55 protein-coding genes and 1 other RNA gene (1 of these 56 running past the window's edge) are annotated in these 56,988 nt (G+C 54.7%); 28 read left to right on the top strand and 28 right to left on the bottom strand.

The features are described 5' to 3' along the window. Together OGY35_RS19580 and OGY35_RS19575 are read right to left on the bottom strand one after the other, a co-directional pair. On the bottom strand, positions 1-696 hold the 5' portion of the coding sequence (locus OGY35_RS19580; protein WP_286633190.1) for a phospholipase D-like domain-containing protein. 1,035 nt of this gene lie to the left of the window's left edge; 696 of the gene's 1,731 nt are visible here — the first part of the coding sequence; the start codon lies at positions 694-696; the stop codon falls past the left edge of the window. Between the two features lie 45 nt (positions 697-741). Then, complete coding sequence (locus OGY35_RS19575) at positions 742-1,806, bottom strand: hypothetical protein (protein WP_286633189.1); 1,065 nt, start codon at positions 1,804-1,806, stop codon at positions 742-744. A gap of 375 nt (positions 1,807-2,181) precedes the next feature. Between OGY35_RS19575 and OGY35_RS19570 the strand changes: the two genes are divergently transcribed. Next, positions 2,182-2,487, top strand: a complete 306-nt coding sequence (locus tag OGY35_RS19570; RefSeq protein WP_286633188.1) for a monooxygenase — start codon at positions 2,182-2,184, stop codon at positions 2,485-2,487. 36 nt (positions 2,488-2,523) lie between these two features. Here OGY35_RS19570 and OGY35_RS19565 read toward each other — a convergent pair whose 3' ends face one another. After that, complete coding sequence (locus OGY35_RS19565; protein ID WP_286633187.1) at positions 2,524-3,321, bottom strand: MBL fold metallo-hydrolase; 798 nt, start codon at positions 3,319-3,321, stop codon at positions 2,524-2,526. Between the two features lie 167 nt (positions 3,322-3,488). On the opposite strand from OGY35_RS19565, the gene OGY35_RS19560 reads away from it, so the two are divergent. Both OGY35_RS19560 and OGY35_RS19555 read left to right on the top strand, forming a co-directional pair. Beyond that, complete coding sequence (locus OGY35_RS19560; RefSeq protein WP_286633186.1) at positions 3,489-5,099, top strand: FAD-NAD(P)-binding protein; 1,611 nt, start codon at positions 3,489-3,491, stop codon at positions 5,097-5,099. A gap of 83 nt (positions 5,100-5,182) precedes the next feature. Continuing rightward, complete coding sequence (locus tag OGY35_RS19555; protein WP_152404854.1) at positions 5,183-5,323, top strand: hypothetical protein; 141 nt, start codon at positions 5,183-5,185, stop codon at positions 5,321-5,323. 117 nt (positions 5,324-5,440) lie between these two features. On the opposite strand, the gene OGY35_RS19550 is transcribed toward OGY35_RS19555, so the two are convergent. Continuing rightward, positions 5,441-5,632 (bottom strand): hypothetical protein, encoded by a 192-nt coding sequence (locus OGY35_RS19550; protein ID WP_152404855.1) that lies wholly within the window; start codon positions 5,630-5,632, stop codon positions 5,441-5,443. A gap of 231 nt (positions 5,633-5,863) precedes the next feature. Between OGY35_RS19550 and OGY35_RS19545 the strand changes: the two genes are divergently transcribed. From OGY35_RS19545 to OGY35_RS19530, 4 genes are read left to right on the top strand one after another with little or no spacing between them, the layout of a single operon-like run. Further along, positions 5,864-6,697: an ABC transporter substrate-binding protein gene (locus OGY35_RS19545; protein WP_286633185.1), complete on the top strand. Its 834-nt coding sequence runs from the start codon at positions 5,864-5,866 to the stop codon at positions 6,695-6,697. Between the two features lies 1 nt (position 6,698). Next, the gene (locus OGY35_RS19540; RefSeq protein WP_286633184.1) at positions 6,699-7,517 is read left to right on the top strand and encodes an amino acid ABC transporter ATP-binding protein; all 819 of its coding nucleotides are present in this window, start codon (positions 6,699-6,701) and stop codon (positions 7,515-7,517) included. After that, on the top strand, positions 7,514-8,296 hold the full coding sequence (locus OGY35_RS19535; RefSeq protein ID WP_286633710.1) for an amino acid ABC transporter permease: 783 nt from the start codon (positions 7,514-7,516) through the stop codon (positions 8,294-8,296). Before OGY35_RS19540 ends, OGY35_RS19535 begins: the two co-directional genes overlap by 4 nt. After that, positions 8,286-8,963: an amino acid ABC transporter permease gene (locus OGY35_RS19530; RefSeq protein WP_152404859.1), complete on the top strand. Its 678-nt coding sequence runs from the start codon at positions 8,286-8,288 to the stop codon at positions 8,961-8,963. The genes OGY35_RS19535 and OGY35_RS19530 overlap by 11 nt, the downstream gene beginning before the upstream one ends. A gap of 4 nt (positions 8,964-8,967) precedes the next feature. Here the strand turns inward: OGY35_RS19530 and ydhT are convergent, their stop codons facing one another. From ydhT to ttrS, 9 genes are all read right to left on the bottom strand, one after another. Then, positions 8,968-9,777, bottom strand: a complete 810-nt coding sequence (gene ydhT, locus OGY35_RS19525; protein ID WP_152404860.1) for a protein YdhT — start codon at positions 9,775-9,777, stop codon at positions 8,968-8,970. A gap of 3 nt (positions 9,778-9,780) precedes the next feature. Further along, entirely contained in the window at positions 9,781-10,566 is a 786-nt protein-coding gene (gene phsC / locus OGY35_RS19520) for a thiosulfate reductase cytochrome B subunit (protein ID WP_286633183.1), read from the bottom strand. Further along, entirely contained in the window at positions 10,563-11,231 is a 669-nt protein-coding gene (locus tag OGY35_RS19515; protein WP_286633182.1) for a 4Fe-4S dicluster domain-containing protein, read from the bottom strand. Before OGY35_RS19515 ends, phsC begins: the two co-directional genes overlap by 4 nt. 50 nt (positions 11,232-11,281) lie before the next feature. Further along, positions 11,282-11,932 carry a YdhW family putative oxidoreductase system protein gene (locus OGY35_RS19510; protein ID WP_286633181.1) on the bottom strand — a complete coding sequence of 217 codons (651 nt, stop codon included), beginning with the start codon at positions 11,930-11,932 and terminating at the stop codon, positions 11,282-11,284. A gap of 10 nt (positions 11,933-11,942) precedes the next feature. Continuing rightward, positions 11,943-14,045: an aldehyde ferredoxin oxidoreductase gene (locus OGY35_RS19505; RefSeq protein ID WP_286633180.1), complete on the bottom strand. Its 2,103-nt coding sequence runs from the start codon at positions 14,043-14,045 to the stop codon at positions 11,943-11,945. A 20-nt stretch (positions 14,046-14,065) separates the two neighbouring features. After that, positions 14,066-14,692: a ferredoxin-like protein gene (locus OGY35_RS19500; RefSeq protein ID WP_042319271.1), complete on the bottom strand. Its 627-nt coding sequence runs from the start codon at positions 14,690-14,692 to the stop codon at positions 14,066-14,068. Positions 14,693-15,155: 463 nt separating this feature from the next. Beyond that, positions 15,156-15,365 (bottom strand): fumarate hydratase FumD, encoded by a 210-nt coding sequence (fumD, locus tag OGY35_RS19495; RefSeq protein WP_042319275.1) that lies wholly within the window; start codon positions 15,363-15,365, stop codon positions 15,156-15,158. A 93-nt stretch (positions 15,366-15,458) separates the two neighbouring features. Next, a complete protein-coding gene (gene ttrR / locus OGY35_RS19490; protein WP_286633179.1) occupies positions 15,459-16,061 on the bottom strand; it encodes a tetrathionate respiration response regulator TtrR in 603 nt (200 codons plus the stop codon). Further along, on the bottom strand, positions 16,036-17,808 hold the full coding sequence (ttrS, locus tag OGY35_RS19485; protein ID WP_286633178.1) for a tetrathionate respiration histidine kinase TtrS: 1,773 nt from the start codon (positions 17,806-17,808) through the stop codon (positions 16,036-16,038). The genes ttrR and ttrS overlap by 26 nt, the downstream gene beginning before the upstream one ends. Before the next feature lie 178 nt (positions 17,809-17,986). Here ttrS and ttrB point away from each other — a divergent pair, with 178 nt between their 5' ends. From ttrB to ttrA, 3 genes are read left to right on the top strand one after another with little or no spacing between them, the layout of a single operon-like run. Continuing rightward, positions 17,987-18,715, top strand: coding sequence for a tetrathionate reductase subunit TtrB (ttrB, locus tag OGY35_RS19480; RefSeq protein ID WP_152404868.1), 729 nt, complete (start codon positions 17,987-17,989; stop codon positions 18,713-18,715). Then, on the top strand, positions 18,715-19,737 hold the full coding sequence (gene ttrC / locus OGY35_RS19475) for a tetrathionate reductase subunit TtrC (protein ID WP_286633177.1): 1,023 nt from the start codon (positions 18,715-18,717) through the stop codon (positions 19,735-19,737). Before ttrB ends, ttrC begins: the two co-directional genes overlap by 1 nt. Beyond that, on the top strand, positions 19,730-22,801 hold the full coding sequence (gene ttrA, locus OGY35_RS19470; protein WP_286633176.1) for a tetrathionate reductase subunit TtrA: 3,072 nt from the start codon (positions 19,730-19,732) through the stop codon (positions 22,799-22,801). The genes ttrC and ttrA overlap by 8 nt, the downstream gene beginning before the upstream one ends. A gap of 88 nt (positions 22,802-22,889) precedes the next feature. On the opposite strand, the gene OGY35_RS19465 is transcribed toward ttrA, so the two are convergent. The 3 genes from OGY35_RS19465 to OGY35_RS19455 are packed head-to-tail and all read right to left on the bottom strand — an operon-like array spanning position 22,890 to position 25,407. Beyond that, positions 22,890-23,702, bottom strand: coding sequence for a MetQ/NlpA family ABC transporter substrate-binding protein (locus OGY35_RS19465; RefSeq protein WP_046480434.1), 813 nt, complete (start codon positions 23,700-23,702; stop codon positions 22,890-22,892). 21 nt (positions 23,703-23,723) lie between these two features. Next, positions 23,724-24,392 (bottom strand): methionine ABC transporter permease, encoded by a 669-nt coding sequence (locus OGY35_RS19460; protein WP_042319288.1) that lies wholly within the window; start codon positions 24,390-24,392, stop codon positions 23,724-23,726. Next, complete coding sequence (locus tag OGY35_RS19455) at positions 24,385-25,407, bottom strand: methionine ABC transporter ATP-binding protein (protein ID WP_286633175.1); 1,023 nt, start codon at positions 25,405-25,407, stop codon at positions 24,385-24,387. Before OGY35_RS19455 ends, OGY35_RS19460 begins: the two co-directional genes overlap by 8 nt. A gap of 285 nt (positions 25,408-25,692) precedes the next feature. Here OGY35_RS19455 and ynhH point away from each other — a divergent pair, with 285 nt between their 5' ends. From ynhH to lpp, 3 genes are all read left to right on the top strand, one after another. Beyond that, positions 25,693-25,923, top strand: coding sequence for a protein YnhH (gene ynhH, locus OGY35_RS24605; protein ID WP_442548511.1), 231 nt, complete (start codon positions 25,693-25,695; stop codon positions 25,921-25,923). A 7-nt stretch (positions 25,924-25,930) separates the two neighbouring features. Continuing rightward, a complete protein-coding gene (gene pykF, locus OGY35_RS19450; protein ID WP_286633174.1) occupies positions 25,931-27,343 on the top strand; it encodes a pyruvate kinase PykF in 1,413 nt (470 codons plus the stop codon). 309 nt (positions 27,344-27,652) lie between these two features. Then, the gene (lpp, locus tag OGY35_RS19445; protein ID WP_001082307.1) at positions 27,653-27,889 is read left to right on the top strand and encodes a murein lipoprotein Lpp; all 237 of its coding nucleotides are present in this window, start codon (positions 27,653-27,655) and stop codon (positions 27,887-27,889) included. A 67-nt stretch (positions 27,890-27,956) separates the two neighbouring features. Here the strand turns inward: lpp and ldtE are convergent, their stop codons facing one another. From ldtE to OGY35_RS19405, 8 genes are all read right to left on the bottom strand, one after another. Further along, positions 27,957-28,952 (bottom strand): L,D-transpeptidase LdtE, encoded by a 996-nt coding sequence (ldtE, locus tag OGY35_RS19440; RefSeq protein WP_286633173.1) that lies wholly within the window; start codon positions 28,950-28,952, stop codon positions 27,957-27,959. A 98-nt stretch (positions 28,953-29,050) separates the two neighbouring features. Then, entirely contained in the window at positions 29,051-29,467 is a 417-nt protein-coding gene (gene sufE, locus OGY35_RS19435) for a cysteine desulfuration protein SufE (protein ID WP_152404875.1), read from the bottom strand. A 12-nt stretch (positions 29,468-29,479) separates the two neighbouring features. Further along, a complete protein-coding gene (gene sufS, locus OGY35_RS19430; protein WP_152404876.1) occupies positions 29,480-30,700 on the bottom strand; it encodes a cysteine desulfurase SufS in 1,221 nt (406 codons plus the stop codon). Beyond that, positions 30,697-31,968, bottom strand: coding sequence for a Fe-S cluster assembly protein SufD (sufD, locus tag OGY35_RS19425; protein ID WP_286633172.1), 1,272 nt, complete (start codon positions 31,966-31,968; stop codon positions 30,697-30,699). The genes sufS and sufD overlap by 4 nt, the downstream gene beginning before the upstream one ends. Then, a complete protein-coding gene (gene sufC, locus OGY35_RS19420; protein WP_152404878.1) occupies positions 31,943-32,689 on the bottom strand; it encodes a Fe-S cluster assembly ATPase SufC in 747 nt (248 codons plus the stop codon). Before sufC ends, sufD begins: the two co-directional genes overlap by 26 nt. 9 nt (positions 32,690-32,698) lie before the next feature. Then, complete coding sequence (gene sufB, locus OGY35_RS19415; protein ID WP_152404879.1) at positions 32,699-34,186, bottom strand: Fe-S cluster assembly protein SufB; 1,488 nt, start codon at positions 34,184-34,186, stop codon at positions 32,699-32,701. Positions 34,187-34,194: 8 nt separating this feature from the next. Beyond that, positions 34,195-34,563, bottom strand: a complete 369-nt coding sequence (gene sufA, locus OGY35_RS19410) for a Fe-S cluster assembly scaffold SufA (RefSeq protein WP_152404880.1) — start codon at positions 34,561-34,563, stop codon at positions 34,195-34,197. A 473-nt stretch (positions 34,564-35,036) separates the two neighbouring features. After that, positions 35,037-35,912: a LysR family transcriptional regulator gene (locus OGY35_RS19405; RefSeq protein WP_152404881.1), complete on the bottom strand. Its 876-nt coding sequence runs from the start codon at positions 35,910-35,912 to the stop codon at positions 35,037-35,039. A 124-nt stretch (positions 35,913-36,036) separates the two neighbouring features. Between OGY35_RS19405 and OGY35_RS19400 the strand changes: the two genes are divergently transcribed. Continuing rightward, positions 36,037-36,888, top strand: a complete 852-nt coding sequence (locus tag OGY35_RS19400; protein ID WP_286633171.1) for a Vmh family MBL fold metallo-hydrolase — start codon at positions 36,037-36,039, stop codon at positions 36,886-36,888. Between the two features lie 69 nt (positions 36,889-36,957). Here OGY35_RS19400 and OGY35_RS19395 read toward each other — a convergent pair whose 3' ends face one another. From OGY35_RS19395 to ydiJ, 3 genes are all read right to left on the bottom strand, one after another. Continuing rightward, a complete protein-coding gene (locus OGY35_RS19395) occupies positions 36,958-37,146 on the bottom strand; it encodes a YdiH family protein (RefSeq protein ID WP_042320056.1) in 189 nt (62 codons plus the stop codon). Positions 37,147-37,246: 100 nt separating this feature from the next. Next, positions 37,247-37,657, bottom strand: coding sequence for a 1,4-dihydroxy-2-naphthoyl-CoA hydrolase (gene menI / locus OGY35_RS19390; RefSeq protein WP_152404883.1), 411 nt, complete (start codon positions 37,655-37,657; stop codon positions 37,247-37,249). Continuing rightward, entirely contained in the window at positions 37,654-40,710 is a 3,057-nt protein-coding gene (ydiJ, locus tag OGY35_RS19385) for a D-2-hydroxyglutarate dehydrogenase YdiJ (protein WP_286633170.1), read from the bottom strand. The genes menI and ydiJ overlap by 4 nt, the downstream gene beginning before the upstream one ends. Positions 40,711-40,915: 205 nt before the next feature. Between ydiJ and ydiK the strand changes: the two genes are divergently transcribed. The 9 genes from ydiK to OGY35_RS19340 all read left to right on the top strand — a co-directional run bounded on the left by ydiK (position 40,916) and on the right by OGY35_RS19340 (position 50,256). Next, positions 40,916-42,028, top strand: coding sequence for an AI-2E family transporter YdiK (gene ydiK / locus OGY35_RS19380; protein ID WP_152404885.1), 1,113 nt, complete (start codon positions 40,916-40,918; stop codon positions 42,026-42,028). Positions 42,029-42,214: 186 nt separating this feature from the next. Further along, positions 42,215-42,322: antisense sRNA RprA (gene rprA / locus OGY35_RS19375), an RNA gene on the top strand. A gap of 151 nt (positions 42,323-42,473) precedes the next feature. Next, the gene (locus tag OGY35_RS19370; RefSeq protein WP_178824552.1) at positions 42,474-42,830 is read left to right on the top strand and encodes a YdiL family protein; all 357 of its coding nucleotides are present in this window, start codon (positions 42,474-42,476) and stop codon (positions 42,828-42,830) included. A gap of 129 nt (positions 42,831-42,959) precedes the next feature. After that, entirely contained in the window at positions 42,960-44,177 is a 1,218-nt protein-coding gene (locus OGY35_RS19365) for an MFS transporter (RefSeq protein ID WP_286633169.1), read from the top strand. Positions 44,178-44,423: 246 nt separating this feature from the next. Further along, the gene (locus OGY35_RS19360) at positions 44,424-45,668 is read left to right on the top strand and encodes an MFS transporter (protein ID WP_286633168.1); all 1,245 of its coding nucleotides are present in this window, start codon (positions 44,424-44,426) and stop codon (positions 45,666-45,668) included. A gap of 23 nt (positions 45,669-45,691) precedes the next feature. Beyond that, positions 45,692-46,558 (top strand): quinate/shikimate dehydrogenase, encoded by an 867-nt coding sequence (gene ydiB / locus OGY35_RS19355; RefSeq protein WP_286633167.1) that lies wholly within the window; start codon positions 45,692-45,694, stop codon positions 46,556-46,558. Positions 46,559-46,591: 33 nt separating this feature from the next. Then, positions 46,592-47,350, top strand: a complete 759-nt coding sequence (gene aroD / locus OGY35_RS19350) for a type I 3-dehydroquinate dehydratase (RefSeq protein ID WP_286633166.1) — start codon at positions 46,592-46,594, stop codon at positions 47,348-47,350. Between the two features lie 145 nt (positions 47,351-47,495). Continuing rightward, positions 47,496-49,091 (top strand): acyl CoA:acetate/3-ketoacid CoA transferase, encoded by a 1,596-nt coding sequence (locus OGY35_RS19345; protein WP_286633165.1) that lies wholly within the window; start codon positions 47,496-47,498, stop codon positions 49,089-49,091. A 13-nt stretch (positions 49,092-49,104) separates the two neighbouring features. Further along, positions 49,105-50,256 (top strand): acyl-CoA dehydrogenase, encoded by a 1,152-nt coding sequence (locus OGY35_RS19340; RefSeq protein WP_152406336.1) that lies wholly within the window; start codon positions 49,105-49,107, stop codon positions 50,254-50,256. Positions 50,257-50,341: 85 nt separating this feature from the next. On the opposite strand, the gene OGY35_RS19335 is transcribed toward OGY35_RS19340, so the two are convergent. Further along, positions 50,342-51,232, bottom strand: coding sequence for an AraC family transcriptional regulator (locus tag OGY35_RS19335; protein ID WP_178825444.1), 891 nt, complete (start codon positions 51,230-51,232; stop codon positions 50,342-50,344). Positions 51,233-51,560: 328 nt separating this feature from the next. Between OGY35_RS19335 and OGY35_RS19330 the strand changes: the two genes are divergently transcribed. The 5 genes from OGY35_RS19330 to fadK all read left to right on the top strand — a co-directional run bounded on the left by OGY35_RS19330 (position 51,561) and on the right by fadK (position 56,635). Continuing rightward, positions 51,561-52,328: an electron transfer flavoprotein gene (locus OGY35_RS19330; protein WP_152404892.1), complete on the top strand. Its 768-nt coding sequence runs from the start codon at positions 51,561-51,563 to the stop codon at positions 52,326-52,328. A gap of 20 nt (positions 52,329-52,348) precedes the next feature. Then, on the top strand, positions 52,349-53,284 hold the full coding sequence (locus tag OGY35_RS19325; protein WP_286633164.1) for an electron transfer flavoprotein subunit alpha: 936 nt from the start codon (positions 52,349-52,351) through the stop codon (positions 53,282-53,284). Positions 53,285-53,340: 56 nt separating this feature from the next. Then, positions 53,341-54,630 (top strand): FAD-dependent oxidoreductase, encoded by a 1,290-nt coding sequence (locus tag OGY35_RS19320; RefSeq protein ID WP_286633163.1) that lies wholly within the window; start codon positions 53,341-53,343, stop codon positions 54,628-54,630. Continuing rightward, complete coding sequence (locus OGY35_RS19315) at positions 54,627-54,920, top strand: ferredoxin family protein (RefSeq protein WP_046480326.1); 294 nt, start codon at positions 54,627-54,629, stop codon at positions 54,918-54,920. Before OGY35_RS19320 ends, OGY35_RS19315 begins: the two co-directional genes overlap by 4 nt. An 86-nt stretch (positions 54,921-55,006) precedes the next feature. Beyond that, entirely contained in the window at positions 55,007-56,635 is a 1,629-nt protein-coding gene (gene fadK, locus OGY35_RS19310; RefSeq protein ID WP_286633162.1) for a medium-chain fatty-acid--CoA ligase, read from the top strand. Positions 56,636-56,988 lie beyond the last annotated feature (353 nt).

The raw sequence follows: 56,988 nt of genomic DNA, 5'->3' as shown, positions 1-56,988 counted from the left end.
GCGTGGGCCGATCGCCTCCAGCTTTTCGACCAGGTCCGGAAGATTCAGATCGTAGGCCATGAAATCAAGACGGAGTTCAGGATTGTCTAATACCTCCTGAATAAAAGTATCAATCAGGGTTTTTGCTTCAAATCCCAGCCAGTCATAAACGGTCTCGCCCCGGTTATTTTTCACCTCGTCGCGCAGTTTAAAATTGAGTCCATCCTCATCCTGACCGGGAATAATGTCAGCGTTATTATTAAACTGGTCGCGATATGCCTGCGACGACGCGAAGTTGCGCGTAAAACCAATATCAACAATATCGTCGTACGTGACCGGCGAAAGCTCAATACTGGTTTCCAGGGTAATACCCTCGCGTAAACTCCCGTCAGGCTCCATATGCATTTTGGTTGCCTGATAGCGATAGATTCCTGCTACCGGTTGCCAGGGAAAATGGATCCAACGAAATTTCTGCAACGGTGCAATATTGGTATCAAACAACCGATCGCCCGTCACCTTCGCATCCGTATAATCAAAGGCGATACGATTTTTAAGGTAGGTATAATCTTTACTGTTTGGCGGGCACACTTTTATGGCAAAGCCAACAAAGTCTGGTTCGGGTTCATCAACATCAAACCCCAACAGTACCATTCTTTCCCCACGCCACAGCTTAAAATGAAAACCGTTATCCGTGGCATAACAGGTATATCCGGACATAGCGACCTCGATGGTTAAATGATTATGCCTTTCAGCGCTCCAATATTACGGCTGCAATTTAACGACTGAGAAATCCACAATCGCCCTTGCGGCAAAACAGTAAGGCGCCGAGCGCCTGATATCGGGGATCTTATTGCCGTTCACGTCATAAAGCTGGTTGCTGTTGAGATCGCGAATGGCGAAGTAGTACAGCTTGTCCAGTGCAGTAACTCGCATACCGCCGCTGGCGGGAAGACGAGCGCGCGACGGAAACATTATTGCCTTTAACCGCCCCTCTCCCGGTGGCGTAAAAATCGCCAGGGTCGGTGCAGTCCCCACAGGCGCAGCGTCTTCCAGCATTTCAACACTCAGACGCCGTCCTGGCAGAACCGCCGAAATATCCAGCGAAACCCAGGCTTCGTTTTGTGCCAGTGAATCGCGTTCGGTATTCGGATCCTGGCGGGGTATCGCGGAGCGAAAGCCAAGCCCGGTCAGGATTTTGTTTACCCCTACGCTGCCACCGCTAACGATCATCGCGGTGAGTATCTCGGTAAACACGCCCCCGGACACCGTGAATCCACGGTAGGCGGAAAATAGTTCAGCCATCAGATCGAGCTTAAACGAGCTGACGACAAGCCAGGAGCCCACCAGCATAATGGGGGTACGCCAGGCGCGTCCCACCACAACGGCCTGAAAAAGACGCCAGTTAAACAGTAGCGCGAAGGCGCTTTCCATCAGCAGCGCCAGCACAAAGGCCGCCATCAACACCACGAAGGCCTGCTGGACAGAGGCTGATGAGATCTGGGTCTGTTGTTGTGGAATGACCTGGACCCGCAGCGGTTTGTCCCCTGAACACGGGGCAACGTCGGTCTCTCCGGTATCAAGCGTCACCAGAAAGGGAACCTGTTGTGCCGCAGGTACGGTGATACTGGCAACGTACAGTGCCCCATCCTTTTCCACGTCTATCTTACCGACAGGAGAAGCCTCCGGCGCCCGGATGCAGGGGGCGCGGGCAATCGCCGTGGCGACGCCCGTCTGCACAGGGACAATGGCACTCGGCGCGGCCCGTAATTCAGTCGTGGGATTTAGCAATAAAAATGCGCTGACAGGAAAAATAAGACGTGCTCGCATCGTGGCCTCGTGACGAATAATGAAGGAATATCACGTGATTCAGTTGCTTTTGTGAGAATAGCGGGTTTAAACGTATCGGGACTAAGCGTTATCCATGATCTAAGCGTGAATCTTTCACCCGTTGAGGTGATCGCAAAATAATAACCTGACCAGAAAACGTACTCTGTTGCCCTATTACTTCCTGTCGACACCTCATAAAGCATGAATAAAAGCTTTTGCTGAACGCGCTGAATTTCAAAAACGTGACTCCAGAGAGAATGTGCCGACATTATCGCTCCCCCTGAATCTGGTACAATCCCGTACACCATGTCAGAGGGAAGCGCCCGGGATATTTTTATCGTGCGTTATCGTTAAGTATTGAGAGGGAGAAGGATTATGCCTAAATTATTACAGCTTCACTTCGCGTTTCATGGACCGTTTGGGCAAGAAATGGCAGACCAACTGCGTGGTCTGGCGGAGTCAATTAATCAGGAACCGGGTTTTTTGTGGAAGGTGTGGACAGAAAGCGAGCAACACCAGGAAGCGGGTGGGATCTATCTTTTCGAAAATGAAGAGACCGCGCTGGCCTATCTGGACAAACATACCGCGCGCTTAAAAAATCTCGGCGTTGAGGAAGTGATTGCCAAAATTTTTGATGTGAATATCCCGCTAAGCAAAATCAATAAGGCAAAAATCGACTAACGGATATTGATGAGGGGGCGTCTCCCCTCAATTAATTCAACGAGACGTCAGGCAGGAGAGATATTTTGCGCCCGAACGTTGCACGATCTCGTGGGCATCACCAACAATATTCAGTCCTTCAAACGCGCCGTACAAACTGGCGAATTTCACGCCTTCCAGCCGACGCGTGATGCCTGCCACGCGTTCAGACGACAAAGGCAGCATATTAGGATAGCTCCACATGAACGATACCGCGTCGGCGCCGGGGGTGACCTGCAGGATATCCCCGCAGAGGATAGTCCCTTCCCCCTCGTCCTGATGCAAAACGGTTCCTCCGGCAAAATGACCGCCCAATCGCAACAGCGTAATGCCGGGCAGCAACGCGTACGTTTCGCCTTCCCACTGGCGAATCCAGGGACTGTCTCGCATGATCCAGGCACTGTCAGCGGCATGGAGCCAGACGGGAGCGTCAAACGCCTCCGCCCAGTCCTGCATCGTGGTGTAGTAGTGAGGATGAGAGATCGCGATAGCGCTTAATCCGCCCAATGCATGGATGAGCGTTCGGGTTGCCGGATCCAGATTCGCAATACAATCCCAGAGGACATTTCCTACCGGCGTTCTGAGCAGAAACGCCCGCTGGTTTATCGCAAAAGAAGGAACGGTTATCAGGCTTAACAACTGCGGCGTATGTTGCTGCCACTTGTTGGTATGGCGATGCGTCAGTTCGTCAAAATCGATCCACGCCTGCCCGGTGACCGGCACATATTGCCGCGCATCCTGACAAATTTTGCAGCGCTCGATGGGGCGCTGACTGTCGTCATACGAAGTACCACAGGCTTTACACAGCGTTATCATCTTCACTCCTGACCTAGCCTAAAACCACGGTAAGTATGGCAGAGGATGCAGCCAGTCAGGGACGCAATGCTCTTCCAGACCGAAACAGCCGAACCTTACTCATCTACACTTACCTGATGTATCAGGCGTGTCAGTGGCGAAATAAGAATAATGGGACGGACAGGAATATGAAAAAAATCGCGATTATCGGGGCGGGTCCGACAGGGGTTTATACCTTTTTCTCATTACTCAAAGAGGAGCAGCCGCTGGAGATCGCCGTCTTTGAACGCGGGAGTGAGGCAGGAATTGGAATGCCTTATGGCCATTCTGAAAATACCCCAATGATGTTGGCAAATATTGCCAGTATCGAGGTCCCCCCGCTTTTTGACACCTGGCTTGAGTGGCTGCAGACCCAGGACGCACACTATCTTGCGCACTATGGCGTTAACAAGGAAGCACTGCACCAGCGTCAGTTTCTGCCACGTATTTTACTGGGCGACTATTTCCGCGCGCAGTTTTTGCTCGCCGTTCGCCACGCAGAAGATCGTGGTTTTAAGGTCACATTGTATGAGTCCTGTGAAGTCACGGATGTGGCAGCCGATCCCACTGGTGTACAACTCTGGACTGAACGGCACACGGAGCCGCTGCAAGTCGACCTCGCGGTGATCGCCACTGGACACGTCTGGCCGGACGATGACGAATCAACGCGCGCATTTTATCCCAGCCCCTGGTCCGGCTTGATGGAGGCCGATGTGCCCGCCGCCAGAGTGGGTATTCTGGGGACCTCGCTGAGCGCCCTGGATGCCGCAATGGCAGTGGCGGTACAACACGGAACGTTTCACGAAACGGATGAAAATCAGGTCCATTTCTCGCTGAATAAACACAGTGAAGCGCTGGAGATCACGCTGATGTCACGTTCGGGCATTTTGCCGGAAGCCGACTTCTACTGCCCCATTCCCTATGAACCCGTAGAGTACGTTACCGGGGAGGCCATCACGCGCGAAATCGATGCCGGTTCAGTCGGACTCCTCGATCGCGTTTTTAGACTCATGCAACAGGAACTCGCGTTAGCCGATTCGAAATGGGCTGAGCAAATATCGCTCTCCTCGTTGGATGCCGATAGCTTCCCCGTGGCGTTGTTTGCCGACAGAATGCACAGCGATCCGTTCGAATGGGCGGCAGCAAATTTGAAAGAGGTCGAGGCGAACAAGCGCGACAAGCGCACCGTTGCCTGGCGCTACACCCTGCTGCGTTTACATGAGCGGGTTCAGGAAATCGTTGCCCATCTGGATGAAAAAGATAGCAAACGGTTCAGCGCGGGGCTCGCCCGCGTGTTTATTGATAATTATGCAGCGATCCCGTCAGAGTCCATTCGCCGTATGCTGGCGTTGCACGCAGCCGGTATTCTGCGCATTCTCACGCTGGGACAGGATTACGGGAAGGAGATAAAGGCGGATCGTACCGAGATTACAACACACAACGATCGCCTGACGTTTGACGTATTCATCGATGCGCGAGGCCAAAGGCCCCTGAAGACAGCGGATTTGCCGTTCGCGCGATTACGCAGGCAATTACTGTCGTGTGGTGAGACGATTCCAGAGGTTGGCGAAGACTATACGCTTCAGGCACCGGAGCATGTTCGCGGGAGAATTGCCTTCGGCGCATTGCCCTATTTGATGCATGATCGGCCCTTTATCCAGGGGTTAGTCGCCTGTCAGGAAATTGGCGACGCGATGGCCAGGGCAGTGTCGAAACCGGCATCCCGCCTGCGCAGGCGTTTATCCCTTTACGATCGGTAATTCAGCACACATTGTGGATGCATCCGGCGTCAAATTTGCCCTATACTCGTGTGATGTCAAAAATGAGATAAGAAGGGTGAACGATGGAAATTGATCTCGATAATCTGGTCTTTAACGGGCTGGAAGAAGCACAAGAGCGTAACGCGGAACGTCTGGAAGATGCGGACAAAAAAGCAGAATCGGTGATTGCCGATGATGACTGCGGCGATGCATGCAAAATCTAATTTAGTTCAACCTGCCGCGCATTTCCGCGCGGCAGGCCTGTAAGCGGTTTACTCCCCTCAGCATTTCCACGGTAATTGCAGATTTCATTCCAGTACACCTCGCGCATCCGACGATGTTCAGCGTGTTGTTTGATCACGAAACCACTCCGGGTCAATGTTAGCAATGTCCACGCCGTACAGGCTGGCGACAGGAAGAATAGACTCCACAACGCGCTGCAGATTGACCTCCGCACCAGGTTGTCGGGTCGGGTCAGGCGTGATAACACCGTGCGCCCAAAGACGCGCTATCCGCATTTTTATCTTCTCCATCTCCCGCTCCTTTGCTTGTCAGATACTTTTCATTGCAGCGCAAACGGCGTGAAAAATGAAATACGAATTTTGCTCACCGTTATCTGTTTTTGTTCGTTAGCAACGCTTCGTTAACATGCTGTTCACTAATAACTTTTTGCATATAAATAAGTCCTTTTTCTTCTTTTGTCCTGGGTTTGGGTTGTGGGAGCGTAAAAGGACAAACCAATAACTCCAGGGATATCAAAGAAAATGATGGCAACGAAAATGCACAGCTCAAAAAAAACGATCCTCGCGCTCGGCGTCATGCTCGCCACAAGCTTCATCAGCGCCCAGACACAGGCCGACCAACTCGCCGACATCAAAGCCGCGGGCGTGGTCAAAGTCGCGACGTTTGACGCCAACCCACCGTTTGGCTCCGTTGACCCGAAAACGCATCAGATTGTCGGGTACGATGTCGATTTTGCTCAGGCGCTGGCGAAGTCACTGGGTGTGAAACTGGAACTGGTCGCCACTAACCCCGCCAACCGTATCCCGCTGCTGCAATCGGGCAAAGCTGACCTGATCGTCGCCGATATTACGATCACCCCCGAGCGCGCCCAGGTCATCGACTTTTCCGTCCCCTACTTTGTCACCGGACAGCAGTTCCTGGTACCGGTCTCGTCACCCGATAAGCTTGATGAATACAGCCGTGCGCGCATCGGTGCGGTGAAGGGAACCACCGGTGAGCAGGCGTTGCATCAGCGGTTCCCGCAATCCCGCGTTCTGGCTTACGACGATATTCCGCTGGCGTTAACCGCACTGCGTAACGGCAACGTGCAGGCCATCACGCAGGACTCCACTATCCTGGCAGGCTTGCTTGGCGGCGCACCGGACAAAGCACAGTTTAAAATCCTGCCCGATTTACTCAGCAAAGAGGAGATCGGCGTGGGCGTGAAGAAAGGCGAAACGGCATTGCTGAAGGCGGTTAACGATGAATTGCTGAGGCTCGAATCCAGCGGACAGGCAAGCAAAATTTATGACGTCTGGTTTGGCCCGGAAACGAAAAATCCGCAGCCGCGCGCCTTTAAAATTGAGGCCAGATAAGATGCTGGCGGGTTTATTCACCCCTTCCGCAGCCCAGGCTGCGGATTTTAGCCAGTTACACCAGGCGCGGGTTGAATTACGCGATGTGGTGAAAGCGTACGGCGATCACCGGGTACTCAACGGTATTAATCTCACCGTTGAACCTGGCGAAGTCGTGACCATTCTTGGCCCTTCGGGATCGGGAAAATCAACCCTGATTCGCCTGATCAACCAACTGGAATCACTAAGTGGTGGCGACATCCTTATTGATGACAAGCCTGTCGGTCGGCTCAAGGGGGCCGCGCTGCGCCACTTGCGCAGCCGTATAGGCTTTGTTTTCCAGCAGTTCAATCTGTATGCACACCTGACGGCACAGCAGAATATCACCCTCGCACTGGAGTACGTCCACGGCTGGAATAAAGCCGACGCCACACAGCGCGCCTTTGCCTTGCTGGAGCAGGTCGGGCTGGAAGAGAAAGCCGATGCTTATCCGGCACAGCTTTCCGGCGGTCAACAGCAGCGGGTGGCGATCGCCCGCGCGCTGGCCTCCTCACCGCAAATCATCCTGTTTGATGAACCCACCTCCGCGCTCGATCCGGAAATGATCGGTGAGGTTTTGCTTGTGATGAAACGCCTGGCGCACAGCGGTATTACGATGATTGTGGTCACTCACGAGATGCATTTTGCTCGCGAAATTGCTGACCGGGTCGTGTTTATCGACGGCGGCGATATTCTCGAAGTCGCGCCACCGGACGACTTTTTTACCCGACCACAGCACCCGCGGACTCAGCGCTTTCTGCAAAAGGTGCTGGATCCGCTGCATCAGGAGTCATCGCGATAATGCCGTCAATGGACTGGCAGGGAGTGCTCACCGGCCTTCCCCTGCAATGGATCCTCTCCGGATTTCTCACCACGCTGTGGGTTAGCGCCGCAGGAATTCTTCTCGCCACGCTGTTGGCGATTATTCTGTTGGCCCTTCGTCTTTCCGGCCATATTACTGGTCGCCGCGTAGTAGCCGGCTGGGTATCGCTGTTTCGAAACACCCCGCTGCTGGTACAACTGCTGTTCTGGTACTTCGCTGGCTGGAACCTGCTTCCTCGCGGGTTTGTTGATTTTGTAAACGCAGAACATAGCGGGTCAATCCTGCCCGGCAACGTCTGGTGGTTGACGCCCGAGTTTCTCTGCTCTGCATGGGGACTCGGCGTGTTTACCTCGGCGTTCCTGGTCGAGGAGATCGCCTCCGGGTTACAGGCTGTCTCAGCCGGACAGCGCGAAGCCGCAGTCTCGCAGGGGTTCTCCTCGTGGTTGACCTTCCGCTATATCCTGTTACCGCAGGGGCTAACCAATGCCTGGCAACCGGTGATAGGGCAATATCTCAACCTGATGAAACTGTCGTCATTAGCCAGCGGCATTGGCTTTGCGGAACTCACCTACCAGGTTCGCCAGATTGAAAGCTATAACGCCCATGCGCTGGAAGCCTTTGCCGTAGGTACGGGGCTTTATCTGTTCACCGGTGTGGCTCTCGGCCTGCTGCTGACCCGTCTGGGCCCCGCCCCCCGGCAGGAGAAAAAGGCACAAACCCGCCGGTTACGTTTCAGGAGTCCACAGCATGATCGCTAATATTGCCGTGATAACCGACAACCTGGATTATCTCCTGTGGGGACGACTGGCCGATGGTCAACCCGGCGGCGTGCTGTTGACCCTGATGATGGCGCTGGGTGCGGCGGTACTGGCCTTGCCTGGCGGTATTGCCCTTGCCGCTATCGCCTGGCGTTTTCCGGGCATCATCCGTAAAGGATTGTTCGTCTGGGCAGAACTGATTCGCGGGATCCCGCTGATCTTCGTCATTTTCTGGATGTGGTATCTGTTGCCCATGCTTACCGGCAGCGATCTGCCCGGTGCGACAACCGTGACGCTGGCGCTGGCCTGGTTTACCGCCGCGTCAGTTATGCATTCGGTGTACGCCGGACTCAACGCACTGCCTGACGGACAGTATGATGCTGCCGTATCCCAGGGTTTCAGTCCTGTTCAGGCACTAAGAGGGGTTCTGCTACCGCAGGTGTTACGTCATGTCCTGCCCTCCCTGACCGGGATTTGCATTGGTCTGCTGAAGGACACTTCGCTGGCATTTATTGTCAACGTGCCGGAGCTGACAACGGTGGCGGGACAGGTTAACAGCCGGGAACAGATTTATCCGGCGGCTATCTTCATCTTTACGGGGCTGGTCTACTATCTGCTTTGCTACGGCCTGGAGAAAGCGACCCGGCGACGATTTGTTCTGCGCTAACCCGTCAGCATTCTACAAACTGGTGCGCGTCGTCGAGTCGGTACTTCACGCCGGCGCGGATCCCCTCTTCACCTTCAACCGCAACGGCAAAGCGCATGCGTTCACCGTCGTGATAGGCCAGTGCCGCACAGCCACCCGGCCCCAGCACTACGGAGTCAACAACCCCCGTACTGGCAACGATCGCGTTGTCGCCGTTGCAGATGATATGTACGTTGTCACCGCTGTTGGCGATTTTAGCGTCTGCGCCAAAGCTCACAATCTGGCTCAGGTCGCCGTTACTGGCGACATGGCTTCGCTCACCCAGGGTGCTCACCCGCACGCGCATACCGCTGCTGGCGATCCGCGTTCCGTTACCGGCACTGCTAATGCGCGTCGAGTTTCCTGCGGCGGCAAGCCTCGCGCGATCTCCTGAACTGCTGATATGACTGTTATAGCCAACGCTGCCAATGCGCACACAGTAGCCTGCACTGGCAATTTGTGACGCATAGCCTGCGCTGGCGATCTTCATATTATCGCCAGCACAGCCCAGATTCGCGTTATCAGCGGCGTTTGCCACCTGCCAGTCGCCCACTGAGGCATCAGGTTTTGCCAGCCGCGACATGGCGGAGATATCCTGGCGGGCAAAATTTTCTTCATCCAGCCAGCGCGACCAGGCGTATTCCACCAGACTGTTCGCCCAGTCGAGATACCCTTCGCGACTCAACGCCCGGTGCACATCGGCGTAGTTACCGCCCTTGGGAAAACGGCGCAGAAACCAGCGATACATCACCGCACCAACCCGCCAGCTGCGCAAATCCTCTCGCGTGATCAACATCGGTTAATGCCGGTGATAGCCATCGACCATGCAGCGGAACGTCTCGCCGGGCGTACGGCCCGTGGTGCACAGGTAGAGGTGACCAAAAATAAAGAACAGGCTGATGACAGCCAGTGCGAAGTGCGCCTGTAACAACCAGTAGCGCACGCCGGGGAACACATCCCCCACGACCTGCGGATAGAGCGCCAATAACCCACTCAGCAGCAGCAGCGGCAACAATCCGTACATTACGCCGACATAGGCCGCCTGCTGTAACGGATTAAACTTCGAGCGCGGCGTGGCCGGGAACGGATGCGCTTCACCCTGCATAATGCCGTAGAGGTAGAAACGGGTCTGTTTCATCGCCCGCGCCATCCAGCCCTGGGGACGAATAAGGTAATGGTGGCCGTTCCCCCCCAACGCATTGATCAGAACAAAACCAACCCAGCACGCCAGCAGCAGAAATCCGCAGACTTCATGAACCGTCAGCAAACTTTTGATCGCCGCAGGGCTGACCAACGAAAAGTGATTGATGAGTCCGCTACCGAGCAGGAGTATAAACAACAGTGCATTCGACCAGTGCCACAGCCGAACCGCCCGTGAGTACAGATAAACCTTCTCGCCATGCCCGGCAGCAGCCTTGTTGGCCGCGCGAAAACGAAGCCAGGCGTGCAACCCCAGCACCAGCCACATCGCCACCAGCAGAAGTCCGGCCATCACCAGCCAGACGGGCCAATACTCAGGGGAAAACACCGGCACATAGTTTGCCAGTTGGGCCTGAAACTGTTCAGCATTCTGCGACGCGTTCATACATTATCCTTTTTAATCAAATGTTGACCGAACCGACGATACAGATGGGGCTTACCCGCGCCCGGAAGTTGATACTGGTAGTAATTATTTTCCTGTAGCCAGCGCTGAATGTCCGGGCTGTCCTCGCGACCAAACAGCAGCGCATGCTCCGGGCAGGACGTGACACAGATAGGCGGGAAACCTTTGGCCAGCCGCGACTGGGCGCAAAAATCGCATTTGTCCGCCACTTTGGTGACTGGATTAAGGTAACGCACCTGATAAGGACACGCGCCAATGCAGTAACTGCAGCCAATACAGCGCGAACTGTCGACACGAACAATCCCGTCCTCATCGCGCCACGACGCGCCGGTCGGGCAAACCTCAATGCAGGGCGCATCGTCGCAGTGCTGACAGGACTGACGGAAGTAGTGATACAGCGTCTCGTTGTCATTATCTGAAACGGGAATATGCGCGATAGACAAGCGACTTCCCTGCGCAGGAACATCATTCGTTTTGCGACAGGCGCGGGTACACAGGTTACAGCCGTTGCATCGTGATTCATCATGAATCATGACGTAACGAACGGGACTGCCAGCCGTTGTCTTCGCCAGCAGCGTCTGGCCGGGTCCGCTGAAGAAAATGACGGTTCCCATGCCAAGCACAAATTTTCGTCGAGTGAAGGACATCTTGTTATCCTCTAATGCTGTGGTCGCGCTCGTCCACGCTGTCCATAAAGTCAGGGATTCTGAAACTGCTCAACTTCCAGCCATTCGCACAAACCGTACGCTTTGCCGTAACTCATAAAGCGTTCGCTGAATAAGTACGGCACGTCGTTTGATGACGCGACCGTGCGGATATCGGCATAGTCGGGATGCGTTTCAATCGCGGCCAGCGCGGCTTGTATCTGCTGTGGTTCGAAACCATAAGGCGATTGTTCCAGCATGGCTATCTTGTACGGACGCGGATAGGTCTGGCAGTCAAAGCGCACCGCCTGTGCGATTGCCCGACAGATATCCTTTTCCACCACCTGAACGCACATGTCAGCATAGTTGGCGGTCATGGTCTGGGTTGAGTAGTAATAGTCATCCTGAGAGCCCTGCACCCAGGCGATATCATCCCCGGCAAGCCCCTCTCTGAGCGTTTCCAGTAGCGGTACGAGCTCCACCTCTTTCACCGAGTACGGCGGCTGCAAGAACAGTTCGCGCGCGACAAGCTGGCCGTTCGCCGAAGACTGACGGATAAAATCCGCTACGATCTCCGCAGGACTTTCTGGCACCGCCTGTTCATCAGCGTCGGCGACCTGCTCACGTCGCCCCTGCAACCACTGTCGCTTTTCAAGATCCACACCCGGCGTAACAGGTTGACTCACATCCTCTGGATGGCTCATGTGATGTTCCTTACGCCGGCAACAGATTCTGCGCGGCCAGGTCGTCGGCGACGTCTTCCAGGCCGAGTCGATGCAACGTCTCACGCGTCGGGCAGCCCAACTCCGGGTGCCAGCCCATCTCTTTATAGAACAGCGTCAGGGATTCACGCATGTCGTCGCGGTCCATTTTGTCGGTGCCTTCGCTAAAGACCGGAATCTTCGGATCCTTATCAAACACCCACGAGCAGATCTGGTCGTGCGCATTACGCATATCGTTGGTCTGCATCAGCTTCACCGTGTAGGCGCGATGCAGAGTAAAGATGCGTTCTGCGGCTAAATCGAGGCTAGCCTGAGTGGTTTCATCACCGGTCACGGCCTGGAAGAACTTCGCTTCCAGATCCAGATCGCCGCGATAGTTGCGGCTTTTCAGCGGCGACACGGTCATCGGCCAGACCCAGTTACACAGCGTGACGGCGTTATGCAGGCACACTTTGAGCAGCGTCCATTTGGCATATTTGATTTTTGCTGCATTGATCGGCGTGTAATTTTTGGTTTCATCGTAGGCGTCTGGCGAGCCAAACAGTTCAGCCGCCACTTCCCGCTGGAGTTTCAGAGGCAAACCCGAGCCGATGAAATTGATGTGGGTGTGGGTCATACAGTCCCGGTTGAACATACAGTTGGTGATGGCCCCAACCTGCGCCGAGGCTTCGTTGGCGTGGTGAACCGGAAATCCAAACGGCGACCACAGTTTGTTTTTTTCATACGCCCAGTATTCATCACCCAGTTGCCAGCGTTCAGCAATGGCGTAAGAGCCATCCGCCAGATGGCTAAGTTCACCGACGCGATGCGCCAGACGATAGTAGAAATCCTTGATAAAATTAGGATCGCCCGCTTCCAGTTGATCCCAGCGGATCTGGGCATATTCTTCTGCCGGCAGGACGCGCTTGAACACCCCTTTGCTGTAGCAATACGTAAAGTCGCGGTGCAACTGCCCGTAGTTACACCAGATGCCGTAGTCGTCAAACAGATTCAGCCCCACCAGGTTACCGATGACGCGGCCATCGTCTTTGTCTTCAAAGTCTTTCGGGCCGTTTGGAAAAATGGTGGTATGGACAAAGTTCGCCACGCAGGTATTCCCGCCGGTGCTCGGCACGCCAAAATCCTTCACGCGAGGAATGTTCATCTGCGTCATGCAGCGAATCGGGCAGGAATGGCAGCCGCTCATTTTAACCGTGTATTTTTCCGCCGCCGGCCCTAAGTCAAAAACCGACTTGTAGGTCCGGAAACCAACGGTGTTCTGATTACCCGGCGGGATCTCGCCGGTCTCTATCGGCCCACCTTCTGCCGCGCCCCAGAACAGTCCTTTGCGCGCCGTCCAGCGCGACGCGGGAGAGGAATATTCCGCCCACGCCTGCGGAGTACTGGGCACCACATGGTTGTTATTCGCGCCAATCAGCTCCGTCATCATGTAATCATTCAACCGCTTCATCTCTTTGCGGTCGGCAATATTGACGCCTTTTGTTCCTTCCACGGCAATCGCTTTCAGTTTCTTTGCGCCCATCACCGCGCCTGTCCCTGCGCCGCCGCTGTGGTTGCGGCTGTTGAGCATACAGGAGAGCGGCACGAGGTTTTCACCCGCCTGACCAATCGCCGCCACGCAGGTTTCCGGCGAGGTCATCCGGCAAATTTCTTCCGTGGTCGCACGGGTGCCTTTTCCCCACAGGAAATCGGCTTTTTCGAGAGTGACCTTGTCGTCTTTAATATTCAGCCAGACGGGGGATGCCGCCTTGCCTTCAATAATGATGGCGTCATAACCCGCGAATTTCATTTGCGCCGCGAAAAAGCCGCCCATATGTGCATCGACAACCAGATTGCCTTTTGTGAATGTGGAGAGCGACGTGATATTAACGCGAGAGCTACAGGGGGCGCCGGATCCAGTAAGCGGTCCCGTCGCAAAAACTAATTTATTGCCTTCATCAAAGGGTTTCGTGCCGGCAGGAACTTCGTCGTACATAATTTTGTAGCCGAACCCCATACCACCGACAAATTTTTTAAATTTACTGGAATCTTCAAGGGTAATATCGCCTGTTGTAAGATTGACCCGTAAAATATTACCTGTCCAACCGTTAGCCATAATGTTTTCCTTTGCAAGACTCAAACAGTAATATCTTTCCACTCGATGATTTTTAATGCCCCGGTCGGGCAGGCACTGGCGCATTCACCGCATAAAACGCATTTTGCCGATTTCTTCGTTTCAGTATTGACGGTGGCCATCATCCAGGGACACGCGGTGGTACAGGCGCTGCAACCAATACAGCGTCGGTGATCGACAGCAATGCAACCGTCTTCCTGATTCCAGGTAATCGCCCCAATCGGACAGACCTTCATGCACTGCGGATCTTTACACTGACGACAGGTGTCCGGGGTATAATTCAGATCGCCATACAGACCGCCGCCTGAACCTATACCCTTGTCGCCAAAGAAGAAATGACGGTGAATTTTAATGCGGGAAAAGAAGGTGCCGACAGCGCCATCATTGTAATTGGTACAGGAAATTTCACAGCGATGACAACCGGTGCAGCGAGCGCGTTGGGTCACTAACACCCCTTTTGGTGTCGAAATCAACCCCACGGTGCCGCTATCGATATCTTCTTGCTTACAGCCAAAAAGCGACAGTAACGCGGGCGCGATGGTTAACCCAGCCAGGCCTTTTCCCGATATGCGCAGGAATTCCAGCCGCGTCAAGCCAGTATCTAATAATGGACGATCAACCTGGTTCATTTATTTTGCATCCTCTTCGCAAACGCAGTGCTGACAACACGTCCCAGGCCGATGCTAATTATGCTGAAACAGCGCCTCTGATGTTGCCTCCCACAGCTGAAGTTTTGCCGTAACCGGATTGCATAAATAACGCAACTTAACGCAAATAAACTAATCCTTTAGGGTTAGGCGAATTAAATAATGGGAGTTATTGGTGGGCATGACTTTGATCGTCATCAATTAATAAAGGGGAAGAGAAATATTAAAAGCGTAGTGATATTTATTATCATAAAGACCGGTGAAACACTGTTCCGTCAGATTACAAATAAATGTGAAACTGTTCCCATATATAAATAAAAACACACCCGTAATATATTTAATAATATAGCGAATTTTCCATGAATTTTATCTTTCACCAAAATAAACGTTCTGTCGGACATTTCTCGTGACGGGAAATAAGGGATGAGTTCATCCCTCGTTGTGGTTAGCCGGCCAGCGCGTTGATCGCCGTAACCATCGCCTGCTTTTCGAGGTCGCTACGCTGAATACGCTGGTTTGCCAGCGCGGTTCGTAATACCCCGGCTATCACGATATGTTTGGGCTCTTGTCCCAGATCGCGCATTTCCAGCACCACTTTGCCAACCACTCTGCACATCTCACGGTACAGTTCATCATCTTTTGTCAGGTTTCCCATTATTGTCTCTCATTGCAGGTCCAGATAAACAGCATATATCACTCTGAATGGGATGACAAAAAACAAAGAAAATCAAAGAAATAACCCACGGTACTATTCAACGCCTTGCGTTTCTTTTAACCGCTGCCATTTGTTGACCAGTTCCGCCAGATTGGCCGCCTGCATCTTTTCCATCACTCTGGCGCGATGTACCTCCACTGTGCGTACCGCGATGTTCATCACCTGCGCTATCTCGCGGTTCATCAGTCCCTTAACGACTAACCCGGCCAACTCTCGTTCTTTGGCCGTGAGCGCCCGGTAGCAGATGGCGATCTGTTGCCGGGCAACGGACTGCGCGGAAACCACCAGCGCATGCTCCAGCGCCGTTTGCAGCGGTTTTACACTGACCGGCTTTTGCAGGAAATCTACCGCGCCGTGTTTCATCTGTTCGACGGCCATCGGTACATCGCCATGCCCGGTGAGAAACACCACGGCCAGCGTACTTTCGCGCTGACGCAAGGCCTCATGGACATGCTTGCCGTCCATGATCGGCATCCGCATGTCCAGAAGCAGCACGCCCGTCTGGTACAAATCAGCCTGTTCAAGAAAAACAGCCCCTTCTTCCCAGCACGTGACCGGGTAGCCCAGGCTCTCCAGTAGAAAGGCGCAGGCATCGGTGACCGCCACATCATCATCCAGTAAATGAATCATTGCCATTGCCGCCCTTTCCCTCCCGTTGTGTAAAATCCAGTCTCACCGCCACGCCGGGCAGTCCGTCAGGCGCGGTCTGATTGCACAGACCGATCTCCCCCTGACCGTAACGCACCAGCCGTTGGCAGATAACTAACCCCAGTCCCATGCCCTCTTTCCGGCTGGTCATAAAGGGCTGAAAGACCTGATGCAGCAAGGCAGCGTCAATGCCGCCGCCATTATCCTGCAACGTCACGCGCACGCCATGTGGCAAATATGAAGCATTAATCCACAGCGCGGTGGCCCCCGCCTGCGCCGCATTGAGGATCAGATTGGCCAATACCTGCTCCAGCAACACCGGCGGTAACGAAATCGTCAGTGCGCGATCGATACTGCTGTGTAAGGTTAACCTCGGAAACTGCTGCGCCATACGCAACAACTGCCAGACATGATGAACCGCCTCATGAATGCTGATGTCCTCCCATTCTTCCGTGCGGGTCGGGCTTCCCTGGGCCTGACTCACCCAGCGCCGCAGATTACGCAGCGTATCTGCCCCGCGCTGCGCCTGTTGATCGATATGCTCCAGCGCTGGCAATAACGCATGCGCCGGATCCTGCGACTGCAGGCGAATCAGGCAGCCCTGTGCGTAATGGCGGATTGCCGAAAGCGGTTGATTCAGTTCGTGCGCAAACCCGGAGGTCATTTCTCCGAGGACACTCATTTGCCTGGCCGTTTCCAGCGCCAGTTCCTGCTGGCGCAACTGGACGCCGTTGCGTTCAAGCTGTTTACCACGACGACGCACCAGCAGCATGACCCAGATGTAGTTCAGGGTAAGCAGCAATAAGGTAAGCGCGGTCCCGCCCATCAGCCACTGATGCTGTATCAGCCAGCTTTTCACATCCAGCCACAAACGTCGCTGCTGCGGATGCTGCTGCACGTCGCGCAGTAGCGCCTCCACCTGACTGGTCGACGCCGGCGCTCCCCAGTGAAACGCCGCGGTGTCAGGCGTTGCCAACAGCGCGCGGGTAACGCGATCGGCCAGCGCATCGCTCACCGCAGGCAACGCGGCGAATGACCAGTCAGGATAAAGCGGCGTACTGGCTAAACAGGCGATGTCTCCGGGACGGTTGATCACCGCGACAAAATCGGCTTTATCAACCAGTCCCTCTTCGTCCATTTTTTCCAGCAGGCAGACCGGGACAATCACGGCCTGTACCGCTTTTTCACGGAGTAAATAGAGAAGCGCATCGGCCGGAAATCCGGTAAAACGCAGATTGAGATCGCGTTCGGGGCGCAGACCGGCGTCGCTCAGCGCTTTATATCCCAGCAGGTAGCCGCCGAACGCCTGGGGATCGATGGCCCCCACCGTTTTACCGATCAGATCGTGCGCGCCGGTAATACCGCTGTCGCGCCGGGTAAGGATCGCACTGCCAATGACGTTGCCCGTTCCACGTGCGGAGCGTAAAGACGCCAGCCAGCGCAGCGGCGAACGACTGTTCAACTGCACAAACTGCGCCGGGTTGGTCACCACAAATTGTACGCTTCCCTTGTTCACCGCCGCCTGCATCTGGTGCAGATCCAGCGGCAGGATGTGGAACTGTTCTCCGGGAAGCTGTTGGTTTAGCAGGGTTTCCAGCGGCTGCCAGTGGTTGCGGGTGGAGACCTCTCCGCGCATCGCCAGTATCCCGATATTCCATGAGCCCGCCAGCGCTGCACCACTGAACATTAAGGCCGACGCCAGTAGCGCCAGCCTCTTCACCGTTTGACTTCTCACACCATTATCCCTGTTGATTATGTTGTTTTAGATCAACAACCCGCCGGGTATGTGGTTAACCACAATAGAGCTGCCCCACCCCGATTTTTACACTGTAAATCATCGACATTCTTTATTCATCACACGCAAACCAATGGCGTGACAAATGTTTCGTTGTTGCCTTGAAACGGGAGAAAAAATGGACAGCAGTAAACGGCAGTTTCTCCAGCAACTGGGCGTCCTGACCGCAGGCGCGTCGCTGGTTCCGCTGGCGCAGGCAAAATTTCCTTTTTCACCTGAACGTCATGGCGGCTCCACACAGCAGCGTTACGCGATGCTTATCGATCTGCGCCGCTGCATTGGCTGTCAGGCCTGCACCGTCAGTTGCGCGATTGAAAACCAGACGCCGCAGGGCGAGTTCCGAACCCATGTGAATCAGTATCAGGTCCGGTTGGCGGATGAGGTGACCAACGTGCTGTTACCGCGTCTGTGTAACCACTGCGACAATCCGCCCTGCGTACCGGTTTGCCCGGTACAGGCCACATTTCAACGCGAGGACGGCATCGTCGTGGTCGATAACACCCGCTGCGTCGGTTGCGCCTACTGCGTGCAGGCCTGCCCCTACGATGCGCGCTTTATCAATCATGAAACACAGACCGCCGATAAATGTACGTTTTGCGTCCACCGTCTGGAGGCCGGACTTCTCCCCGCCTGCGTGGAGTCCTGTGTGGGCGGCGCGCGCATCATCGGCGACATCCGCGATCCGCAAAGCCGGATTTCGCAATTGATCCGCACCCATCACGACGCCATCAACGTACTGAAACCGGAAAATGACACCGCCCCCCATGTTTTCTATCTGGGGCTGGATGAGGCGTTTGTTACCCCGTTGATGGGTCGCGCGCAACCCGCGCTCTGGCAGGAGGTATGATGATGCACCCCTTAATCATTGAAGAAGTGCTGGCCCGTCCACAGGCGGTGAGCTGGCTTCCCTGGGCGGTACAGTACTTCTTTTTTAGCGGCATTGCCGCCTGTGGGGCGCTGTTTGGTTGCGTGCTGCACTGGCGTAAAAAAGCCAATCCGACGCTGGAAAGCCTGACGCTGCTGATTGCCCTGACCTGTGCCATTACCGCCCCGCTGGCGCTGACCGCCGATCTCCACCAGACGGCCCGCGTCTGGCATTTTTACGCGTATCCTACAGCGTGGTCGTGGATGCCATGGGGCGCACTGTTTTTACCGCTGTTCACCGCGTTCCTTGGACTCTGGTTTATGGCGCAGGTTTATAAACAACTTACCGGAAAAAGTTACGCCGTCACGAAGTGGTTCGCCGTTGCCAGCGCGCTCGCCGCGACGGGACTGTTGCTTTATACCGGACGCGAAGTGTCCGTGGTTCAGGCTCGCCCTGTCTGGTTCAGCTACGCCTTTGTGCTGGCGATGTTCCTGAGCGCACTACAGACCTTCCTGGCCCTGTTAATCGTCGGGATACGTGATGATTTCCTGTCGCAAAAGCGGCTCGCCCTCGGGCAACTGCTGACGCTGCTCGTCCTCGCAATCGTCATCGTTTTCTGGGTCAGCGGCAATACGCTTTCCGGTACGGCAATCCGTCAGTGGCTGGCAATCTCTGCATCGGCCCGCCATTACGCCTTTGGCTTACTGACATTCTGGCTGGTTTCACTCCTTTTCAGTGCTGTTGCCCTGCGTCGTCCGCTGTCATTACCGCTGCGCAGCCTGCTGGCGCTGAGCGCGATGGCGCTGTGCTGGTTCCTGCGCTGGACTCTGCTGATTCAGGGGCAGACGCTGCCAAAATTCAACGCCCAGTTCAACCCGTACACCCTGCCCGCCGGTACCGACGGCTGGCTTGCCATCCTCGGCACTTTCGGCCTGTGGGTAGCACTGCTTATTATTGTTCGCGAGAGCGTGAACGGACTCGCAAGGAGATTGCAACATGGCTAATTTAACCCGTCGTCAGTGGCTCAAAGTTGGCCTGGCCGTTGGTGGTATGGCGACGTTCGCCCTCAGCTATCGTGACGTGGCGAAGCGCGCCATGGATGGCTTAAAAAACGGCACCTCCGGTAAAATCACCCGCGATCGTATCGTGGGGAATGCGCTTACCCCTGAAGCCAGCGCGCACCCGCGCTGGCAGCAGAATACGCAGCAAACCATTGCCATGACCCAGTGTTTCGGCTGCTGGACACAGTGTGGCATCAGGGTGCGCGTCGATCGGCAAACCAACCGGGCGCTGCGCATTGCCGGAAATCCGTATCATCCCCTTTCTCATGAACATCATGTTGATGCGTCGGTCCCCTTCAGCACGGCAATGGCGCAGCTGGCGGGCGAGAACGGTCTTGATGCCCGCTCGACGGCCTGCGCCAGGGGCGCAACACAACTGGAAGGGTTATACAGTCCGCTGCGTATTCTTGAGCCGATGAAACGCGTGGGCAAACGCGGTGAAGGCAAATGGCAGCGCATCAGCTTTGAACAACTGATCAATGAGGTGGTGGAAGGCGGCGATCTGTTTGGCGAAGGTCACGTCGACGGCCTGCGTGCCATATATGCCCCGACGACCCCTATTGATCCGCAGCATCCAGGATTCGGACCTCAATCAAATCAGCTTCTGGTCACCAATACCAGCGACGACGGGCGAGACACCTTTTTGCGCCGTTTTGCTCTCAACAGTTTCGGCAGCAAAAACTTTGGCGCGCACGGATCCTATTGCGGACTGGCCTATCGCGCGGGTTCCGGTGCGCTGATGGGCGACCTTGATAAAAACACCCACGTGAAGCCCGACTGGGATAACGTGGAATTTGCTCTGTTTATGGGCACCTCGCCCGCACAGTCCGGCAACCCGTTTAAGCGCCAGGCCAGACAGCTTTCCAGCGCACGCCTGCGCGATGACTTCAGCTATGTGGTCGTCGCCCCGGCGCTGCCGTTAACCACCGTGCTGGCTGACGACCATGGTCACTGGTTACCGGTGATCCCCGGCAGCGACTCCGCGCTGGCGATGGCGATGATCCGCTGGATTATCGAAAACCAACGCTACAACGCCGATTATCTGGCGCAGCCCGACGTACAGGCGATGCAGCACGCGGACGAGAAGAGCTGGACTAACGCCACGCATCTGGTGATCGCCGACGATCTTCCCGAACTGGCCGGACAGCACCTGACGCGCGCCCATCTGGACTCCGCCGCCGCCAGCGACCCACTGGTCGTGAATGAGAACAACGAACTGGTCCCCGCCCGTGATTGCCTGCGCGCTACGCTGTTTGTCACGCGTCAGGTAACGCTTGCCGACGGACGCAGCGTGACGGTAAAAAGCAGTTTCCAGTGTCTGAAAGAGTCGGCGGAAAAAATGACGCTTGCCCAGTACAGCCAACTGTGCGGCGTTGCGGAGAACAAAATCATCGCGCTGGCGGACGCTTTTACCCGTCATGGACGAAAAGCGGCGGTCATCACCCATGGCGGGATGATGGCGGGAAATGGCTTTTACAATGCGTGGGCGGTGATGATGCTGAACGCGCTGATCGGTAACCTCAGTCTGGAAGGTGGCGTCTTTGTTGGCGGCGGGAAATTCAACGGCGCAACGGACGGCCCGCGCTACAACATGGCGGATTTTCCGGGCAAAGTGAAGCCCAAAGGGCTGAGCATCGCGCGAAGCAAAACGGCGTATGAATCCTCCGAAGAGTATCGCGACAACCTCGCCGCCGGGCGTTCTCCCTTCCCGGCCAAAGCGCCGTGGTATCCGTTTGTCGCCGGTCAGTTAACCGAATTGTTGAGTTCCGCGCTGGAAGGGTATCCGTACCCCCTCAAGGCGTGGCTCTCCAACATGACCAATCCCTTATATGGCATCCCCGGTCTGCGCGCCGTTGCCGAAGAAAAACTGAAAGATCCGGCGCGATTACCGCTGTTTATTGCTATCGACGCCTATATGAATGAGACCACCGCCCTTGCGGATTACATTGTACCGGACACACATAACTTCGAAAGCTGGGGATTCAGCGCGCCGTGGGCTGGCGTCGCCAGTAAAGCCACCACGGCACGCTGGCCGATTGTCGACCCTGCCACCGCCACAACCGCCGACGGTCAGCCCGTTTCGATGGAGGCATTCTGCATTGCCGTCGCAAAAAAATTGCATCTGCCGGGATTTGGCGACAATGCGATTTCCGACAGCGAAGGAAACCGCTATCCGCTCAATCGCGCGGAAGACTATTATCTGCGCGTCGCCGCCAATATCGCGTTTATGGGAAAAGCCCCGGTCGCCGAAGCGGTGGCAGAAGACATTGACCTTACGGGCGTGAGCCGCATTATGCCCGTCATTCAGCAGACGCTGAAAGCGGAGGAAGTCCATCGGGTGGCATTTATCTACTCACGCGGTGGACGTTTCGCGTCAGATAAGAGTGGGCGAGCCGAAAACAGAGTCGGTAACGCGTGGGAAAAGCCGCTGCAAATCTGGAATGCCGAGGTTGCCGCCCACCGCCATGCGATCACCGGCGAACGCTACAGCGGCTGTCCGGCATGGTATCCGGCAAGACTGTCTGACGGGCGTTCGGTGGACGACCTGTTCCCGCTAACACAGTGGCCGCTCAGGCTTATCTCGTTTAAGTCCAATACCATGGCCAGCGCATCGGCGGTGATCCCGCGGTTACATCACGTCAAACCGGTCAACCTGGTCGCGCTGAACCCACAGGACGGGCAGCGTTTTGGGCTGGCACATGGCGACACGGTACGGATCACCACGCCGGGTGGGCAGGTTGAAGCGCAAATCAGTTTGCTGCACGGCGTAATGCCAGGGGTCATTGCTATCGAGCACGGCTACGGACATCGGGAGATGGGCGGCGCGCAGCACACGCTCGACGGTGTACCGCTACCGTTTGATGCAAACGTGAAGTCGGGGATTAACCTGAACGATCTGGGCTTTGCCGATCCGACACGAAAAGTGAGCAATACCTGGCTGGACTGGGTATCCGGCTCCGCGGTACGTCAGGGGTTGCCGGCAAGAGTTGAGCGACTGCAAGGCTAATGCCGGATGGCAACGCTCGCGCGTTTTATCCGGCCTACAGGATATCGTAGGCCGGGTCAGGCGAAGCCGCCACCCGGCAGAAAACGGATCAGTTATTCACCGGGATGACCGCGCCTTTGTATTTGGTGCGGATCCAGTCCTGGATCTCTTTTGAGTGCAGGACGTCAACCAGCGCGACAATATCCTTTTTCTTCTCATCGCCACGATGAACGGTAATGATGTTGGCATAAGGGTTGTTCTCACCGCTTTCCACGGCGATCGGATCGTGTACCGGATCCAGACCGGCGTCGATGGCGTAGTTGGCGTTAATCACCACCGCATCACCTTCATCGTTGTTGTACATCTGCGGCAGCAGCGCGGCTTCAACGTTAGGCAGGAACTTCAGCTTCTTCGGGTTTTCCACGATGTCGCTGATACGCGCGCTGACTTTATCCACGCCCGGCTTCAGTTTAATCACGCCCTCTTTCTCGAAGATAGACAGGATACGCCCCTCTTCCGACACCGCATCACGCATGATGATTTTGCCGCCTTCCGGCAGATCCTTCAGCGATTTGACCTTTTTCGAATAAATGCCGATAGGTTCAATGTGGATTGCCCCCGCACTGACGAAATCGTAGGTTTTATCCCCGGCATGATCTTTCAGCACGCTGTTCAGATAGGGAATATGCTGGAAGTAGTTGGCGTCAATTTCACGGCCCGCCAGCGCGGTGTTTGGCAGGATGTAGTCCTGGAACGGTTTAATCTCCAGATCGATCCCCTGTTTCGCCAGAATCGGTTTGGCCTGCTCAAGAATTTCGGCATGCGGCACGTTGGACGCGCCCACGGTCAGCGTGTCCGCCCAGGAGGCGAAGCTCAGGGCACTTAAGGTGGCTGCTGCGAGAAGTGTCAGTGATTTTTTCATGATAATGGTTTCCGTATTTTATTAGCGTTTATCTAACAGAGAAGTGATCACATCGCCGCAGAACTGGATAATGAAGACAATAACCAGAATGGTCACCGTCGCCACCAGCGTGACGTCGTTGTGGTTGCGCTGGAATCCTTCCAGATAAGCCAGATTCCCTAAACCACCTGCCCCGATCACCCCGGCCATCGCGCTGTAACTGACCAGCGCAATCAGCGTCACGGTGATGCCGGACACCAGAGCGGGTGACGATTCAGGTAACAAAACCCGAAAAATTAAGGTGCTGAGACGAGCGCCCATAGAACGCGTCGCTTCAATGACGCCCTTATCCACTTCACGCAGGGCTATCTCAACCAGACGTGCATAGAATGGCGCAGCACCGACAATCAGCGCCGGTAATGCGGCGTTGGCGCCAAGAATGGTGCCGACCAGCGCTTTGGTAAACGGGATCAGCAGGACTATCAAAATGATGAACGGGATCGAGCGGAAGATGTTCACCACCAGAGAAATGCCGCTGTACAGCGCGCGGTTCTGGAACAGTCCACCGCGGGCGGTCAGGAACAGCGCCAGTCCGAGGATGATACCGAGCACAAAGGTGGCGACGCCGGAGAGCGCGGTCATATAGAGCGTCTCCTGGGTGGCCGCAAAAAGTTGATCCCATTTCAGATGGGGAAACAGTTCCTCAGCCATGTTGAATCACCTCACCGTCAATGCCGCTTTTTTGCAGGTCGTCCAGAATGTTATTGAGTTGCTCTTGTGAAGCCACCACGTGCAGCCACAGTTGACCGAACACGCCGTGCGCCGTCTGGGTCATTTTGCCGTGCAGGATATTTAATGGCAGGCCGTAGCGAAGCGTGAGTTCACCGACGATCGGCTGATGCGTATTGTGACCCGTAAACGTTAACTTAATCACCGTGCCGCCCAGTTCGCGCGCCAGCTGCAAATCAAATGCCTCTTCGTCGGCATACTGCCCCACCTGGCGGACAAACTGGCGGGTAATCGGCTGTTGCGGATGGGTGAAAACGCTCAATACATCACCTTCTTCAACTACCTGACCGTTCTCCATCACCGCCACGCGATCGCAGATTTTGCGCACCACGTGCATTTCATGGGTGATCAGCACGATCGTCAGTTGGAAGCGACGATTGATGTCGAGCAGCAGTTCAAGAATTTGATCGGTCGTCTGGGGATCCAGCGCTGATGTGGCTTCGTCACACAACAACACATCCGGGCTGTTCGCCAGCGCCCGCGCAATCCCCACGCGCTGTTTTTGTCCGCCGCTCAACTGTGACGGATACGCATTTTCGCGCCCCGTCAGCCCCACCAGCTCAATCAGTTCCGCCACGCGCGCCTGAATTTTCGCCTTCGGCGCGCCAGCGATTTGCATGGAAAAGGCGATGTTTTCGCGCACGGTGCGCGACCACAGCAGATTGAAATGCTGAAATACCATACTGATTTTCAGGCGTGCCTGGCGCAGCGATTCGCCGCGGGCGGCGGAAATCTCGTGACCGTTGATGGTCACACTGCCCGCCGTCGGCTTTTCCAGCCCGTTAAGCAGACGAATCAGGGTGCTTTTCCCGGCACCGCTGTAGCCAATGATCCCGTAAATCTGCCCCTGCTCCACGGTCAAATTGACGTTATCAACCGCGGTAATGGATAGCCGGCCTGGCGTAAACACTTTCGAAATATTTTTCAGGACAATCATGTCGTTTGGGTATCCGCTGCTGCTTATTGTTATCCTGCCAGCGCTTTCAGCTATTTAGCAGTATGGATGTCCAAACGAGTGTAATCAGGGTGATTTAGATTTGAAATGATTTAAAAGTCATTTGATATAACGCTAAGGAATAAGTCTGGTTGCGCAACAGTGCCTGGTTTTTGCGTTTGCGCAATTGGCAGACACGACTTGTTTAATAACAATTTGTTGTGTAACTGCCTGGATGTATTCTGAAACACTGTTTCCATTTTCCTTTTGCGTAAATTTCAGCGTATAATGCGTGACAATTGTCACTTGAATGGTTTCAGCACATTGACCTGTCATACTCAGAGACTACAAAACGTCCCTTTTTGTCGGGCTGAAATACGAGCACACATTCCTCTGCACGCTCTATCGATGTCACCTATCCTTAGTGCGAGGCATCACAACTTTCGTAATACAGGTTTAACTTCCAGGCAGGGCGTCCCGGAAGTCGGCTTTCCATATCCTTCTCAACTTAAAGACTAAGACTGTCATGAAAAAGACGAAAATTGTTTGCACCATCGGTCCGAAAACCGAATCTGAAGAGATGTTAACCAAAATGCTGGACGCGGGCATGAACGTCATGCGTCTGAACTTCTCTCACGGTGATTATGCAGAACACGGTCAGCGTATCCAGAACCTGCGCAACGTGATGAGTAAAACCGGCAAGAAAGCCGCAATCCTGCTCGACACCAAAGGTCCGGAAATCCGTACCATTAAACTGGAAGGCGGCAACGACGTTTCCCTGAAAGCAGGTCAAACTTTTACGTTCACCACGGACAAATCCGTCGTTGGTAACAACGAAATCGTGGCGGTCACCTACGAAGGTTTCACCTCCGATCTGTCTGTCGGTAACACCATACTGGTCGACGATGGTCTGATCGGTATGGAAGTCACCGCGATCGAAGGCAACAAAGTGATCTGTAAAGTGCTGAACAACGGCGACCTCGGCGAAAACAAAGGCGTTAACCTGCCTGGTGTCTCTATCGCCCTGCCGGCGCTGGCTGAAAAAGACAAACAGGATCTGATTTTTGGTTGCGAACAAGGCGTTGACTTTGTTGCGGCGTCCTTTATCCGTAAGCGCTCTGACGTAGTTGAAATCCGTGAGCATCTGAAAGCGCACGGCGGCGAGAAGATCCAGATCATCTCCAAAATTGAAAACCAGGAAGGCCTGAACAACTTCGACGAAATCCTCGAAGCGTCTGACGGTATCATGGTCGCGCGCGGCGACCTGGGCGTTGAAATCCCGGTTGAAGAAGTTATCTTCGCGCAGAAGATGATGATCGAAAAATGTATCCGCGCGCGTAAAGTCGTTATCACGGCTACGCAGATGCTGGATTCAATGATCAAAAACCCGCGTCCGACTCGTGCTGAAGCAGGCGACGTGGCGAACGCCATCCTCGATGGCACCGATGCGGTTATGCTGTCTGGCGAATCCGCAAAAGGCAAATACCCGCTGGAAGCCGTCACCATTATGGCAACCATCTGTGAACGCACCGACCGCGTGATGACCAGCCGTCTGGACTTCAACAACGACAGCCGCAAACTGCGCATCACCGAAGCCGTCTGCCGCGGTGCAGTAGAAACGGCTGAAAAACTGGAAGCGCCGCTGATCGTCGTTGCCACTCAGGGCGGTAAATCTGCTCGCGCAGTGCGTAAATACTTCCCGGATGCGACCATTCTCGCACTGACCACCAACGAAGTGACTGCTCGTCAGCTGGTACTGTGCAAAGGCGTTGTGCCTCATCTGGTGAAAGAAATCGCCTCTACCGATGATTTCTACCGTCTGGGTAAAGACGTTGCTCAACAGAGCGGTCTGGCGCAGAAAGGCGACGTTGTGGTGATGGTTTCCGGTGCTCTGGTACCGAGCGGCACCACTAACACGGCATCTGTTCACGTACTGTAATAATTCCCGTGTGAATTAATTCGATTAAAAAAGCGCCCTCGTGGCGCTTTTTTTATTTTTCCAATAGCTACTATTAATAAAAAAGCAAATCGGATTGAGCTATCTAATTACAGATTATCTAAGACGAATCCGATGGAAGCCGCCTGTTTTCACTCAGTTTTTTAGCCGTTTTTGCACATTTCGATGCTTCTTTGAGCGAACGATCAAAAATAAGCGCCTTCTCATCAAAAAAATATTCTCAACATAAAAAACTTTGTGTAATACTTGTAACGCTACATGGAGATTAACTCAATCTAGAGGGTATTAATAATGAATCGTACTAAACTGGTACTGGGCGCGGTAATCCTGGGTTCTACTCTGCTGGCTGGTTGCTCCAGCAACGCTAAAATCGATCAGCTGTCTTCTGACGTTCAGACTCTGAACGCTAAAGTTGACCAGCTGAGCAACGACGTGAACGCAATGCGTTCCGACGTTCAGGCTGCTAAAGACGACGCAGCTCGCGCTAACCAGCGTCTGGACAACCAGGCTACTAAATACCGTAAGTAATAGTACCTGTGTAATAGAAATGGCGCACATTGTGCGCCATTTTTTTGCCTCTCGTTTTAGCTTCCCACTACTGCGTCTGCATCTCTTCCTGTACTGAACCGTTCTGCGCTGACTGAACAGCCGGTGTTGCCACAGCGGCTGGCGTTTGCCCGGCGGACACGGCCACCGGATATCCCGCCCGGCGATACAGCGCTTTCTCTACCAGACCGTCATCCACCTCTTTCGTCGCCTTAAACTGGCTGAACCCGGCTGGCAGCACATACGGCATCGTCTGCACGTTTTGCTCTTCTTCCGGCGACAGCGGTCGATGAACCTCAACGTAGCGCAGGCCGTTCGGCTCTACGGAATATTTCACCGGCTCGTTAATCACTTTCACCGGCGTTCCCGGTCTGACCTGAGAGAACAGCGCTTTGATGTCCGGGGCGTTCATCCGGATACACCCTGAACTGACGCGCAGACCGACGCTGTCAGGCTGGCTGGTGCCATGAATGAGATACTCGCCATTACCGTGCGCCAGACGCAGTGCAAAGAGCCCCAGCGGGTTATTGGGTCCAGCGGGGACCACCGGCGGTAACGTAACGCCACGCTCCAGAGAGCGCTTACGAATGCCTGCTGTCGGCGTCCAGGTGGGATTTGGGATTTTCTGCCCAACGCGGGTTTCCATCACCGGCGTTTCCAGTCCCTGCAGGCCGATACCGATCGGATACACCTGGACGATATTTTCTCCAGGCGGATAGTAATACAGCCGCAGCTCAGCCAGATTGACAATAATACCTTCACGCGGCGCATCGGGCAGCAGAAGCTGTGACGGGATCGTGACCAGCGTGCCCGGCTTTGGCACAGGAGCAATGGTATTATTCGCCTCCAGAATGAGCATGGCGGCAGTATCAAAACGACGGGCAATCGCCTGAAGGTTTTTATCGCCTTCCTGCACCGTGTACGTTTGATTCTGCCCAACAAGACGACTGCCTGCTGGCGGTAAGGGATAATCTACCGCCCAGGCGGCCGGTAAGGCGCTGTAAGCGCCGATAAGCATTAGAGTAATAAGAGACGCGCGTTTCATACCCAACCTCCTGTATTCACTGGCATGGCCAGAATGCTGATAATCCTGTAAGACAGCCTGGCTGCCTTACCTAACAGGATGAAAGCTGTCTATTGAGTTTAGCTAAGAGTTGCTGCTTTGGTACGGATCGCGCGAATCATCGCTTCCAGACCCTGTGAACGAGACGGGGTGAGATGCTGCGCGAGCGCCATTTGTTCAAACCACGGTCGCACATCAAAATTCACGATATCCTGAGCCGTCATCTGGTGATACAGAATGAAGACGACCGCAATCAGTCCTTTCACAATGGCAGCATCACTGTCGCCCTGCAGTTCAATAACGCCTTGCGCATTCTGGCGCATCACTATCCAGACCTGACTCTGACATCCCTGAATCGTATTTTCAGGGCAGCGATCCGCGGCGGATATCTCCGGCAGTCGCTGTCCCAGTTCAATGATGTACAGATACTTCTCTTCCCAATTAGCGCAACGCTGAAAATTACGCAACAATTTTTCTTTATCCGGCAGCGCGGCCATAGTGCCTCCCTGTTATCCCAGTAAGCGATGAATACGTTGCAACCCCGTCACCAGGCGATCCACTTCTTCATGGGTGTTATACATTGCCAGCGACGCCCGACACATGGCCGGCACCTGATAAAACGCCATCAGCGGCATTGCGCAGTGGTGTCCGGTCCGCACGGCGATCCCGTAATTATCGAGAAAGCTGCCGACGTCATAAGCGTGATGTTTCCCGAGATTAAAGGCAATCACGCCAAGCCGGTCAGTCGGACCATACAGCGTGAGATCCGGCACCGTCGTCAGTTGCTCCAGCGCATAGTGCATCAGGTTCTGTTCGTACTCGCCAATCGCCTCCAGCCCCAGCGCTGAAACATATTCCAGCGCCGCACCAAAACCGATAATCCCGCCGGTATTCGGCGTCCCCGCTTCGAAGCGCCACGGCGCTTTCGTCCAGGTGGTGCCCTGCGTCAGGCTGACAGTGGCGATCATCGACCCTCCCCCTTCCCACGGCGGCATCTGTTGCAATAACGCCTCTTTGACGTAGAGCACGCCAATACCGGTCGGACCATACAGCTTGTGGCCTGAGAAGACGTAAAAATCGCAGTCCAGCGCCTGAACGTCTACCGGGTGGTGCATCACCGCCTGCGCACCGTCCACCAGCACCTTCGCGCCATGCTGATGCGCCAGCGCGGTCATTTCGGCGATCGGGTTTTCAGTGCCCAGCACGTTTGAGACGTGAGTGATCGCCAGCAGTCGGGTTTTCTCATCAAACAGGGTGGGCAAGACTTCCTGTTGCAATGTACCGTCGGCGTTCAGCGGGATCACCCGCAGCTCAGCCCCCACGCGCGCGCACAGCATCTGCCACGGCACAATGTTGGCATGGTGCTCCATCTCACTGATGATGATGTTGTCGCCCGCATGCACGTTCTCTGGCCCCCAACTGTTGGCAACCAGGTTAATGCCCTCCGTCGTACCACGCACAAACACCAGTTCTTCCGCCGAGCGCGCGTTAATAAACAGCGATGCCAGCTTACGCACGTTTTCCATTTTTTCGGTCGCCTGGGCGCTGAGGGTGTGGATCCCCCGATGCACCGCCGCATAGCCGTGACGATAAAACTCGGCTTCTGCGTCAATCACCTGCGCCGGTTTTTGCGCGCTGGCGGCGCTGTCGAGATACGCCAGCGGCAGGCCGTTCACTTCACGCGTGAGGATGGGGAAATCCGCACGCACTTTGTCGATGGGAAATGTCATGCTACGCCTCCCGGCAAACGCTGGCCTATCCGCGCCAGCACCTGGTGTTTCAGCGCCTCGTCGCTCAACGCTTCCGTCAGTTCTGCGGCAAAGGCATAAAGGATCATCTGCTGCGCATCCCGCTGAGCTATCCCGCGCGAACGCAGGTAGAACATCTGCTCATCGTCAATGCGCCCTATCGTCGCTCCGTGGCTGCACTTCACGTCATCGGCGTAAATCTCCAGTTGTGGTTTGGTATCCACCTCCGCGAGCTTTCCGAGCAGCAGGTTGTTGTTCGTCATCTGCCCGTCCGTTTTGATCGCGTGTTGGGCAACGTTAATCAGCCCGTTAAACACCGCACGGCCTTTATCGCTGACGATCGTTTTATGCAGTTGTCGGCTGTTGCAGTAGCCTTTGTTGTGCTCAAGCCAGGTGCGGGTATCACAGACCTCATTTTTCACCGGCATCGCCAGGCTGTTGATCCTGAGCGTCGTGTTCTCCCCGTTCAGTTGAGTACTGGTGTTATGACGCAGCACCGCATCGCCAAGCAGAAAACTGTGGCTGTGGGCCGAGGCATCCGCCGCCAGCAAAATATCGTTATGAGCGAAGTGATGGCTGAGCGGATTTTCAAACGCCAGCTTGATGTGACGCAGGTGCGCGTTTGCCGCCACGTTCATGGTCAGGCGCGCGCCGGTGAAATGTCGGGCATCATTCAGACTGACGTAATGTTCGATGATCGTCGCCTCCGCGCCTTCCGCCAGCTCAAGGTGATGGCGATAGTGCGCCGTGTTTACTTCCTCAGCGGATACGCCCTGGGTGATGTGCATCAGCACCAGCGGTTTTACCGGGCGCTGATTACGCTTAACGCGGATATGCGTTACGCCGCACGCCAGGCCTTCAGTAAGATGCAAAAACACCTCTGGCTGTACCGCAGCCGGCAGGGTCTGGCGTTCATCGTTGATCGCCACCTCAAAGCCGCTGTTTTCCAGGTTGTCGCTAAGCGCCGGGCTGAACTGACCGTCAACAAATACCAGCCGCAACGCCTCAACGTTGAGCGCTAACGCATCGCGCTGCGCCGGGGTAACATCAGCGTTGCGACTGACGAACCGGCTGTTGGTAAGGCCTTCCAGCGGCGTATATTTCCAGTTCTCATGCTTGCGCGTCGGCAGCCCCAGGCGCAGAACCTGCTGGAGATGCTGTTGCGCCTGCTGTGAACGCGTCTCGCCCTGCGCTTCAAACAGATGATGCCATTGCTGCAGCGCATTACTGCTGTTCGGTAAGCCAGCCATATCCCTGCTCCTCCAGTTGTTTGACCAGCGTGAAATCGCCAGACTTCACAATCCGCCCCTGATACAGGACGTGGACAAAATCAGGTTTGATATAGTCAAGAATACGCTGATAGTGGGTGACAATAATGAACGAGCGCTTACCGTCACGCAGTGAGTTGACGCCATCGGCAACCACTTTCAAGGCATCAATATCCAGCCCGGAATCCGACTCATCGAGAATACACAGTTCCGGCTCCAGCACCGCCATTTGCAGAATGTCATTACGCTTCTTCTCGCCACCGGAAAAACCGACGTTCACCGAGCGGGTTAGCAGATCTTCCGGCATCTTCAACAGCGCGATTTTCTCTTCCATCAGATCCTGAAAATCGAAGCGATCCAGCGATTCCTGTCCGCGATAAGTGCGCACCGCATTGAGCGCCGTTTGCAGGAAAAACTGATTGCTGACGCCAGGGATTTCCACCGGATACTGGAAGGCCATAAAGATGCCTTCACCCGCTCTCTCTTCCGGCGCCAGGTCGAGCAGGTCTTTCCCTTTAAACATCACCGACCCGCCGGTGACTTCGTAATCTTCACGCCCTGCCAGCGTCGCAGAGAGCGTACTTTTCCCGGAGCCGTTCGGTCCCATAATGGCATGCACTTCCCCCGGACGAACCTCAAGGCTCAACCCACGCAGGATCGCTTTCTCTTCCACACTGACCTGTAAATCTTTAATCGTTAACATGTTGCTTCCTTAACCGACGCTGTGTTCAAGGCTAATGGCTAATAATTTTTGCGCTTCAACGGCAAACTCCAGCGGCAACTCCGAAAACACGTCCTTACAGAAGCCGTTGACGATCATCGAGATCGCATCCTCTTCGCTGATGCCGCGCTGCAGGCAGTAGAACAGCTGATCTTCACCAATCCGCGAGGTGGTCGCTTCATGCTCCAGCTGCGCGCTGTTGTTCCGGCATTCGACATACGGGAAGGTATGCGCCCCGCAGTCGGCGCCAATCAGCATTGAGTCGCACTGGGTGAAGTTACGGGCATTGGTGGCCGTCGGCATAATTTTGACCAGACCACGATAGCTGTTCTGGCTGTGTCCGGCAGAGATCCCCTTTGAGATAATGGTCGACCGGGTGTTCTTGCCAATGTGGATCATCTTGGTGCCGGTATCCGCCTGCTGATGTCCGCTGGTCAGCGCCACCGAATAAAATTCGCCGATGGAGTTGTCGCCACGCAGAATGCAGCTTGGGTATTTCCAGGTAATTGCCGATCCGGTCTCCGACTGGGTCCACGACATTTTGCTGTTCTCACCCTCGCACAGCGCGCGTTTGGTGACGAAGTTCAGAATACCGCCGGTGTTGTTATCGCCAGGGAACCAGTTCTGAACGGTGGAGTATTTCACCTCGGCGTCTTTGTGGATGATCACTTCCACTACCGCCGCGTGAAGCTGATAGCTGTCGCGCACCGGTGCTGAACAGCCTTCGATATAGCTCACATAGCTGCCTTCATCCGCTACCAGGATCGTGCGCTCAAACTGCCCGGTCTTCTCGGCGTTAATGCGAAAGTAGGTGGAAAGCTCCATCGGACAGCGCACGCCTTTAGGCACATAAATAAAGGTGCCATCAGAAGCGACCGCCGCATTTAGCGCGGCGAAGAAGTTATCGTTGCCGGGTACGACGGTGCCAAGATACTGTTTCACCAGTTCGGGATGATCGTGAATCGCTTCGCCGAACGAGCAGAATATGATCCCCTGCTCCGCCAGTTTTTCACGATAGGTGGTGGCAACAGAGACAGAGTCAAAGATGGCGTCAACTGCCACCTCACGGCCTTCGCGCACCGGTACACCGAGCTGTTCAAAGGCAGCCTCCACCTCTTTACTGAGGAAAGCATTCGCCCCGGTTTGCTGTACCGCTCCCGGTTCCGACACGCAGGTCTCATCACAATTCCCGCACGAGGGCGCGGAATAGTAGCTGTAGTCCTGATAATTCAGCTTCTCATAGTGCGCCTTTAACCAGTGCGGCTCCTGCATGTCGACCCAGGCCCTGTACGCATTGAGGCGAAACTCCAGCATCCACTCAGGTTCATTACGTTTGGCCGAAATGGCACGTACCACCTCTTCGTTGATCCCTTTCGCCAGCTCATCCGTTTGCAGTTGGGTAAAGAAACCCTCCTTGTAATTCAGAGGGCCGCCGGTCCAGGTTTTGACATCGTCAGTTGCTTCAGTATTACGAGACATAGTACCGCCTATACCCCAAAGCTTTCGCCACAGCCGCATTCGTTCTGGGCCTTCGGGTTATGAAATTTGAATAACTGGTTTAATCCTTCGCGGACGTAATCCACTTCCGTGCCGTCGATGAATGGCATCGCCTGCAGCGGGACGTAGAGCTTCGCGCCCTCAACCTCGAACAGCAGATCGTCTTTCTCCGGCTCGCTGACGGTATCCAGCACATAGCCAAAACCGGCGCATCCCGTCTGCTTAACGCCCAGGCGCACGCCCAGCATGCCAGGCTGCTTTGCGACCAGTTCGCGAATATGCGCTGCTGCCGCAGGGGTGAGCGTCAATCCGCGCCAGGCGAAATCGTCCGGATTAAATGTTCCTGAATGCAATTCCATAGGGTTACCTCGCATAATGAGCCATCAGGCTATAACACCATGTTAGTGATAACGATTCTCACTTCAACCCCTCAACAGCAGGGGCATTCTGGCGTTTCACCCTTTTTGACCACTTTTATTAAGCATAGACCCTGCCGCGCGGGTTAAGAGGAATGGATGAATTTGTTCAATGCATTGATTGATAATGACTTTAACGTTCATCATCGACCTGGCAGGTCAAAACAGTAAAGATGTATAGAAAATGACTATTTCAGGGATAGGAATAACATGAGGAGGGTGAAAGCACAGAAAAACAAAACCCTTAAGGTTGTCAGTAACAGCCTTAAGGGTTCCGGCCCCATCCGGCGCTTATCTCCGGCACTCACGATGGCTTAGCTCTTGAAGGGGCGATAAGAATACTCTCATATTGCCGAAGGTCATTTTTAACACAAATTGCTATCCCGCACTTTTTTGTGGCGGATCAATTCCATGCGTTACGACATCGTTGCCTGGATTGCCTCCAGAAACAGTCGAAGCCCAACGGGCTGATGCTCACGGGAAAGATACAGACCGTACACGGCAAGGCGTCGGGGTTGCAGCATCGGCAGCAGGCGTACCAGTTGCCCCTGCGCGAGTCCTTCACGCGCTTCCTTTTCCGGCACCAGCGCGATCCCCATGCCTGCCAGCGCAGATTCGCACAGCAGAGACGAGATCCCGGCGCTCAGATTTCCCTTTATCGCCACCGAGGCCGCCTCGCCCCGTTCGTCGAGAAAATGCCACGATTTCCCGGCAAACCCACTGTAATACAGGCAGTTATGCTGAGCGAGATCCTCCAGCGTCTGCGGGATGCCGTGCTGGCGCAAATACGCCTCTGACGCACACAGAACCGATTCGCAGTCGCCGAGTCGGCGGGCAATCGTACCTGGCTCGGGGTTATCGGTAATACGAATCGCGACATCAATGCGTTCACCGACCAGACTGACCGGCTGATTGTTTATCTCAACTTCAATGCGCAATTCTGGATACCGTGCTAAAAAACCTGGCAGCACCGGCGCGAGAATGTGCATTGCCGTAAAGTGCGCACACGCGACGCGCAGCGTTCCGGTGGGGATCTCTGTCGCCGACGCCGCACCAATCGCCTGCGACAGCTGCGCCAGCGTTCGCGTCTTCACCAGTGCCTCTTCTCCGGCTGGCGTAATCGTCAGCCTGCGCGATGAACGATGAATCAACCGCGCGCCTGCCCATTTCTCCATCTCATCAAGATAACGGCTCACCATCGGTCGGGAGAGTCCCAGTGCCCGCGCCGCCGCACTCAGGCTGCCTAAATCGCAGATATGATTGAATACCGTCGCCGCCATGACTCTGTCCATTGTTACCCCATCCGATCGTTTTATGAAACTCAGCATGTTCTGATACAGGAATTCTAACAGATCCAAATTTCCTTAAAATACAGGCCACACCCAGAACAATTTCATCTGCATAAGGTTATCCCTCATGAAAAGTAAACTGCTGACCCTGTTGTTGCCTACTGTTGCCTCTCCACTGTTTGCCGCACCGCTGCAACTTGACGTCTATAACCCACAGGAAAACGCCATCTTCCCTGTTTCCTCAACGCTGGTATCCGGCCCGACGGAAGCAATATTGTTTGATGCGCAGTTCAGCACTAAAGACGGGGCAAAACTGGTGGAGATGATTAAATCCCGTGGCAAAACGCTGAAAGCCATCGTGATTACCTCCGGCGATCCAGATTTCTATTTTGGCCTGGAGCCGATTGTGAAGGCTTTTCCTGACGCGAAGGTACTGGCGACACCATCGGTCGTTGAGCATATTCGTGCCACCAAAGAGGCTAAGCTGCAGTACTGGGGACCACAGATGAAGGATGGCGCGCCAACGGCGCCGATCGTTCCGCAGACCACCGCTGAAACGCGTTTTAGCGTAGATGGTGAAACGCTGGAATTGCGTCATCCTAATGATTACGCGGCGTATGTCTGGGTACCGGCTAACCGGGCGATCCTCGGCGGCACGGGCGTGGCGGCGGGCATTCATGTCTGGACGGCTGACACCCAGACACCGGAGCAACGCGCATCATGGCGTAATATCCTGACTGAAATGCACAGCCTGCAACCAAAGCAGGTCATTCCCGGTCATTACCTTGGTCAACGCCCAGCAGGCGATGGCGCTATCCGCTTCACGCAGGATTACCTGCAATCGTTTGAACAGGCGCTGGCATCGAAACAAGGTTCGGCCTGGGTCATTAAGACGATGAACGCCGCGTGGCCAGGACTGGCAGATGAAAGCTCGCTGGAATTGAGCGCGAAAGTGAATTCGGGCGAGATGACGTGGTAGCACCGCTGCGTAAGGACCAAAAAAACCCGACTCAAGTGTCGGGTTCTCTTTACGCTGACAATCACAGAATCAATGAACGCCAAGGCGCCAGGCAAAATAGATCTCTTCTTTTAACTCGGTGGAAGAGAGCGTCAGTAAATCGGTAAATTCGAGCTCAAGTTGTTTTAGTTTTTTAAGGTATTGGGCTGGAGAGAGCTCTGTTTTATCACGACGTAAAAACTCAATTGCCAGTTGGGCCGGGTCTAGTTGGCTAGTCATATCATCCTCGCTTAGGGTCAAAACCTGCACAGTATATCACCTTTTGCTGCGCAGATTATGACCAAAAGCAATAGTGATCACACTTTTTCCGGTGACAACGTCACACAACGGCCGTTGTCAACCGCGAGGTACAGCACAGTCGCTGCTGCTCATCGTAGATGTCAATCTGCCAGACCTGATGTCGGGAGCCGGTATGAATTGCCTTACAAACTCCCTTTACGCGCCCTTCCCGCGCGGAGCGAACGTGATTAGCATTGACCTCCAGCCCCACCACTTTTTGCTCGCCCTGAGTACACAGGTAACCCGCAACAGAACCGATGCTTTCAGCGAGCACAACAGAGGCTCCGCCGTGTAGCAGGCCAAACGGCTGCTTCGTGCGCCCGTCAACGGGCATTGACGCTTCAAGCGTATCGTCGCCGATATGCTCAAAGCGAATATCCAGCAGGCCAACCATATTGCCTTCCCCCATCGCATTGAGAGCGTCGAGGGTCACTTCACGTTTCCAAATCATCCAATAATCTCCAGTAATGCCTGCACAGGATGGCGCACGCCAGTGCCTTCGACGCGTTTCACCTGGCTGCGGCAGGAATATCCCGTCGCGAGGCAACGACTACGCGGCAGTCGCTCCATCGCCTGGTGCCACGACAACTCGTAGATACCCAGCGAACTCGCATGGTTCTTTGCCTCATGACCGTAAGTACCGGCCATACCGCAACACCCCACGCTGACATTTTCCAGCTTCGCGCCAAAGCGGGCAAAAATTGACGCCCATTGCGCCGGCGCGCCGGGCAGCGCGGTCACTTCGGTACAGTGGCCGAAGAAATACCAGGATTCACCGCTAACGTCGCGCGGTTCGTGCGAGGCCAGCGCCGTTGCCAGCCACTCATTGGCGAGTTGGACATGGAAATCGCCGCGCTGTTCGCCTAGTGCCAACTTGTACTCATCGCGATAACAAAGCACCAGCGCCGGATCGACGCCGACCATTGGCATGCCCAGTGTCGCCACGCGGTTCAAAAACTCAGAGGTCTTTTTGGCGGTCTTCGCAAAGCGGGTCAGGAAGCCTTTGATGTGCTGTGCTTTACCGTTTGGCGAGAACGGCAGAAGAACCGGCTGCATCCCCAGTTTTTCGACCAGACGGACGAAATCCGCCACGACCTGCGCGTCGTAATAGCTGGTAAACGGATCCTGCACCACCAGCACCGTATTGGCTTTCTGCGCATCCGTGAGCGCTTCGAGCTGTTCCAGCGTCATGTTCGCCGAGCGATGACCAACCATCTGCTGTTGCAATGACGGCGTCGACAGCAGCGGCAGATCGACCATGCCAATATGTTTTGCCGACAGCTTGCGCACCAGCGGCTGATTAATAAAGAAGTTGAAGGTCTTCGGCGCCCGCGCCATCAGCGGCGCGTAGGTTTCGACCGTCGCCACCAGATGGTCACGCAGCGGGCGCAGGTAGCGGGTATGGTAAAGCTGCAGGAAGCGCGAGCGAAATTCCGGGACGTCGATTTTGATCGGACACTGCGTCGAACAGGCCTTACAGGCCAGACAGCCGGACATCGCCTCCTTCACTTCATGCGAGAAGTCATACTCGCCCTTACTGGCATGCCAGGTGTTACGGGTGCGCGAAATCAGAGACCGCAGGCTGGGCCGTTTGCTCCCAAGCGCGTTTTCCAGTCGTACCGGATCAACACCGCGATCCGCCAGCAGACGCAGCCATTCACGCACCAGCGTCGCGCGCCCTTTTGGCGAATGGATGCGATTGAGGCTCATTTTCATCGACGGGCACATCGGGCTCTTCGCATCAAAGTTAAAGCACAGACCGTTACCGTTACATTCCAGCGCGCCTCGCCAGGTCTGGCGCACGGCCAGCGGGATTTGTCGGTCCCAGGTGCCGCGTTTGACCGCATCGACTTTCATCATCGGCGCGTCGATACCTTCCGGCGGACAAATTTTCCCCGGATTCAGCCGGTTTTGCGGATCGAACGCCGCTTTGACCTTCCGCAGTTCCGCGAAGAGTTCATCGCCGAAAAACGCCGGGCTGTATTCGGCGCGAAAACCTTTGCCGTGTTCACCCCACAGCAGACCACCATATTTCGCCGTCAGCGCCACTACCTCATCGGAGATTTGCTTCATCAGCACTTCCTGCTGCGGGTCGCACATATCCAGCGCCGGCCGCACATGCAGCACCCCGGCGTCGACGTGGCCGAACATGCCGTAGCTCAGGCCGTGGCCATCAAGCAGTGCGCGAAATTCTGCGATGTAGTCGGCAAGATGTTCCGGCGGTACGCAGGTGTCCTCGGCAAACGGGATTGGTTTTGCCGCGCCTTTCGCATTTCCCAGCAACCCCACCGCTTTTTTACGCATTGCGTAGATACGCTCAACGCCCGCCAGTTCAGTACATAACTGCCAGCCAATCACCCCCGCCTCTTCACGCGCAATCAGCTCATCCAGACGCTCGCACAGGGACGCAACCTGTCCGTCGATAACGGCTTCATCATCACCGGCAAATTCGACGATGTTCAGGCCGAGCATCTCTTTGTCCGGGACGTCGGTAATCAGTTCGCTCACCGAATGCCAGACGATGTCTTCACGCGCCAGATTCAACACTTTTGAGTCAACCGTCTCCACCGACAGCGCGCGCGCGTCCACCATGAACGGCGCATTCCGCAGTGCGGAGTCAAAAGAGTCGTATTTCACGTTCACCAGTCGGCGCACTTTCGGCAGTGGCGTAATGTCCAGCCGCGCTTCCGTAATGAACGCCAGCGTCCCTTCCGAACCGGTGAGGATCCGGGTTAGATCGAATTCACTCATGTCATCGTTAAAGACATGGCGCAAGTCGTAACCCGTCAGGAAGCGGTTCAGTTTGGGGAATTTATCAATGATCAACTGACGCTTTTCGCGGCAGCGCTCAAACACGGTGCGATAAATACGGCCAATGGCGGTGTTGCTCTGACCGAGCGTCTGTGCCAGTTCAACCGGCAGCGGCTGCGTATCGAGAATATCGCCGCCCAGCAGTACTGCCCGCACGCCCAGCACGTGATCGGACGTCTTCCCGTAGACCAGCGACCCCTGCCCGGAGGCGTCGGTATTAATCATCCCCCCCAGTGTCGCCCGGTTACTGGTGGACAGTTCCGGGGCAAAAAAATAGCCATACGGTTTGAGATACTGATTCAGTTGATCCTTGATCACCCCGGCTTCCACCCGCACCCAGCCCTCTTCCGGGTTGATCTCAATGATGCGGCTCATATAGCGGGACATATCGACGATGATGCCCTGGTTCAGCGCCTGTCCGTTAGTCCCCGTACCGCCGCCGCGCGGGGTAAAAATCAGCGAGATAAAGCGTGGTTGCGCCGCCAGACGGGCAATCAGCGCCACATCGGCCGTTGAACGGGGGAAAACCACGGCATCGGGGAGAAGTTGATAGATACTGTTATCTGTCGACATCGTCAGACGATCGGCATAACTGGTTGCCGTATCGCCGGTAAATCCTTGTTGCTCCAGCTCTTGCAAAAAATTAAGCACCAACTGAACGACGCCGGGTGCCTGAGAAATTTGTGGAATCATTATCGTGACCCTTTCCTGCGGTCTGTGTGTTGTGGGAGTTAATCGTTTGCTTATTGTTGTATCACATTTTTTTCTAATACACCCAACAGAAATACTGGCAGAATCCGCCTGTCAAAAACCGCTGAAATTGCTCATCATTATGAGACGTGTTTCACACGGTCGTGTCGCGTCAACGATCTGACGCACTACATAGGTGAAAGAGTTTATGGTCAATATTCGTCAGCCCAGGGATATCGCACAAGTGCTGCTGTCGGTGCTGTTTTTAGCCATCATGATTGTGGCGTGTCTCTGGATTGTTCAACCTTTTATTCTGGGCTTTGCCTGGGCCGGGACTATCGTCATTGCGACCTGGCCGGTTTTACTGCGCCTGCAAAAATTACTCTGGGGGCGGCGTTCGCTGGCGGTTCTGGTGATGACGCTCTTATTAGTGCTGTTGTTTGTGATCCCGATTGCGCTGCTGGTCAACAGTCTCGTTGATGGCAGCGGCCCTCTGATTCACGCCATCACGAGCGGTGATATGACGTTGCCGGATCTGGCCTGGCTGAACAGCATTCCGCTGGTCGGCGCGAAACTGTATGCCGGCTGGCATAACCTGCTGGATATGGGGGGGACGGCGATCATGGCGAAGGTCCGTCCGTACATTGGCACCACGACCACCTGGTTTGTCGGTCAGGCCGCTCACATCGGTCGCTTTATGATGCACTGTGGCCTGATGCTCTTATTCAGCGCCCTGCTGTACTGGCGCGGTGAGACGGTGGCGATGGGTATTCGTCATTTTGCCTACCGTCTGGCCGCAAAACGTGGCGACGCGGCGATGCTGCTGGCCGCACAGGCAATCCGCGCGGTGGCGCTGGGTGTGGTCGTCACCGCGCTGGTGCAGGCGGTGCTGGGCGGCATCGGTCTGGCCGTTTCCGGCGTACCTTACGCCACACTGCTCTCCGTGGTGATGATCCTCTCCTGCCTGGTACAACTGGGGCCGTTACCGGTTTTGATTCCAGCCATTATCTGGCTTTACTGGACTGGCGATACCACCTGGGGAAGCGTGCTGCTGGCGTGGAGTTGCGTGGTCGGGACACTGGATAACGTGATTCGCCCGATGCTTATCCGTATGGGTGCAGATTTGCCGCTGATCCTGATCCTCTCCGGCGTTATTGGCGGCCTGATTGCGTTTGGCATGATTGGTCTGTTTATCGGTCCGGTGCTGCTGGCCGTTTCCTGGCGACTGTTCTCGGCCTGGGTCAACGAAGCGCCTGTGCCGGGCAGCAAACCAGAGGAACTTCTCGAGGAACTGAGCGAAATCGAAGGCCTTAAAAAATAACACGATAGCAGGCGACTCCGGTCGCCTGATTGTTTAATCTCGCTAATCAATCACGTACTTCTGCTTATCTGTAGCGCCTGTTACCGCTTCGTCATCCCTGATTTGTGTCGCAAATTCTTTACAGTTTTTAAACTATTGAGACGAATCTGATCGACGCTAAAACGCCCGATACCCTACTATTAGGTCACGGTTATAGATCAAGACATTGATTTATAAGTATGGAAATCCCCTGAGTGAAACAACGAATTGCTGTGTGTAGTCTTTGCCCATCTCCCACGATGGGCTTTTTTTTATCCTGAAATCGCCTCCGTCACTTGCCTGCAAGTAATATTCACAGACCGATAACAAAGAATATTGCACAAGATATTGTGACTCTCTTCATGCCGAAATCTGTTTAATAGTGTTATTTATGCCTTATTGTTTTTTAATATGGGGTCATTCAATGATGAACGCTTATGAACTACAGGCATTACGTCAAGTTTTTGCAATGACCATTGAAGAGTGCGTGTCATGGATTGCGCCAGATTATAATGTCACCAACTGGCAGCAGTGGGAAAATGGCGAATGTGAACTGCCTCCCGCGATTGTTGCAACACTACTGGAAATGCGCAGAAAAAGAAAACTACGTATTAATGCCATTATAGAGAAGATAAACAATCGCATTGGCAATAATACCATGCGTTTCTTTTCTGATTTAACCGATTTCCAGTCAGTCTACCGTGATGGCACTTTTCTTGACTGGAAAATTTATCAATCCGTTGCTGCCGAACTCTATGCCCACGACCTGGAACGATTGTGTTAGACCACATATTTCCTGCCACCGGCGATTCATACTAAGAAACGTTAAATAAACAGATCGATTGTACTTTTAAGGCACGGGTATTTAATCCGTACCAGGGAAAATCATTAGCAATTTCGCTGAGCAGGCATCATGAAAAATCACTATTTCCCCACCGCGATGGGGCTGTATCTCAATTACCTGGTGCATGGCATGGGAGTCATCCTGATGAGTCTCAACATGGCATCGCTCGAACAACAGTGGCAGACAAATGCCGCAGGTGTGTCTGTCGTTATCTCCTCATTAGGTATCGGGCGCTTAAGCGTCCTGTTTTGCGCCGGATTGCTATCCGACCGGTTTGGTCGCAGACCCTTTATTATTCTGGGGATGCTCTGCTATGTGACGTTCTTTTTCGGTATTCTCACGACCCATAACATCATCATCGCTTATGCGTTTGGGGTCCTCGCCGGCATGGCGAACAGTTTTCTGGACGCGGGCACCTATCCCAGTCTGATGGAGGCCTTCCCTTCTTCGCCGAGCACCGCCAACATCCTGATTAAGGCCTTTGTCTCCGGTGGGCAGTTTTTACTCCCCATCATCATCAGTCTGCTGGTCTGGGCGGAACTGTGGTTTGGCTGGTCATTTATCGTTGCCGCCGCGATCATGTTGATTAACGGCCTGTTTTTACTTCGCTGCGCTTTTCCCCCGCATCCTGGGCGCCGCGCCGCGCCGGTCGCACCGGTACACGAACAGCGCCCGGCAGAAAAACATCGTTGCGCATTTATCGATCTGGCCAGCTATACCCTGTATGGCTATATCTCGATGGCCACGTTTTATCTCATCAGCCAGTGGCTGGCGCAATACGGTCAGTTTGTCGCCGGAATGTCGTATACGCTGTCGATAAAATTGCTGAGTATTTATACCTGCGGTTCGCTGCTCTGCGTATTGATTACCGCTCCGCTGGTGCGCAAAACGGTACGTTCAACCACCTTACTGATGCTGTACACCTTCGTCTCATTTATCGCCCTGTTGACGGTGTGCCTGCATCCCACGGCGTATGTTGTGATTGTCTTTGCTTTTGTGATCGGCTTTTCGTCAGCCGGAGGGGTGGTACAGATAGGCCTGACCCTGATGGCAGCCCGCTTCCCGCATGCCAAAGGGAAAGCCACCGGCATTTATTACAGTGCTGGCAGCATTGCGACTTTCACGATCCCGCTGGTGACGGCCCATCTTTCACAAAGAAGCATCGCCGATATTATGTGGTTTGATACCGGCATTGCCGCCATGGGTTTCCTGTTGGCGCTGTTTATCGGCTACCGCAGCCGTCTCGAAACAAAACGCCAGTTGATGATATCGCCTTTAGCGGAATAAGGCTGAATCCGTCGTAAGCAATATTGTTATCGCTGACTGCAATATAATTTGTATAACGTCAATAACATCAGCAAAACGTCGCAGGAGAAGTGGGCTTTCACACTTTCATCTGCAATATACCTGGTAATGAAAACGTCATGTTATGTAGTTCATGCCGTTGCACAGCCGTATATTAATAAAAAATCGCCGGATATAAAAATGCCGACGAAAACAGAATTAAATTAACCGGCAAGGAGCGTTGAAAAAATGTCACAGAATAAGGCCTTCAGCACGCCATTTTTCCTGGCGGTCATCTGTATTTATCTCAGCTATTTTCTCCACGGCATTAGCGTCATTACGCTGGCGCAAAATATGACTTCCCTCGCCGCTAAGTTTTCTACCGACAGCGCGGGGATCGCCTATTTAATTTCCGGTATCGGGCTGGGGCGTCTGGTCAGTATTCTGTTTTTTGGCGTCCTGTCGGATAAATTTGGTCGTCGGGCAATCATTCTGCTGGGCGTCGCGCTCTATATTCTCTTTTTCTTCGGTATTCCTGCCAGTCCCAACCTGATGGTGGCCTTTGTGCTCGCCGTATGCGTTGGCGTCGCTAACTCTGCACTGGACACCGGAGGCTATCCGGCGCTGATGGAGTGTTTCCCGAAAGCGTCAGGTTCGGCGGTGATCCTGGTCAAGGCAATGGTCTCCTTCGGGCAGATGCTCTATCCGATGCTGGTCGGCTATATGCTGCTCAACAACATCTGGTACGGCTATGGCGTGCTCATTCCTGGCGTTCTGTTTGTGCTGATTACCCTGATGCTGCTGCGCAGTAAATTCCCTGGCCAACTGGTGGATGCCAGCGTCGCCAAAGAATTGCCGCAGATGAACAGCAAACCGCTGGTCTGGCTGGAAGGCGTGGCTTCTGTCATGTTTGGCGTAGCGGCGTTTTCCACCTTCTATGTCATCGTGGTCTGGATGCCGAAATACGCTATGGCCTTCGCCGGAATGGAAGAAGCGGATGCGCTGAAAACCATCACCTGGTATAGCCTGGGCTCGCTGGTTTGCGTCTTTATCTTTGCCGCGCTGCTGAAAAAAATGGTTCGCCCCATCTGGGCTAACGTCTTTAACGCCGGTCTGGCTACCGTGACCGCCGCTGTCATTTATCTCTGGCCGTCTCCGCTTGTGTGTAACGTGGGCGCGTTTGCGATTGGTTTCTCCGCAGCGGGGGGGATTTTACAACTGGGCGTGTCGGTAATGTCGGAATTCTTTCCGAAAAGCAAAGCCAAAGTCACCAGCGTTTATATGATGATGGGCGGCCTCGCGAATTTTGTTATTCCGTTGATTACCGGCTACCTCTCCACCATCGGCCTGCAATACATCATTTTACTGGACTTCGTTTTTGCCCTGCTGGCCTTCATCACCGGCATTATCGTATTCATTCGCTATTACCGGGTCTTCAATATTCCGCAGAACGATATCCGTCTGGGCGAACGTTATTTTTCAACAAAAAGTTAAGCGACAATTTAAGGAGTCATGTTATGGATGTAACCGCGAAATATGAACTGATCGGCTTGATGGCTTACCCTATCAGACACAGTCTGTCACCTGAAATGCAAAATAAGGCGCTAGAGAAAGCCGGATTGCCGTTTACCTATATGGCCTTTGAGGTCGACAACAGCACCTTCGCAGGCGCCATCGAAGGGCTGAAAGCGTTAAAAATGCGCGGTACCGGCGTATCGATGCCCAATAAGCAGTTGGCCTGTGAGTTTGTTGATGAACTCACCCCAGCGGCGAAACTGGTGGGCGCCATTAATACTATCGTCAATGATGACGGTTATCTGCGCGGTTACAACACCGACGGCACGGGCCACATTCGCGCGATTAAAGAGAGCGGTTTCGATATCAGGGGTAAAACCATGGTATTACTGGGTGCAGGTGGTGCATCCACTGCCATCGGCGCACAGGCGGCCATTGAGGGGATCAAAGAGATTAAACTCTTTAACCGTAATGATGAGTTCTTCCAGAAAGCGCTGGATTTCGCCAAACGAGTGAATGAAAACACGGACTGCGTGGTGACAGTGACAGATCTTGCCGACCAGCAGGCCTTCGCAGACGCGCTGGCGACGGCGGATATCCTGACCAACGGCACCAAAGTCGGCATGAAGCCACTGGAGAATGAATCTATCGTCAGCGACGTGAGTCTGCTACGTCCGGAACTGCTGGTCACGGAATGCGTCTACAACCCGCATATGACGAAGTTACTGCAGCAGGCGCAACAAGCCGGTTGCAAAACAATCGATGGTTACGGCATGTTGTTGTGGCAAGGTGCTGAACAGTTCAAACTGTGGACCGGCAAAGATTTCCCGCTGGAATATGTAAAACAGGTAATGGGGTTTGCGGCCTGACGGCCAGGAACTAAGACTGATAAAAGGTATTAAATGAAAACCGTAACCGTAAATAACCTCGTGGTTGGCGAAGGGGCTCCAAAAATAATCGTCTCGCTGATGGGTAAAGATCTCACCAGCATCCGCTCAGAAGCGCAGGCCTATCGCGACGCGGATTTCGACATTCTGGAATGGCGCGTTGACCATTTTGCCGATGTCGCCTCTGCCGATGCCGTGCTGGAGGCTATCCGCGCGATCCGTGCCGAGATGCCTCAAACCCCCCTGCTGTTTACCTTCCGCAGCGCGAATGAAGGGGGTGAGCAGGCTATTTCGACTGACGCCTATCTCGCGCTGAATCGCGCGGCTGTCGACAGCGGTCTGGTCGATATTATCGATCTCGAACTGTTTACCGGTGATGAGCAGGTCAAGGCGACGGTTGACTATGCGCACAGCAAAAACGTCAAGGTCATCATGTCCAACCATGATTTCCACAAGACCCCAGCAGAAGAAGAGATCGTGGCGCGACTGCGCAAAATGCAGGAACTCGGTGCCGATATTCCGAAGATAGCCCTGATGCCACAGAGCCATAGCGATGTTCTGACGCTGCTTTCCGCCACGCTGAAAATGCAGGAGCAGTACGCCGACCGTCCGGTTATCACCATGTCGATGTCAAAAACCGGGGTGATTTCGCGCCTGGCGGGTGAAGTCTTCGGGTCAGCGGCAACCTTTGGTGCGGTTAAAAAAGCCTCCGCGCCCGGACAAATATCCGTTAGCGACCTGCGTACGGTATTAACGATTTTACATCAGGCTTAATGCACTAAATAAAGGCGGGAAGCATATCCTCCCGCCATAAAATATAAATTTCACCCCATAGTGAATATTTCACATAAATATTCAGCGGATGCCTACGCCTGAACACCAGCGGTGTACGGTTTCTGCCGGGTACCCAGGAGTTAATATGAAACCTGAAAGACCACCCCGCGTGAATGGTCGCGTGCCTGTGCTCTCGGCCCAGGACGCGGTTAATTATATTAAAGATGAAGATGTGCTGTGTATATTAGGTGCGGGTGGCGGTATTCTGGAAGCCACCACCTTAATTACCGCATTAGCCGATAAATATAAACAGACGCAAACGCCGCGTAATTTATCAATTATCAGTCCGACCGGTCTGGGCGATCGCGCCGATCGCGGAATCAGCCCGCTGGCCCAGGAAGGGCTAGTGAAATGGGCCCTGTGCGGACACTGGGGGCAGTCGCCGCGTATTTCGGACTTAGCGGAACAGAACAAAATTGCCGCCTATAACTATCCGCAGGGCGTACTGACCCAGGCGCTGCGCGCTTCTGCCGCTCATCAGCCGGGGATCCTCAGCGATATTGGGATCGGTACTTTTGTTGACCCACGCCAACAGGGTGGCAAGCTCAATGAGGTCACCAAAGAGGACCTCATCAAACTGGTGGAGATTGATAACAAAGAATATCTCTACTACAAAGCGATTGCGCCCACCGTGGCGTTTATCCGCGCCACAACCTGCGACAGCGAAGGCTACGCCTCGTTTGAAGATGAGGTGATGTACCTCGACGCGCTGGTGCTGGCTCAGGCGGTACATAACCACGGCGGCATCGTGATGATGCAGGTGCAGAAGATGGTCAAAAAAGCCACGCTGCATCCCAAATCCGTGCGTATCCCCGGCTATCTGGTGGATATCGTGGTCGTTGACCCGGATCAGACGCAACTGTACGGCGGCGCGCCGGTGAACCGTTTTATCTCGGGCGATTTCACCCTCGACGACAGCACTCAACTCACCCTGCCCCTCAACCAGCGCAAACTGGTCGCTCGCCGCGCGCTGTATGAGATGCGTAAAGGCGCGGTGGGTAACGTCGGCGTCGGCATCGCGGATGGCATTGGGCTGGTGGCCCGGGAAGAAGGCTGTGCGGATGACTTTGTGCTGACCGTCGAAACCGGCCCCGTTGGCGGCATCACCTCACAGGGCGTCGCCTTCGGTGCGAACGTCAACACGCGCGCCATTCTTGATATGACCTCGCAGTTTGACTTCTACCACGGCGGAGGACTGGACGTTTGCTATCTGAGCTTTGCGGAAGTCGACCGTCACGGCAACGTCGGGGTACATAAATTCAACGGCAAAATCATGGGCACCGGCGGCTTTATCGATATCAGCGCCACCTCGAAGAAAATTGTTTTCTGCGGCACGTTAACCGCTGGCAGTCTGAAAACAGAGGTTGCCGACGGTAAATTAACCATCGTCCAGGAAGGCCGGGTGAATAAATTCATCAGCGAACTGCCGGAAATCACCTTCAGCGGAAAAATCGCGCTCGAGCGCGGACTGGACGTGCGCTATATCACCGAGCGCGCGGTATTTACGCTGAAAGAGGACGGTCTGCATCTTATTGAGATTGCCCCTGGGGTGGATCTGGAACGCGATATTCTGGCCAAAATGGATTTCGCACCGGTTATTTCGCCGAACCTGAAACTGATGGATGAAAGATTATTTATCGACGCCACTATGGGTTTTGAACTGCCGGAAGCGGCTAATTAAAAGGAGTACGATGATGGACTTTTCTTTAACCGAAGAGCAAGAGCTGCTGCTTGCCAGTATTCGAGAACTGATCACCAGCAATTTTCCGGAAGAGTATTTCCGTACCTGCGATCAGACGGCGACCTACCCCAGAGAGTTTATGCGCGCGCTGGCCGACAACGGTATTTCTATGCTGGGCGTACCGGAAGAGTTCGGCGGCATTCCGGCAGACTACGTGACGCAAATGCTGGCCCTGATGGAAGTGTCAAAATGTGGCGCCCCGGCCTTTTTGATCACCAACGGCCAGTGTATTCACAGCATGCGCCGCTTTGGTTCACCAGAGCAACTGCGCAAAACAGCGGAAAGCACACTGGAAACCGGCGATCCGGCCTATGCGCTGGCGTTAACCGAGCCGGGTGCGGGTTCTGATAACAACAGCGCCACGACCAGCTACACGCGCAAAGACGGCAAGGTTTATCTGAACGGTCAGAAGACGTTTATTACGGGCGCAAAAGAGTACCCGTATATGCTGGTGCTGGCGCGCGACCCGGAACCGAAAGATCCGAAGAAAGCCTTTACTCTCTGGTGGGTGGAGTCCAACAAGCCGGGGATCAAAATCAACCCGCTGCACAAAATCGGCTGGCATATGCTCAGCACGTGTGAAGTCTATCTCGACAACGTTGAGGTGGATGAAAGCGACATGGTGGGCGAAGAAGGCATGGGCTTTCTCAACGTGATGTACAACTTTGAGATGGAACGACTGATCAACGCCGCGCGCAGTACCGGTTTTGCCGAATGCGCCTTTGAGGATGCCGCGCGTTATGCCAACCAGCGCATTGCGTTTGGTAAACCGATTGGACACAACCAGATGATCCAGGAAAAACTGGCGCTGATGGCTATCAAAATCGACAATATGCGCAATATGGTGCTGAAGGTGGCATGGCAGGCCGACCAGGAGCAGTCGCTGCGTACCAGTGCCGCCCTGGCGAAACTGTACTGCGCCCGGACGGCAATGGAAGTGATTGACGATGCAATCCAGATTATGGGCGGGCTGGGTTATACCGACGAAGCGCGCGTCTCCCGATTCTGGCGCGATGTACGTTGTGAGCGTATTGGCGGCGGGACGGATGAGATCATGATTTATGTCGCAGGTCGGCAGATCCTGAAGGATTATCAGAACAAGTAAACGCCAGGCCGGATACGGTGCTTGCACCGCTATCCGGCGGTTCGTTCGCTAACCGATATTTGCTAACCGATAATGGAATAAAAACTCAGGCGTCAGACAACAGGCAGGCCTGCTCTGCCAGATTGTTTTTAAACTGTTTACGGTAATCGCCCGGCGAACAGCCAACATGGCGCAGAAACAGCTTCGCGAAGTGGTCGACATTCTCGTACCCAACGCGCCAGGAAATTTCGGCCTGTGAATAATCGGTATTGGTTAGCGCAAATTTCGCTTCGGTCATCCGCCGCTGAATCACATAATTGATCGGCGAAATATGGTACTCGCGGGTAAATTCGTGGCAAATATAGCTGACGCTGGCACGAAATTTTTTTGATAACTGCTCAAGCGTAATTTTCTCCCGATAATTATTATTGAGGTAGACCAGAATATCTTTAATCAGAACATCTTTTTTAATATGTCCCTGTTCCGAACGATAAGCATTTTTAAAGTTTTCGTAAAAGAGAACCGTCAACGCATAGGCAAATGCATCGCACACAGACGACGTCAGCCCATTTTTACTTTGCGGCAGCATCACGCTGAGTTCATTAAAAATACTTTTGATCACCTCTTTACCCTGGCCGACGGCAACCACCGGACAGGAATGCGATTGCAGCAGTTGGTTCTCTTCCCAGCCCTGAAAGCAAAAGCCGTACAGCGCGCAGGTGTAGGTAGTGGCAGGCGCGTTCACATCCGACGTCACGGCATGCAGTCGCCCCCGCTCCACGACGACGATATCATCCTCGTGAGCCACATAAAGTGAAGAGTCGATAATTAATCTGACAATGCCTTTTTTAACGTAAATCAGCTCCGTCTCATTATCATGGACATGATGACCAGACTCCCATCGGGGATCATCACTAATGACAAATCGGGAAAATCGCGGGGTCTTACCCTGGTCAAAAAGGCTTTCCATTGCATTATCAAAGCAGCGTTGATACATGACAACCTCCACAAGCAGATAGTAATCCTGAACAATATAATAGGGATAAAATAAAGCGAGTACGGCGGTTATACAACTGCATTTAGTGAGGGCAAAACAAGATTATTTCTCTCACCTGCAAGATAATACGTTTAATTCTCGCAAATTATTTTCTGCTCAATTCTTTTGCATGAGCGATCGCACTTTTTTTGCAAGATACCTGGTAACGAAAACAGATTGCTCCGTCGATAAAAAGCCACCGTCTGTCGCACACTAATTCCAGCCAATTTTCACTTTCCGCCGGGGTGGCCTGACCGTCACTGTCGGTATGCGACTCACAGGAGATGCCATGAAAATAATAACCTGCTTTAAGCTGGTGCCTGAAGAACAGGACATTGTTGTTACACCCGAGCAAGCGCTCAGCTTTGACAATGCGGACACCAAAATCAGCCAGTTCGACCTCAACGCTATCGAGGCCGCAACGCAGCTGGCCACAGAAGCGGAAGATGAGATCGCTGCGCTGACGGTGGGCGGTTCATTATTGCAGAACTCGAAAGTGCGTAAGGATGTGCTCTCCCGCGGGCCACACGCACTGTACCTGATGCAGGATGCACAGCTGGAACACGCGCTGCCAAAAGATACTGCGCAGGCCATCGCCGCCACGGTGGAAAAAATCGGTTTCGATCTGATCCTGTTCGGTGAAGGCTCTGGCGACCTTTACGCACAACAGGTTGGCCTGCTGGTCGGTGAGATCCTGCAACTCCCGACCATTAACGCCGTCAGCCGCCTCCAGCGTCAGGGCGATAAGCTGGTTGTTGAACGCACGCTCGAAGAGGACGTTGAAGTGATCGAGCTGTCGCTTCCTGCGGTTCTCTGCGTCACATCGGATATTAACGCCCCGCGCATCCCCTCCATGAAGGCCATTCTTGGCGCCGGGAAAAAGCCGGTGCACACGTGGCAGGCCAGCGATATCGGCTGGAGCCAGGGCGCACCACGGGCAGAGCTGGTCGCCATTACCGTGCCGCCGCAAACGGCACGTAAGCACATCATTCTGGATAACGATTCGCCGGAAGCCATCGCCGAACTGGCTGAACACCTGAAAAAAGCCCTGAACTGAGCCCAACGGAGAACACAATCATGAGTCAATTAACCCACGTCTGGGTATTTAGCGATAACGTTGAACGCTATGCGGAACTGATGGCCGGCGCGCGTCAGTGGGGTCAGCAGGTTTACGCCATTGTTCAGGGTTCCGAACAGGCGGCACGCGTTAAGCCGCTCGGTGCTGACGGTATCATCGTGCTGGAGAAGACGTCTGAACTACAGCGAATTGAAAACTACGCCGAAACGCTGGCCGCGCCGATCCGGGAAAAAGGTAACGGGCTGCTGCTGATGGCGGCGACTAAACGCTGCAAAGCGCTGGGCGCGCGTCTGAGTATTCAACTCGATGCGGCATTGGTGAACGATGCGACGGCGGTGAGCGTCGACGGAAACGCGCTATTTGCCGAGCATCGTATGTATGGCGGACTGGCGTTTGGCAAAGAAAAACTGAACAGCCCGCTGGCCATTATCACCCTCGCGCCAGGCATACTGGAGCCGGTCGCGGCGAATCCCGAGCATGACTGCCCGGTAGTCACCGCCGAATGGGTTGCCCCGCAACAGGAGATCCTGTGTCAGGAACGACGCGCCAAATCACTCAGCAGCGTTGATCTGAGCAAAGCAAAACGTGTGGTGGGCGTGGGTCGTGGTCTGGCGGCGCAGGACGACCTCAGCATGGTGCGCGAACTGGCCGCAGTGCTGGGCGCAGAAGTGGGCTGTTCACGTCCGATCGCCGAAGGGGAAAACTGGATGGAGCGCGAGCGTTATATCGGCGTTTCCGGCGTGCTGCTGAAGTCTGAACTGTATCTGACGCTGGGCATCTCCGGGCAGATCCAGCATATGGTTGGCGGCAATGGCGCCAAAGTGATTGTCGCCGTGAATAAAGATAAGAACGCGCCAATCTTCAACTATGCCGATTACGGACTGGTGGGCGATATCTACAAAGTGGTCCCTGCCCTGATCGCGCAGCTGCGCTAACTCTCACCTTTACCCACATCTCCCGCTGTGCAAACGGCGGGAAAGGAGCTTTAAGCATGTCGGATGAAAAATTTGATGCCATCGTCGTCGGTGCTGGCGTAGCGGGAACGATGGCGGCGTACATCATGGCGAAAGCCGGACTCGATGTTCTGGTCATCGAGCGCGGCAACAGCGCGGGCAGTAAAAATATGACCGGGGGTCGCCTCTACGCCCACGTGATCGAGCGCATTATGCCCGGTTTTGCCCAACAGGCACCCGTTGAACGTAAAGTCACCCGCGAGAAAATCTCGTTTATGACGCAGGAAAGCGCGACCACGCTGGACTACCATCGCGAACAGGCGGATGTCCCTGGTCAGGCGTCATACACCGTGTTGCGCAACCGCCTCGATCCGTGGCTGATGGAGCAAGCTGAAGCGGCTGGCGCGCAGTTTATTCCCGGTGTGCGCGTGGACGCGTTGATTCGTGAAGGCAACCAGGTGACGGGCGTACAGGCCGGCGATGACATTCTCGAAGCCAACGTGGTGATCCTCGCCGATGGCGTCAATTCGATGCTGGGCCGTTCGCTGGGCATGGTCCCTGCTTCCTCGGCACATCATTACGCCGTCGGCGTGAAAGAGCTGATTGGTCTCTCCCCGGAGCAAATCAATGACCGCTTTAACCTGTCCGGAAATGAAGGTGCGGCCTGGCTGTTCGCCGGTTCCCCGTCAAACGGCCTGATGGGCGGAGGATTCCTCTATACCAATCGCGACTCCGTTTCCCTCGGCCTTGTATGCGGACTGGGCGACATGGCCCATGCACAGAAAAGCGTACCGCAGATGCTGGAAGATTTTAAACAGCATCCCACCGTTCGTCCGTTAATTCAGGGCGGCAAGCTGCTGGAATACTCGGCGCATATGGTACCGGAAGGCGGACTGGCGATGGTGCCGGAACTGGTGGGTGACGGCGTGATGATTGTCGGCGATGCCGCAGGCTTTTGTCTGAACCTCGGTTTCACGGTGCGCGGAATGGATTTAGCCATCGCCTCTGCCGAAGCGGCGGCGCACGCAGCGATTGTGGCAAAAGAGCGCCAGGACTTCTCTGCCCGCACGCTGGCGGAATACAAAAGCGAACTGGAGAAAGGGTGCGTCATGCGTGATATGCAGCATTTTCGCAAGATGCCGGCGCTGATGGAGAATCCCCGCCTGTTCACCCAGTATCCGCGCATGGTGGCAGACATCATGAGCGACATGTTCACTATCGATGGCCGCCCGAATCAGCCGATGCGCAAAATGATCCTGTCGCATGCAAAACAGGTCGGTCTGATGAATCTGCTGAAGGATGGCATTAAGGGAGTCACGGCACTATGAGTCAGGACAATCGCGTTAACGTCGACGTCAAGCTTGGCGTCAATAAATTCCATGTTGATGAAGGACACCCGCACATCATTCTGGCGGCTAACCCGGACAGTAAAGAGTTTCAAAAATTGCTGAACGCCTGCCCCGCCGGACTCTATAAACAGGATGAGGCGGGTACGATTCACTTTGATTCTGCGGGCTGTCTGGAGTGCGGAACCTGCCGGGTGCTGTGCGGTGAGACGATCCTCGAAAAATGGGAGTACCCCGCAGGCACCTTTGGCGTCGATTTCCGCTACGGCTGATGGGTACAACTGCCGGATAGTGACGCCTGGCGTCTTATCCGGCCTGCGAACACCTCACTACCCACTTGATTTACCGGGAACCTCCGATGAGTGTCACATTAACGTTTGACGCCGGGCGGCGGGACGCATACCGCAAGCTTGGCTTTTGGGGCGATGCCTCGCTGGGAGACTACTGGCAGCAAACCGCGCGCAGCGTGCCGGAAAAAATTGCCGTCGTGGATAACCACGGTACCGCATTCACCTATACCGCCCTCGACCATGCGGCAAGCTGTCTGGCAAGCTGGATGCTGGCGAACGGCATTCAGTCCGGCGACCGCGTCGCCTTTCAGCTTCCCGGCTGGTGTGAATTTACCGTTATCTATCTCGCCTGCCTGAAAATCGGCGCAGTATCCGTTCCCCTTCTGCCCGCCTGGCGCGAAGCCGAACTGGTATGGGTGCTGAACAAGTGTCAGGCGAAACTGTTTTTCGCCCCGACCGTGTTTAAACAAACGCGCCCGGTCGATTTGATCTTGCCTCTGCAAAATCAGTTGCCGCATCTGCAACACGTTATCGGCGTCGATAAACTGGCACCGGCCACCACCTCACTCGCCCTCAGCCAGATAGTAGCGGACAACGCGCCGCTTGCCCGTCACATTCCGGTTCACGGTGACGAACTGGCCGCCGTGTTATTTACCTCTGGCACCGAGGGAGTACCGAAAGGGGTCATGCTCAGCCACAACAATATTCTCGCCAGCGAGCGGGCCTACTGCGCCCGTCTGAATCTGACCTGGCTGGACGTCTTTCTGATGCCAGCACCGCTGGGACACGCCACCGGTTTTTTACACGGCGTGACGGCACCGTTTCTGATCGGCGCGCGCAGCGTGCTGCTGGATATTTTTACCCCAGCGGCCTGTCTTGATCTGCTGGAACAGCAGCGCTGCACCTGCGTGTTAGGGGCTACACCGTTTGTTTACGATCTGTTGTGTACCGTTGAACAGCAGCCCGCCGACCTCTCTTCGCTGCGTTTCTTTTTGTGCGGCGGCACCACCATTCCCAGGCGCATTGCCCGCGACTGTCAGCAGCGCGGCATTAAGCTGCTCAGCGTCTACGGCTCGACGGAAAGCTCGCCGCATGCGGTAGTGAACCTTGACGATCCGCCCTCCCGCATGATGAATACCGACGGCTATGCGGCGGCAGGGGTGGAGATCAAGATTGTTGATGAAGCGCGTAACCCGGTTCCGCCCGGCGTTGAAGGTGAAGAGGCGTCACGCGGGCCGAACGTGTTTATGGGCTATCTCGATGAGCCAGAGCTAACCGCCCGGGCGCTGGATAGCGAAGGCTGGTACTACAGCGGCGATCTCTGTCGGATGGACGAGGCAGGCTACATCAAGGTAACCGGGCGCAAGAAAGATATCATTGTCCGGGGCGGCGAAAACATCAGCAGTCGCGAGGTGGAAGACATTCTGTTACAGCATCCCCGCATTCACGATGCCTGCGTGGTTGCCATGCCGGATGAGCGTTTAGGTGAGCGTTCCTGTGCCTATATCGTACTGAAAGCGCCGCATCATTCTCTGTCGCTGGAAGAGGTTGTTGCCTTCTTTAGCCGTAAGCGTGTGGCGAAGTATAAGTATCCGGAGCACATCGTGGTGGTTGAAAAGTTGCCCAGAACGGCATCCGGGAAGATCCAGAAATTCCTGTTACGTCAGGATATCATTCAGCGGTTAGCGTCGGAATGACGTGAGGTACAAATTGCCGGATGACGGCGTACCGCCTTATCCGGCCTACAGGGGCATTGCGGGTGGATGTATTGCCGGATGACGGCGTATCGCCATCCGGCCTACAGGGGCATTGCGAGTGTATGTATTGCCGGATGACGGCGTATCGCCATCCGGCCTACAGGGGCATTGCGGGTGTATGTATTACCGGATGACGGCGTACCGCCATCCGGCCTACAGGGGCATTGCGGGTGTATGTATTACCGGATGACGGCGTATCGCCATCCGGCCTACAGGGGCATTGCGGGTGTATGTATTGCCGGATGACGGCGTATCGCCATCCGGCCTACAGGGGCATTGCGGGTGTATGTATT

The sequence above is a fragment of the Citrobacter sp. Ct235 genome, from assembly GCF_030332305.1.
In the GTDB taxonomy this organism is placed as follows: Bacteria; Pseudomonadota; Gammaproteobacteria; order Enterobacterales; family Enterobacteriaceae; genus Citrobacter_A; species Citrobacter_A telavivensis.
The sequence above is the reverse complement of the archived record's forward strand: the minus strand, read 5'-3'. Positions and strand labels throughout refer to the sequence as shown.

What these genes read in the sequence shown, in the direction of transcription:
- OGY35_RS19360 (WP_286633168.1), top strand. Translation starts at nt 44,424, where the DNA reads ATGTCACAGAATAAGGCCTTCAGCACGCCATTTTTCCTGGCGGTCATC.
- sufS (WP_152404876.1), bottom strand. Translation starts at nt 30,700, where the DNA reads ATGACATTTCCCATCGACAAAGTGCGTGCGGATTTCCCCATCCTCACG.
- OGY35_RS19530 (WP_152404859.1), top strand. Translation starts at nt 8,286, where the DNA reads ATGATCGCTAATATTGCCGTGATAACCGACAACCTGGATTATCTCCTG.
- ydiK (WP_152404885.1), top strand. Translation starts at nt 40,916, where the DNA reads ATGGTCAATATTCGTCAGCCCAGGGATATCGCACAAGTGCTGCTGTCG.
- fumD (WP_042319275.1), bottom strand. Translation starts at nt 15,365, where the DNA reads ATGGGAAACCTGACAAAAGATGATGAACTGTACCGTGAGATGTGCAGA.
- OGY35_RS19565 (WP_286633187.1), bottom strand. Translation starts at nt 3,321, where the DNA reads ATGATAACGCTGTGTAAAGCCTGTGGTACTTCGTATGACGACAGTCAG.
- OGY35_RS19505 (WP_286633180.1), bottom strand. Translation starts at nt 14,045, where the DNA reads ATGGCTAACGGTTGGACAGGTAATATTTTACGGGTCAATCTTACAACA.
- pykF (WP_286633174.1), top strand. Translation starts at nt 25,931, where the DNA reads ATGAAAAAGACGAAAATTGTTTGCACCATCGGTCCGAAAACCGAATCT.
- OGY35_RS19400 (WP_286633171.1), top strand. Translation starts at nt 36,037, where the DNA reads ATGAAAAGTAAACTGCTGACCCTGTTGTTGCCTACTGTTGCCTCTCCA.
- ttrB (WP_152404868.1), top strand. Translation starts at nt 17,987, where the DNA reads ATGGACAGCAGTAAACGGCAGTTTCTCCAGCAACTGGGCGTCCTGACC.
- ydiJ (WP_286633170.1), bottom strand. Translation starts at nt 40,710, where the DNA reads ATGATTCCACAAATTTCTCAGGCACCCGGCGTCGTTCAGTTGGTGCTT.
- OGY35_RS19570 (WP_286633188.1), top strand. Translation starts at nt 2,182, where the DNA reads ATGCCTAAATTATTACAGCTTCACTTCGCGTTTCATGGACCGTTTGGG.
- OGY35_RS19455 (WP_286633175.1), bottom strand. Translation starts at nt 25,407, where the DNA reads ATGATTGTCCTGAAAAATATTTCGAAAGTGTTTACGCCAGGCCGGCTA.
- OGY35_RS19330 (WP_152404892.1), top strand. Translation starts at nt 51,561, where the DNA reads ATGAAAATAATAACCTGCTTTAAGCTGGTGCCTGAAGAACAGGACATT.
- OGY35_RS19500 (WP_042319271.1), bottom strand. Translation starts at nt 14,692, where the DNA reads ATGAACCAGGTTGATCGTCCATTATTAGATACTGGCTTGACGCGGCTG.
- sufC (WP_152404878.1), bottom strand. Translation starts at nt 32,689, where the DNA reads ATGTTAACGATTAAAGATTTACAGGTCAGTGTGGAAGAGAAAGCGATC.
- OGY35_RS19315 (WP_046480326.1), top strand. Translation starts at nt 54,627, where the DNA reads ATGAGTCAGGACAATCGCGTTAACGTCGACGTCAAGCTTGGCGTCAAT.
- phsC (WP_286633183.1), bottom strand. Translation starts at nt 10,566, where the DNA reads ATGAACGCGTCGCAGAATGCTGAACAGTTTCAGGCCCAACTGGCAAAC.
- OGY35_RS19405 (WP_152404881.1), bottom strand. Translation starts at nt 35,912, where the DNA reads ATGGACAGAGTCATGGCGGCGACGGTATTCAATCATATCTGCGATTTA.
- OGY35_RS19365 (WP_286633169.1), top strand. Translation starts at nt 42,960, where the DNA reads ATGAAAAATCACTATTTCCCCACCGCGATGGGGCTGTATCTCAATTAC.
- ttrR (WP_286633179.1), bottom strand. Translation starts at nt 16,061, where the DNA reads ATGGCAATGATTCATTTACTGGATGATGATGTGGCGGTCACCGATGCC.
- OGY35_RS19555 (WP_152404854.1), top strand. Translation starts at nt 5,183, where the DNA reads ATGGAAATTGATCTCGATAATCTGGTCTTTAACGGGCTGGAAGAAGCA.
- OGY35_RS19325 (WP_286633164.1), top strand. Translation starts at nt 52,349, where the DNA reads ATGAGTCAATTAACCCACGTCTGGGTATTTAGCGATAACGTTGAACGC.
- OGY35_RS19320 (WP_286633163.1), top strand. Translation starts at nt 53,341, where the DNA reads ATGTCGGATGAAAAATTTGATGCCATCGTCGTCGGTGCTGGCGTAGCG.
- ttrC (WP_286633177.1), top strand. Translation starts at nt 18,715, where the DNA reads ATGATGCACCCCTTAATCATTGAAGAAGTGCTGGCCCGTCCACAGGCG.
- OGY35_RS19465 (WP_046480434.1), bottom strand. Translation starts at nt 23,702, where the DNA reads ATGAAAAAATCACTGACACTTCTCGCAGCAGCCACCTTAAGTGCCCTG.
- ttrA (WP_286633176.1), top strand. Translation starts at nt 19,730, where the DNA reads ATGGCTAATTTAACCCGTCGTCAGTGGCTCAAAGTTGGCCTGGCCGTT.
- OGY35_RS19540 (WP_286633184.1), top strand. Translation starts at nt 6,699, where the DNA reads ATGCTGGCGGGTTTATTCACCCCTTCCGCAGCCCAGGCTGCGGATTTT.
- sufE (WP_152404875.1), bottom strand. Translation starts at nt 29,467, where the DNA reads ATGGCCGCGCTGCCGGATAAAGAAAAATTGTTGCGTAATTTTCAGCGT.
- OGY35_RS19460 (WP_042319288.1), bottom strand. Translation starts at nt 24,392, where the DNA reads ATGGCTGAGGAACTGTTTCCCCATCTGAAATGGGATCAACTTTTTGCG.
- OGY35_RS19560 (WP_286633186.1), top strand. Translation starts at nt 3,489, where the DNA reads ATGAAAAAAATCGCGATTATCGGGGCGGGTCCGACAGGGGTTTATACC.
- OGY35_RS19550 (WP_152404855.1), bottom strand. Translation starts at nt 5,632, where the DNA reads ATGGAGAAGATAAAAATGCGGATAGCGCGTCTTTGGGCGCACGGTGTT.
- OGY35_RS19335 (WP_178825444.1), bottom strand. Translation starts at nt 51,232, where the DNA reads ATGTATCAACGCTGCTTTGATAATGCAATGGAAAGCCTTTTTGACCAG.
- sufB (WP_152404879.1), bottom strand. Translation starts at nt 34,186, where the DNA reads ATGTCTCGTAATACTGAAGCAACTGACGATGTCAAAACCTGGACCGGC.
- ynhH (WP_442548511.1), top strand. Translation starts at nt 25,693, where the DNA reads ATGCGTGACAATTGTCACTTGAATGGTTTCAGCACATTGACCTGTCAT.
- OGY35_RS19340 (WP_152406336.1), top strand. Translation starts at nt 49,105, where the DNA reads ATGGACTTTTCTTTAACCGAAGAGCAAGAGCTGCTGCTTGCCAGTATT.
- OGY35_RS19545 (WP_286633185.1), top strand. Translation starts at nt 5,864, where the DNA reads ATGATGGCAACGAAAATGCACAGCTCAAAAAAAACGATCCTCGCGCTC.
- ldtE (WP_286633173.1), bottom strand. Translation starts at nt 28,952, where the DNA reads ATGAAACGCGCGTCTCTTATTACTCTAATGCTTATCGGCGCTTACAGC.
- menI (WP_152404883.1), bottom strand. Translation starts at nt 37,657, where the DNA reads ATGATTTGGAAACGTGAAGTGACCCTCGACGCTCTCAATGCGATGGGG.
- sufD (WP_286633172.1), bottom strand. Translation starts at nt 31,968, where the DNA reads ATGGCTGGCTTACCGAACAGCAGTAATGCGCTGCAGCAATGGCATCAT.
- OGY35_RS19575 (WP_286633189.1), bottom strand. Translation starts at nt 1,806, where the DNA reads ATGCGAGCACGTCTTATTTTTCCTGTCAGCGCATTTTTATTGCTAAAT.
- sufA (WP_152404880.1), bottom strand. Translation starts at nt 34,563, where the DNA reads ATGGAATTGCATTCAGGAACATTTAATCCGGACGATTTCGCCTGGCGC.
- OGY35_RS19515 (WP_286633182.1), bottom strand. Translation starts at nt 11,231, where the DNA reads ATGTCCTTCACTCGACGAAAATTTGTGCTTGGCATGGGAACCGTCATT.
- lpp (WP_001082307.1), top strand. Translation starts at nt 27,653, where the DNA reads ATGAATCGTACTAAACTGGTACTGGGCGCGGTAATCCTGGGTTCTACT.
- aroD (WP_286633166.1), top strand. Translation starts at nt 46,592, where the DNA reads ATGAAAACCGTAACCGTAAATAACCTCGTGGTTGGCGAAGGGGCTCCA.
- OGY35_RS19345 (WP_286633165.1), top strand. Translation starts at nt 47,496, where the DNA reads ATGAAACCTGAAAGACCACCCCGCGTGAATGGTCGCGTGCCTGTGCTC.
- OGY35_RS19395 (WP_042320056.1), bottom strand. Translation starts at nt 37,146, where the DNA reads ATGACTAGCCAACTAGACCCGGCCCAACTGGCAATTGAGTTTTTACGT.
- OGY35_RS19510 (WP_286633181.1), bottom strand. Translation starts at nt 11,932, where the DNA reads ATGAGCCATCCAGAGGATGTGAGTCAACCTGTTACGCCGGGTGTGGAT.
- fadK (WP_286633162.1), top strand. Translation starts at nt 55,007, where the DNA reads ATGAGTGTCACATTAACGTTTGACGCCGGGCGGCGGGACGCATACCGC.
- ydhT (WP_152404860.1), bottom strand. Translation starts at nt 9,777, where the DNA reads ATGTTGATCACGCGAGAGGATTTGCGCAGCTGGCGGGTTGGTGCGGTG.
- OGY35_RS19370 (WP_178824552.1), top strand. Translation starts at nt 42,474, where the DNA reads ATGAACGCTTATGAACTACAGGCATTACGTCAAGTTTTTGCAATGACC.
- ydiB (WP_286633167.1), top strand. Translation starts at nt 45,692, where the DNA reads ATGGATGTAACCGCGAAATATGAACTGATCGGCTTGATGGCTTACCCT.